The organism is Anaerotignum lactatifermentans DSM 14214, from assembly GCF_900142265.1.
GTDB classification, from domain to species: Bacteria; Bacillota; Clostridia; order Lachnospirales; family Anaerotignaceae; genus Anaerotignum; species Anaerotignum lactatifermentans.
The window spans coordinates 1-47,433 of the sequence record NZ_FRAH01000023.1 but is presented as its reverse complement, the minus strand read 5'-3'; the positions used below and the strand labels follow the sequence as shown (position 1 = coordinate 47,433).

The 47,433-nt window shown below is 44.9% G+C and carries 54 protein-coding genes, 1 tRNA gene and 1 pseudogene; 6 read left to right on the top strand and 50 right to left on the bottom strand.

Going from position 1 to position 47,433, the window contains the following annotated elements; genetic code table 11:
- The 3 genes from BUB35_RS07935 to BUB35_RS07925 form a co-directional block, all read right to left on the bottom strand.
- The coding region (locus BUB35_RS07935; RefSeq protein ID WP_200777581.1) for a transposase at positions 1–149 on the bottom strand (149 nt) is incomplete at its 3' end.
- A 183-nt stretch (positions 150–332) separates the two neighbouring features.
- Positions 333–406 (bottom strand) — tRNA-Pro (locus BUB35_RS07930).
- 124 nt (positions 407–530) lie between these two features.
- On the bottom strand, positions 531–911 hold the full coding sequence (locus BUB35_RS07925; protein WP_022254595.1) for a RidA family protein: 381 nt from the start codon (positions 909–911) through the stop codon (positions 531–533).
- A gap of 228 nt (positions 912–1,139) precedes the next feature.
- On the opposite strand from BUB35_RS07925, the gene BUB35_RS07920 reads away from it, so the two are divergent.
- Positions 1,140–2,729: a peptide chain release factor 3 gene (locus BUB35_RS07920; protein WP_072850718.1), complete on the top strand. Its 1,590-nt coding sequence runs from the start codon at positions 1,140–1,142 to the stop codon at positions 2,727–2,729.
- 44 nt (positions 2,730–2,773) lie between these two features.
- Here the strand turns inward: BUB35_RS07920 and BUB35_RS07915 are convergent, their stop codons facing one another.
- From BUB35_RS07915 to BUB35_RS07855, 14 genes are all read right to left on the bottom strand, one after another.
- On the bottom strand, positions 2,774–3,223 hold the full coding sequence (locus BUB35_RS07915) for a zinc ribbon domain-containing protein (RefSeq protein ID WP_072850716.1): 450 nt from the start codon (positions 3,221–3,223) through the stop codon (positions 2,774–2,776).
- 69 nt (positions 3,224–3,292) lie between these two features.
- On the bottom strand, positions 3,293–4,333 hold the full coding sequence (locus BUB35_RS07910; RefSeq protein ID WP_072850714.1) for a threonine aldolase family protein: 1,041 nt from the start codon (positions 4,331–4,333) through the stop codon (positions 3,293–3,295).
- Between the two features lie 18 nt (positions 4,334–4,351).
- On the bottom strand, positions 4,352–4,789 hold the full coding sequence (locus BUB35_RS07905) for a DUF3788 domain-containing protein (RefSeq protein ID WP_072850713.1): 438 nt from the start codon (positions 4,787–4,789) through the stop codon (positions 4,352–4,354).
- A 149-nt stretch (positions 4,790–4,938) separates the two neighbouring features.
- Positions 4,939–6,906: a bifunctional 4-hydroxy-3-methylbut-2-enyl diphosphate reductase/30S ribosomal protein S1 gene (locus BUB35_RS07900; RefSeq protein WP_072850711.1), complete on the bottom strand. Its 1,968-nt coding sequence runs from the start codon at positions 6,904–6,906 to the stop codon at positions 4,939–4,941.
- Positions 6,903–7,490, bottom strand: a complete 588-nt coding sequence (locus BUB35_RS07895; RefSeq protein WP_072850709.1) for a lysophospholipid acyltransferase family protein — start codon at positions 7,488–7,490, stop codon at positions 6,903–6,905. The genes BUB35_RS07900 and BUB35_RS07895 overlap by 4 nt, the downstream gene beginning before the upstream one ends.
- 11 nt (positions 7,491–7,501) lie before the next feature.
- On the bottom strand, positions 7,502–8,173 hold the full coding sequence (gene cmk / locus BUB35_RS07890; RefSeq protein ID WP_072850707.1) for a (d)CMP kinase: 672 nt from the start codon (positions 8,171–8,173) through the stop codon (positions 7,502–7,504).
- 14 nt (positions 8,174–8,187) lie between these two features.
- Positions 8,188–9,426 (bottom strand): BaiN/RdsA family NAD(P)/FAD-dependent oxidoreductase, encoded by a 1,239-nt coding sequence (locus BUB35_RS07885; RefSeq protein WP_072850705.1) that lies wholly within the window; start codon positions 9,424–9,426, stop codon positions 8,188–8,190.
- A gap of 2 nt (positions 9,427–9,428) precedes the next feature.
- A complete protein-coding gene (locus tag BUB35_RS07880) occupies positions 9,429–10,076 on the bottom strand; it encodes a histidine phosphatase family protein (RefSeq protein ID WP_072850703.1) in 648 nt (215 codons plus the stop codon).
- A 154-nt stretch (positions 10,077–10,230) separates the two neighbouring features.
- Positions 10,231–10,953, bottom strand: a complete 723-nt coding sequence (locus tag BUB35_RS07875) for a pseudouridine synthase (protein ID WP_072850701.1) — start codon at positions 10,951–10,953, stop codon at positions 10,231–10,233.
- A 65-nt stretch (positions 10,954–11,018) separates the two neighbouring features.
- On the bottom strand, positions 11,019–12,185 hold the full coding sequence (locus tag BUB35_RS07870) for a D-alanyl-D-alanine carboxypeptidase family protein (RefSeq protein WP_072850700.1): 1,167 nt from the start codon (positions 12,183–12,185) through the stop codon (positions 11,019–11,021).
- A gap of 271 nt (positions 12,186–12,456) precedes the next feature.
- Positions 12,457–12,612 (bottom strand): hypothetical protein, encoded by a 156-nt coding sequence (locus BUB35_RS19035; RefSeq protein WP_159432875.1) that lies wholly within the window; start codon positions 12,610–12,612, stop codon positions 12,457–12,459.
- 113 nt (positions 12,613–12,725) lie between these two features.
- Positions 12,726–13,283, bottom strand: coding sequence for an SMC-Scp complex subunit ScpB (gene scpB / locus BUB35_RS07865; RefSeq protein ID WP_072850698.1), 558 nt, complete (start codon positions 13,281–13,283; stop codon positions 12,726–12,728).
- On the bottom strand, positions 13,280–14,044 hold the full coding sequence (locus tag BUB35_RS07860) for a segregation and condensation protein A (protein ID WP_072850696.1): 765 nt from the start codon (positions 14,042–14,044) through the stop codon (positions 13,280–13,282). Before BUB35_RS07860 ends, scpB begins: the two co-directional genes overlap by 4 nt.
- Before the next feature lie 12 nt (positions 14,045–14,056).
- Positions 14,057–14,671, bottom strand: a complete 615-nt coding sequence (locus BUB35_RS07855) for a site-2 protease family protein (RefSeq protein WP_072850694.1) — start codon at positions 14,669–14,671, stop codon at positions 14,057–14,059.
- 188 nt (positions 14,672–14,859) lie between these two features.
- Here BUB35_RS07855 and BUB35_RS07850 point away from each other — a divergent pair, with 188 nt between their 5' ends.
- The 3 genes from BUB35_RS07850 to BUB35_RS07840 are packed head-to-tail and all read left to right on the top strand — an operon-like array spanning position 14,860 to position 15,943.
- Positions 14,860–15,066 carry a helix-turn-helix transcriptional regulator gene (locus BUB35_RS07850; RefSeq protein ID WP_072850692.1) on the top strand — a complete coding sequence of 69 codons (207 nt, stop codon included), beginning with the start codon at positions 14,860–14,862 and terminating at the stop codon, positions 15,064–15,066.
- A complete protein-coding gene (locus BUB35_RS07845) occupies positions 15,063–15,497 on the top strand; it encodes a hypothetical protein (protein WP_072850690.1) in 435 nt (144 codons plus the stop codon). The genes BUB35_RS07850 and BUB35_RS07845 overlap by 4 nt, the downstream gene beginning before the upstream one ends.
- A gap of 14 nt (positions 15,498–15,511) precedes the next feature.
- A complete protein-coding gene (locus tag BUB35_RS07840; protein WP_072850688.1) occupies positions 15,512–15,943 on the top strand; it encodes a hypothetical protein in 432 nt (143 codons plus the stop codon).
- A gap of 149 nt (positions 15,944–16,092) precedes the next feature.
- Here the strand turns inward: BUB35_RS07840 and BUB35_RS07830 are convergent, their stop codons facing one another.
- From BUB35_RS07830 to BUB35_RS07805, 4 genes are all read right to left on the bottom strand, one after another.
- Positions 16,093–17,289: a tyrosine-type recombinase/integrase gene (locus BUB35_RS07830; protein WP_072850684.1), complete on the bottom strand. Its 1,197-nt coding sequence runs from the start codon at positions 17,287–17,289 to the stop codon at positions 16,093–16,095.
- 79 nt (positions 17,290–17,368) lie between these two features.
- Entirely contained in the window at positions 17,369–17,572 is a 204-nt protein-coding gene (locus BUB35_RS07825) for an excisionase (RefSeq protein ID WP_021421702.1), read from the bottom strand.
- 375 nt (positions 17,573–17,947) lie between these two features.
- The gene (locus BUB35_RS07810; RefSeq protein WP_021421703.1) at positions 17,948–18,196 is read right to left on the bottom strand and encodes a helix-turn-helix domain-containing protein; all 249 of its coding nucleotides are present in this window, start codon (positions 18,194–18,196) and stop codon (positions 17,948–17,950) included.
- Between the two features lie 3 nt (positions 18,197–18,199).
- Positions 18,200–18,622: an RNA polymerase sigma factor gene (locus BUB35_RS07805; protein WP_021421704.1), complete on the bottom strand. Its 423-nt coding sequence runs from the start codon at positions 18,620–18,622 to the stop codon at positions 18,200–18,202.
- 526 nt (positions 18,623–19,148) lie between these two features.
- Here BUB35_RS07805 and BUB35_RS07800 point away from each other — a divergent pair.
- Positions 19,149–19,511: a helix-turn-helix transcriptional regulator gene (locus BUB35_RS07800; protein ID WP_032509185.1), complete on the top strand. Its 363-nt coding sequence runs from the start codon at positions 19,149–19,151 to the stop codon at positions 19,509–19,511.
- 69 nt (positions 19,512–19,580) lie between these two features.
- On the opposite strand, the gene BUB35_RS07795 is transcribed toward BUB35_RS07800, so the two are convergent.
- The 24 genes from BUB35_RS07795 to rbr form a co-directional block, all read right to left on the bottom strand.
- Positions 19,581–19,805: a hypothetical protein gene (locus tag BUB35_RS07795; protein ID WP_072850682.1), complete on the bottom strand. Its 225-nt coding sequence runs from the start codon at positions 19,803–19,805 to the stop codon at positions 19,581–19,583.
- Positions 19,806–19,813: 8 nt separating this feature from the next.
- Positions 19,814–21,499, bottom strand: coding sequence for an ABC transporter ATP-binding protein (locus BUB35_RS07790; protein WP_070088298.1), 1,686 nt, complete (start codon positions 21,497–21,499; stop codon positions 19,814–19,816).
- A gap of 84 nt (positions 21,500–21,583) precedes the next feature.
- Positions 21,584–22,207: a TetR/AcrR family transcriptional regulator gene (locus tag BUB35_RS07785; protein ID WP_072850680.1), complete on the bottom strand. Its 624-nt coding sequence runs from the start codon at positions 22,205–22,207 to the stop codon at positions 21,584–21,586.
- Between the two features lie 69 nt (positions 22,208–22,276).
- Complete coding sequence (locus BUB35_RS07780; RefSeq protein WP_072850678.1) at positions 22,277–23,170, bottom strand: conjugal transfer protein; 894 nt, start codon at positions 23,168–23,170, stop codon at positions 22,277–22,279.
- A 15-nt stretch (positions 23,171–23,185) separates the two neighbouring features.
- Entirely contained in the window at positions 23,186–24,193 is a 1,008-nt protein-coding gene (locus BUB35_RS07775; RefSeq protein WP_072850676.1) for a bifunctional lytic transglycosylase/C40 family peptidase, read from the bottom strand.
- Positions 24,190–26,322 carry a CD3337/EF1877 family mobilome membrane protein gene (locus BUB35_RS07770; RefSeq protein ID WP_072850674.1) on the bottom strand — a complete coding sequence of 711 codons (2,133 nt, stop codon included), beginning with the start codon at positions 26,320–26,322 and terminating at the stop codon, positions 24,190–24,192. The genes BUB35_RS07775 and BUB35_RS07770 overlap by 4 nt, the downstream gene beginning before the upstream one ends.
- Complete coding sequence (gene tcpF / locus BUB35_RS07765) at positions 26,322–28,769, bottom strand: conjugal transfer ATPase TcpF (RefSeq protein WP_072850672.1); 2,448 nt, start codon at positions 28,767–28,769, stop codon at positions 26,322–26,324. The genes BUB35_RS07770 and tcpF overlap by 1 nt, the downstream gene beginning before the upstream one ends.
- The gene (locus tag BUB35_RS07760) at positions 28,756–29,145 is read right to left on the bottom strand and encodes a conjugal transfer protein (protein ID WP_072850670.1); all 390 of its coding nucleotides are present in this window, start codon (positions 29,143–29,145) and stop codon (positions 28,756–28,758) included. The genes tcpF and BUB35_RS07760 overlap by 14 nt, the downstream gene beginning before the upstream one ends.
- Positions 29,146–29,253: 108 nt before the next feature.
- Positions 29,254–29,757, bottom strand: coding sequence for an antirestriction protein ArdA (locus BUB35_RS07755; protein WP_060815475.1), 504 nt, complete (start codon positions 29,755–29,757; stop codon positions 29,254–29,256).
- 17 nt (positions 29,758–29,774) lie between these two features.
- Complete coding sequence (locus tag BUB35_RS07750; RefSeq protein ID WP_072850668.1) at positions 29,775–30,272, bottom strand: antirestriction protein ArdA; 498 nt, start codon at positions 30,270–30,272, stop codon at positions 29,775–29,777.
- Complete coding sequence (locus BUB35_RS07745) at positions 30,247–30,483, bottom strand: hypothetical protein (protein ID WP_072850666.1); 237 nt, start codon at positions 30,481–30,483, stop codon at positions 30,247–30,249. The genes BUB35_RS07750 and BUB35_RS07745 overlap by 26 nt, the downstream gene beginning before the upstream one ends.
- 98 nt (positions 30,484–30,581) lie before the next feature.
- Positions 30,582–30,971 carry a DUF5301 domain-containing protein gene (locus BUB35_RS07740; RefSeq protein ID WP_021421714.1) on the bottom strand — a complete coding sequence of 130 codons (390 nt, stop codon included), beginning with the start codon at positions 30,969–30,971 and terminating at the stop codon, positions 30,582–30,584.
- A gap of 197 nt (positions 30,972–31,168) precedes the next feature.
- Positions 31,169–31,390: a hypothetical protein gene (locus BUB35_RS07735; RefSeq protein ID WP_010817890.1), complete on the bottom strand. Its 222-nt coding sequence runs from the start codon at positions 31,388–31,390 to the stop codon at positions 31,169–31,171.
- Complete coding sequence (locus BUB35_RS07730; protein WP_010817889.1) at positions 31,387–31,527, bottom strand: DUF3789 domain-containing protein; 141 nt, start codon at positions 31,525–31,527, stop codon at positions 31,387–31,389. Before BUB35_RS07730 ends, BUB35_RS07735 begins: the two co-directional genes overlap by 4 nt.
- A 15-nt stretch (positions 31,528–31,542) precedes the next feature.
- Positions 31,543–32,733: a MobT family relaxase gene (mobT, locus tag BUB35_RS07725; RefSeq protein WP_077719249.1), complete on the bottom strand. Its 1,191-nt coding sequence runs from the start codon at positions 32,731–32,733 to the stop codon at positions 31,543–31,545.
- 240 nt (positions 32,734–32,973) lie between these two features.
- Positions 32,974–33,378: a hypothetical protein gene (locus BUB35_RS07720; protein WP_072850663.1), complete on the bottom strand. Its 405-nt coding sequence runs from the start codon at positions 33,376–33,378 to the stop codon at positions 32,974–32,976.
- A 7-nt stretch (positions 33,379–33,385) separates the two neighbouring features.
- The gene (locus BUB35_RS07715) at positions 33,386–34,765 is read right to left on the bottom strand and encodes an FtsK/SpoIIIE domain-containing protein (protein ID WP_072850724.1); all 1,380 of its coding nucleotides are present in this window, start codon (positions 34,763–34,765) and stop codon (positions 33,386–33,388) included.
- Between the two features lie 94 nt (positions 34,766–34,859).
- Positions 34,860–35,180 (bottom strand): TfoX/Sxy family protein, encoded by a 321-nt coding sequence (locus tag BUB35_RS07710; protein WP_072850661.1) that lies wholly within the window; start codon positions 35,178–35,180, stop codon positions 34,860–34,862.
- Between the two features lie 79 nt (positions 35,181–35,259).
- Complete coding sequence (locus BUB35_RS07705) at positions 35,260–35,646, bottom strand: YdcP family protein (protein WP_072850659.1); 387 nt, start codon at positions 35,644–35,646, stop codon at positions 35,260–35,262.
- 16 nt (positions 35,647–35,662) lie between these two features.
- On the bottom strand, positions 35,663–35,989 hold the full coding sequence (locus BUB35_RS07700; RefSeq protein ID WP_070087528.1) for a YdcP family protein: 327 nt from the start codon (positions 35,987–35,989) through the stop codon (positions 35,663–35,665).
- Between the two features lie 235 nt (positions 35,990–36,224).
- Positions 36,225–39,269 carry an SrtB-anchored collagen-binding adhesin gene (locus BUB35_RS07695; RefSeq protein ID WP_072850657.1) on the bottom strand — a complete coding sequence of 1,015 codons (3,045 nt, stop codon included), beginning with the start codon at positions 39,267–39,269 and terminating at the stop codon, positions 36,225–36,227.
- A gap of 363 nt (positions 39,270–39,632) precedes the next feature.
- Entirely contained in the window at positions 39,633–40,808 is a 1,176-nt protein-coding gene (locus BUB35_RS07690) for a D-alanyl-D-alanine carboxypeptidase family protein (RefSeq protein ID WP_072850654.1), read from the bottom strand.
- Between the two features lie 65 nt (positions 40,809–40,873).
- Entirely contained in the window at positions 40,874–41,563 is a 690-nt protein-coding gene (gene sfsA / locus BUB35_RS07685; protein WP_072850652.1) for a DNA/RNA nuclease SfsA, read from the bottom strand.
- Between the two features lie 37 nt (positions 41,564–41,600).
- Complete coding sequence (rbr, locus tag BUB35_RS07680) at positions 41,601–42,134, bottom strand: rubrerythrin (protein WP_072850722.1); 534 nt, start codon at positions 42,132–42,134, stop codon at positions 41,601–41,603.
- A gap of 162 nt (positions 42,135–42,296) precedes the next feature.
- Here rbr and BUB35_RS07675 point away from each other — a divergent pair, with 162 nt between their 5' ends.
- Complete coding sequence (locus BUB35_RS07675; RefSeq protein WP_072850650.1) at positions 42,297–42,827, top strand: ECF transporter S component; 531 nt, start codon at positions 42,297–42,299, stop codon at positions 42,825–42,827.
- A gap of 40 nt (positions 42,828–42,867) precedes the next feature.
- Here BUB35_RS07675 and hydF read toward each other — a convergent pair whose 3' ends face one another.
- The 5 genes and pseudogenes from hydF to BUB35_RS19565 form a co-directional block, all read right to left on the bottom strand.
- Positions 42,868–44,064, bottom strand: coding sequence for a [FeFe] hydrogenase H-cluster maturation GTPase HydF (hydF, locus tag BUB35_RS07670; RefSeq protein ID WP_072850648.1), 1,197 nt, complete (start codon positions 44,062–44,064; stop codon positions 42,868–42,870).
- Between the two features lie 15 nt (positions 44,065–44,079).
- Positions 44,080–45,498: a [FeFe] hydrogenase H-cluster radical SAM maturase HydG gene (hydG, locus tag BUB35_RS07665; RefSeq protein ID WP_072850645.1), complete on the bottom strand. Its 1,419-nt coding sequence runs from the start codon at positions 45,496–45,498 to the stop codon at positions 44,080–44,082.
- Between the two features lie 42 nt (positions 45,499–45,540).
- Positions 45,541–46,602 (bottom strand): [FeFe] hydrogenase H-cluster radical SAM maturase HydE, encoded by a 1,062-nt coding sequence (gene hydE / locus BUB35_RS07660; protein WP_072850643.1) that lies wholly within the window; start codon positions 46,600–46,602, stop codon positions 45,541–45,543.
- Positions 46,599–46,865: a TM1266 family iron-only hydrogenase system putative regulator gene (locus BUB35_RS07655; RefSeq protein ID WP_072850641.1), complete on the bottom strand. Its 267-nt coding sequence runs from the start codon at positions 46,863–46,865 to the stop codon at positions 46,599–46,601. The genes hydE and BUB35_RS07655 overlap by 4 nt, the downstream gene beginning before the upstream one ends.
- A gap of 427 nt (positions 46,866–47,292) precedes the next feature.
- Positions 47,293–47,433, bottom strand: a pseudogene (locus BUB35_RS19565) (IS200/IS605 family transposase); the annotation flags it as partial.

The window sequence follows — 47,433 nt, the reverse complement described above, 5'->3', positions numbered from 1 at the left end:
ACACCTTTCCTTTCACATAATTCTCTTAATATCCTCCCAATATCTGCTTTTAACTTTTTATAAATCACCTGTCTGCGATATTTAGGTGCAAAAACAATATGATATTTGCATCTCCATTTGGAATGTGATAAACTTCTTATGTCATTCATTGACAAAACCTCCTGCTTCTATAATTTTGGTTGCCAGACCATTTTCATTATAACGCAGGAGGTTTCTTTCTTATACTAAAGTATTTTTACCTACCCCCAGTTGAACTGGGGGTTTTGTCATACCTGTTCGGCGTACAAAAAAGAACCGAAAATATCGTTTCTGACATTTTCGGTTCTGTCTAATCGAGGCGACAAGATTTGAACTTGCGACCTCTACATCCCTAATGTAGCGCTCTACCAAGCTGAGCCACGCCTCGACGACCTTTTCTATCTTACTACATTTTTTACATATGTCAACAATTTTTTGCAATTTTTTTGAAAAAAGTTGGGACAGACTGGAAAGCCTGTCCCACTTTCACTTGCAAAAATCAGATGCAACAATTATTTCTTTGTTACAGCCAGGATTTCTACTTCACACAGAACGTTCTTAGGCAGTGTTTTTACTGCTACGCAAGAACGAGCGGGTTTGCCTGTGAAGTATTTAGCGTATACTTCGTTGAATGTAGCGAAGTCGCCCATGTCAGCCAGGAAGCATGTTGTTTTTACAACGTCTGTGTATGTCAGACCGTTAACTTCCAGAATAGCGCCGATGTTTTTCATAACCTGTTCTGTCTGATCAACGATGCCTTCTGCTACAACATCGCCTACTTCAGGGTTGATGGGAACCTGACCGGAAGCGAACAGGAAACCATTTACTTCGATAGCCTGAGAGTAAGGGCCGATAGCTGCGGGTGCTTTGTCTGTGCTTGTTACTTTGAACATGATAGATAACCTCCATATTTTTGCATAGTATTTTATTTATCTTTATTGTAGTCCAAAGACATTATACAGTCAATGTATTTCGTATCAGATACAGCATTTTTTACTTTTTGTATGAAATTCTGCAATTTTTTATTCCCTTTTTGTCTGGTTTCGGTTAAAATAGAAATGTTATGGATACAAAAAGCAACAACTTTTCAATATAGATTTTGGACAGAAAGGAAAATGAACATGAGTAATCTGGAAGCCATTCAAAAACGGCGTATTTTCGGCATCATCTCCCACCCCGACGCAGGTAAGACCACACTGACAGAAAAACTGCTGCTTCACGGCGGCGCTATTCGAGAAGCCGGCACCGTAAAAGCAAGAAGAAATGCAAAATTCGCGAAAAGTGACTGGATGGAAATCGAAAAACAGAGAGGGATTTCCGTTACTTCTTCTGTTATGCAGTTCGAGTATGACGGTAAAGTGGTATCCATCATGGATACACCCGGTCATAACGACTTCGGCGAAGACACTTACCGTATTCTGACATCTGTAGACAGTGCTGTCATGGTCATCGACGCGGCAAAAGGTGTGGAAGCACAGACTGTAAAGCTGTTCAAAGTTTGCAGTATGCGTGAAATCCCTATCTTTACATTCATCAACAAATTAGACCGTCAGTCCAAAGATCCCTTGGATTGTATGGCTGACCTGGAAGACGCGCTGGGACTACCCTCCACAGCCGTGACATGGCCCATCGGCAACGGTTTGACATTTGAAGGCATCTATGACCGTCTGGAAAACAAAGTATATCTCTACAAACAGAAAGACGGCGTTGTAGAGCTGGGTGCCAACGGCGTATTCGGTGATACACTGGAAGGCGTTATTTCCGATGCCAACCTGGATATTCTCCGTGGTGAAATGGAACTGCTGGACGGCGCAGGCAACCCCTTTGACCTGCAGGCAATCAAAGAAGGGAAACTTTCTCCCGTATTCTTCGGTTCCGCTCTGGCTGACTTCGGTATCACACCATTCCTGAAACATTTCCTGGAATGGTCTCCCGCTCCCGGTCCCAGAAAAACCACAACCGGCGAAGTAAAACCCACAGACGAATTCTTCAGTGGTTTTATTTTCAAAATTCAGGCAAACATGAACCCTGCCCATCGTGACAGACTGGCGTTCCTGCGTATCTGCTCCGGTACCTTCAACCGTGGTATGAACGTTACCCTGTCCCGTACAGGCAAACAGATGAAACTGAGCCAGTCCACTCATCTGATGGCAAACGACCGTGAAACCGTAGAAACAGCCATTGCAGGGGACATCATCGGTATTTACGACAGCGGCAACTATCAGATCGGCGATACCATCACCGACCGTAAAGAAAAACTGTTCTTTGAACCACTGCCTACCTTCCCTCCCGAACTGTTCTGCCGTGTGCATCCTGTGAACTCTCTGAAAGCAAAACAGTTCCAGAAAGGCGTACAGCAGCTGGCACAGGAAGGTGCTATCCAGGTATACCACAACGAATTCAACGACGTTATTCTGGGTGCTGTAGGTCAGCTGCAGTTTGAAGTATTCGAATATCGTCTGAAAAATGAATACAACTCTGAAATCCGTATGGAACCTTTGGATTACAGCGTAGCCCGTTGGGTAGCACCCGGTTCCCCTAAGGATGTCAAAGATTATGTGGTAGCCAGAAGCACACTGGTATATGACCACTTTGAACGTCCTATCCTGCTCTTTGCAAACCAGTACACACTGAACAACTTCATGCAGAAGAACCCCGAAGTGAAACTAGTAGAAGCGCTGGACGTAGACGATACAGTATATCAGGGTTAAACACAAAAAACCAGAAAGAATCGAAAAGATTCTCTCTGGTTTTTTTATTTTTTCCAATGTTTCAGTTGAGGTAATTGTTTTTGCATCATGTCCCTTAGCTGCTGTTCCGTTGTTTCCGGAAACTGTTCCTGCAATATAGGGACACAGCGATCCATGAGTTCCTCCATGGAAGTATAGGTAAACTTTCCGTCCGTATAACACCATTTGCAGTAGTCTTCATTGAAACTGCCGTCCTTTTCCTGACTGAGCAATCCATCATCATCCAAAGGCATACCGCAGCACTGACAAAACAGTCTTTGCGGCATCCCTAAAAGTGTGTTGATGGACACATGAAATTCTTTGGAAATCAGTTTCAATGTTTCCGCATTTGGAATGGTTTCTCCCGTTTCCCATCGACTTACTGCCTGTCTGGTAACCAGCAAATGCTTTGCCATTTCCTCCTGTGTCAGATCGTGTGCTTTGCGTAATTGTAGCAATACTTCTTTCGTTTCCATCCAGCCACATCCTTTCTGTGACTTGATTGTACCCGATTTTGCTGTCTTTGGAAAGCAACTTGCTGTTGCTTACGCGCCAAAAGCACGGATATCTGCCAAAAGCTGTTCTACATTTTCCGCATCTGTTGCCCAGCTGGTGCAGAAACGAACAGAGGTATGATCTTCATCCACTTTCTGCCATGTATAGAAAGCATATTTCTTCCGCAGTTCAACTACCAATTCGTTGGGCAGAATAGGGAATTGCTGATTGGTATAGGACTCATACTGTATTGCAAAACCTTTTTCCTCGCAAGTCTTGCGGATCTTCATAGCCAGATCCACAGCGTGTTTGGAAATTTCGAAATAAAGACCGTCTGTGAAAAGGGTTTCGAACTGAATTCCCAGCAGTCTGCCTTTTGCCAGCATACCGCCGCGCTGTTTGATGATATAACGGAAATCCTGACGATAAGCAGGATTTGCAATCACAACTGCTTCGCCAAAGAGTGCCCCTACTTTTGTGCCGCCAATATAGAAAATATCACTCAGTTCTGCCAAGTCTTTCAGTGTCACATCATTGGTAGGTGCTGCCATGCCATAGCCCAGTCTTGCACCGTCCACATACAAAGGCAGTCCGCATTTCACGCATGTTTCATGCAGGGCTGTCAGCTCTGCCTTGGAATACAGAGTCCCATTCTCTGTAGGCTGGGAAATATATACCATGCCGGGCTGCACAATATGTTCTCTGGATTCATCACGCCAATGGGCATCATAAGCTTCCTGCACCTGTTCCGCAGTGATCTTGCCATCCGCACTGGGCATTGCCAACACTTTGTGTCCTGTGGCTTCAATGGCGCCGGTTTCATGTACATTCACATGACCGGAAACAGCGCAAAGCACGCCCTGATGGGGACGCAGTACGGACGCAATCACAGTCAAGTTTGTCTGAGTGCCGCCCACCAAAAAATGTACATCCAGGTCATCGTTTCCACAAGCCTGACGAATGAGTTCACGGGCATGATCGCTGTAAACGTCTTCGCTGTAGCCTGCTGTCTGTTCCAGATTGGTACGCATCATATTTTCCAAAATCTTCTGATGTGCCCCTTCCGCATAATCACATTCAAAACGTATCACAATACATCTTTCCTTCCTTTATGCTTTCTTTTTCTTTCCTCTGCAACGCAGTTCGATCAATTTCTTCACATCTTCCAACACTTCTTCGTCCTGTACCTTTGCCAACAACAATTTTCCGCCGTTAAACAAATCAGTTTTTTCAAAAAGATGCTGAATATACTCGCTGCAATCTTTCATCAGTTCTTCCGCTTCTGCCAGCTCCTTATGTCCGATGCTGACCATACACATAAAATATCCTTCCATGGGATACATGGAACAAATGGCACGCACGCCTTTGCGATATCTAATGCTCCAACCTTCCTGCATGCTGCATGTGCTGTAATCGTATTGCGGCTGGATATGAAAAGTCTCTTCAATATAGCTGCGCAACGTCTGCCAATGTGGGCTGTTGATGAATGCTGCCATTTCTGCAGGCTGCGGCTGATGCTCTCTGCTAAATGCCGCTCTCCAGTCCATGTGGTTTCCTCCTTTGGGTCTGTACCTTTGTCTTTCCTTTCACAATTCTATACAAAAACAAATGGATAAAACCTTGTAGCAACTACAATGTTCTATCCATTTGAATGATTCTGTATAAATGACCTAGTCTTTAGGTTAGAAAACAGAAATTATTCTTCTGTAGCTGCTTCTTCTGCGGGAGCTTCTTCTACAGGAGCATCTGCCTGTCTCTTGGAAAGGCTGATTTTCTTCTGTTCGGGGTTCACTTCCAGAACTTTCACGTTGATGATTTCGCCAACCTTCAGTTCATCTTCAGGTTTTACAACGTGTTTGTTCGCAATCTGAGAGATGTGTACCAGACCGTCTACGCCGGGTTCCAGTTCAACGAATGCACCGAAAGGTACCATACGTACAACTTTACCTTCAACGATGGAGCCAACTGCATATTTTTCAGCAGCCAGTTTCCAAGGGTTCTTGTCTGCATCTTTCAGGGACAGGCTGATTTTGCCTTTTTCTTTATCTACGTCCAGAACGAATACTTCTACTTCCTGACCTTCTTTCAGAACTTCTTTGGGGTTGGAGATTCTGCCCCAGCTCATTTCGGAAATGTGGATCAGACCGTCTACGCCGCCCAGATCAACAAATGCGCCGAAATCTGTCAGTCTGCTTACTGTACCGTTTACTCTGGAACCAGCCTGGATTGTTTCGAACAGAGCTGCGCGTTTTGCTGCGATTTCCTGTTCTACCAGTGCTTTTCTGCCGCCGATGAAACGACGTTTTACTCTGTCAACTTCGATAATGTTGAATTCCAATTCCTGACCATTGAATACGCTCAGGTCTTCGATAAATCTATTAGAAACCTGAGAAGAAGGAATGAATACGTTTACGCCGTTGACAACTGCGATCAGACCGCCTTTTACAACGTTTGTAACTGTACCTGTTACAACTGCTTTGTCGTTGTAAGCAGCTTCGATTTCTTCGATGCCCTTCTGAGCTTCGATACGTTTTCTGGAAAGCATAACATTGCCGTCGCCATCGTTTACGCGTACTACGAATACTTCGATTTCATCTCCAGGCTGAACTGTTTTGCTGGGAATCACTGTAGGGTCACTGCTGAATTCGCCTCTTGCGATGATACCATCGGATTTGAAGCCCAGATTCACGGATACTTCTTCGTTTACAACCTGAATAACAGTGCCTTTTACAACGTCACCTGTGTGCAGGGTAACGAGGGATTCTTCTAACATCTGTTCGAATGTCGCTTCCTCACTTCCTCCTAAATTTTGTACTGCATTTTCTAATGCTTCGCTCATAGTAACAACTACCTCCTTAATTATTGCAGGCGGTGTAGACGCACCTGCAGTTATACCTATTTTATCATCTTTTCCGAAATTATTCAACACCAAATCACAAATTGTTTCAATATGTACGGTATTTCCACAATTTTTTGCACAAATTTCCACAAGCTTCTGAGTGTTAGAACTATTTTTTCCGCCAATGACAATCATCTTATCTACGGTTTTGGACAGTTCTTCCGCTTCTGTCTGCCGTTTTTCCGTTGCGGAACAGATGGTGTTATGGACTTCCATATTTACACCTCTGTCCTGCAAAATTTCCAGAATCTTGTCGAATTTTGCCTGACGGAATGTGGTCTGCACCACAACGGCGTATTTTTCTTTTTCAGGGATTTCCTTTGTTTTTGCCGCTTCTTCATCTTCCAGAATCACTGCGGCATTTTCGCACCAGCCATTGATGCCGATAACTTCAGGATGAGTGCCGTCACCAACGATGATGATGCCCAGACCTTCTGCCAGTTTATCATGAACGATATTATGGATTTTTTTCACAAAAGGGCAGGTGCCATCCAGAATTTTCAGCCCCTTTGCTTCCGCTTCATCATACAAAGCTTTGCCAACGCCATGGGAACGGATCAAGAGAGTACCTTCTGTCAGTCCATCCAAATTTTCTACGATTTCCAATCCTTTGGATGCCAAGTCGTCTGTTACGGTTTTATTATGAATCAGCTGTCCATAGGAATATAGCTTTGGTTCCACGCCAATGGCTTCATATGCCATTTCAATGGCACGTTTTACGCCAAAACAAAAACCTGCGGATTCTGCCACGCGAATATTGCTCATACTTCCACCCTCATTTCTCTTACTTTTTCCATGACTTTTTCCGTGATTTCTTCCATCATTTCCGTTGTCACTTTCTGCCCCTTGTATTCATCCAGATAAATGGGCTCGCCATAACGGATATGAACGATGGAACGGAATTTATACTTACTGCTGATACAGATGGGCACAATAGGTGCTTCCCCTTTCAGTGCAAACAAAGCAACACCAGCTTTTGCCGCCTTGGCTTCCCCTTCTTTCACGCGGGTGCCTTCTGCAAAAATCCCCAGTGCTTCCCCGTTTTTCAGCAATTTGATCGCTGTTTTCAGAGCTTTCATATCTGTGGTCTGGCGGTCTACGGGAAAAGCGCCCAGAGAGGACAGCAGTTTTGCAGACCATCTTTTTTCAAACAGTTCTTTTTTGGCAATATACCGCACGGGACGTTTCACAAATGCCGCCATGGTAGTGGGGTCCAGATTGCTCATGTGGTTACAGCAAAGAACCACGCCGCCTTCTGTTGGGATATGTTCTTCCCCCTGAATATCCATACGGAACATAAATTTATAATAGATTTTTACCAAACCTCTTGCAAATGTATAAAATGACATATCTTTTCACCTCATTTTGTTTTTTCGGCAATGAGCGCCAGCAGTTTCTCTGTCACCGCAGGAATATCCAGCCCTGTGGTATCCACATTCACCGCGTCTTCTGCACGGCAAAGAGGGCTGTTTTCCCGGTGCATGTCCTGATAATCCCGCTGGGCAATTTCTTCCCGGATGGTTTCCAAGTCAGCAGTTTTGCCCTGCGCTTCCAGTTCCCCCACACGGCGTTTCGCTCTCTCTTCCACACTGGCATCCAGATAAATCTTCACTTCTGCATCTGGCAGAACTTTGGTACCAATGTCACGGCCATCCATGATCACAGACTGTTCTTTTGCCAGTCCCTGCTGGATTTCCACCAGTTTTTCACGGACTTTCTGATAAGCCGCTACACTGGATGCCGCCTTGCCGATTTCTTCTGTACGGATACGGGAAGTAATATCCTCCCCATCCAGCAGAATGCGCTGTCCGCCCGCCTCCGGGAAAATCTTCATATCCAGACTGTCCAGAGAAGCCACAACAGCATCTTCATCGGCAGGATTGATGCCTTTTTTCAGACAAGCCATGCCGACAGTGCGATACATAGCGCCTGTGTCGATATATAAAATGCCTAATGCCTTCGCAATTTCCTTTGCTACAGTGCTTTTGCCGGAGCCTGCGGGTCCATCCACTGCCACTGCAAATTTTTTCATGTTGTTCTGCCTCCTTATACTTCCTCGCAAACGCTGTCCCCAGCCGTATAGCCTGTAGAGAAAGCAATCTGCAAATTGAATCCCCCTGTATATGCGTCCACGTCCAACACTTCCCCTGCAAAATACAGGTTTTTCACCAGTTTGCTTTCCATGGTGGAAGGATCAATCTCATCCACACAAATACCGCCGCTGGTGACAACAGCTTCGTTATACCCTGTCACACCGATAATGGTCAAAGGCAGTGCTTTCAGCAAATGCAGCAGCTGTTTTCGTTCTTCCTTGGTGATGCCGTTCACCTTTTTCTCTGGGTCAATGCCGGAAAGAGAAATAATCACAGGAATCAGTTTCTGAGGCAGCAAATCCCCTAAAGCGTTGCGAAAATCTTTGTTGCTGTATTTTTCAAAATCCCGCAGCAGACGATGATCCAGCTGTTTTTCATCCAGCGCGGGTTTCAAATCAATATAGAGATGGAATCCCTTTTCTGTATCTGTCAAAATATGGCGGCTGGCACTCAAAATCACCGGACCTGACACGCCAAAATGGGTAAAGAGCATTTCCCCGAAATCTTCGTAAACGGTTTTGCCTTTTTCATTACAGATACGAATGGCAATATTTCTGAGGCTCAGACCCATCAGTTCCTGACACCAGCTTTCCGCTGTTTTCAAAGGAACCAGAGAAGGATATAGCTTGGTGACTGTATGCCCTGCGGCTTTTGCCATGCGGTAGCCGTCCCCTGTAGAGCCTGTATTAGGATAAGAAAGTCCCCCCGTTGTCACAATAACAGCGTCAAAAGGCAATTCTTTCTGGTTTTTCAGACGAATCCCTGTGACTTTGCCCTCTTTCATGACCACATGTTCCACCTGACTTTCCAGATGAAGGGCAACTTTATTCTGCCGCATATATTTTTCCAAAGCCTGTACCACATCCAAAGAACGGTCTGTCACAGGAAATACCCGGTTGCCTCGTTCCACTTTTGTTTCCAGCCCCATGTCCAGCAAAAGCTGACGCAGTGCCTGATTATCAAAACGGTAAAAAGCGCTGTACATGAAATAAGGATTGCCGGGGATGTTATCCAGAAAGGCATCCAGATCCCCGTCGTTTGTCACATTACAGCGACCTTTGCCGGTAATGAGTATTTTCTTGCCTAAACGATTATTCTTTTCAAACAAATGGACTTCATGCCCCCGCTGTGCCGCACGACCTGCCGCCAGCATCCCTGCGGCGCCGCCGCCGATGACTGCGATCTTTGCCATAATCATTCCCCTTTTTTGAATAAATCTGCCATTTCCAGATGGGCTTTGTCATTGAGTGTCATGAGGATACGTCTGCCGTCTTCCATGACATCCACTGTGGTGATGGATGTATTTGTCATCCAAGTTTTGCGGTAGAAATTCACATCCATGCCCATGATTGCCACCAGCATAACACGAAGCAGGCCGCCGTGGGACACAATGGCAACATGTTTGCCTCTGTTTTCTTCCAGAACCACTTCAAAGCCTTCCACAGCACGTTTTGTTACATTGGCAAAAGAGCCTTCACCGGGGAACGGATGTGCAAAGGGATTTTCATAGAAATCCATATATGCCTGTCCATAGGCTTCTTTCAGTTCGGGAATGCTCATGCCTTCCCACGCACCAAAGTTGATTTCTTTAAAATGTTCATCCACAATGGGTGTAATGCCTGTTTCTCTGCCGATGGTCTGGGCTGTGACCAATGCGCGCTTCAGGGGAGAAGCGTAAATCTTGTCCAAAGGCAAATAACGGAAACGCTTTGCCACCAGTTCTGCCTGTGCCAGTCCTTCTTCGGACAGTTCAATATCTGTAGAACCCTGATACCGTCCCTGACGGTTCCACAATGTTTCCCCGTGACGGATCAGATAAAATCTTGTTTTCTGTTCGCTCATAATTCAGCCTTCCTTTATGATGTACTCTAAACTTAAATTATATGGGAAAATCGCTGGACTTTCAAGCATAAAGCCAAGAATCCCTATGATTTCAAAATAAAAAACAAATCCTGATAAAAATAGCCCCGGATTTTCCAAAACCGAGGCTGTTTACTTACAGTTTTTTCAAATATTTGATTTCTCTTTCTGTCAGATAGCGATATTTGCCTTTAGGCAGATCACCCAGTGTCAATTCTCCTGTTGCCACACGTTTCAGCTGTGCAACGGGATGTTTGATGGCTTCGCACATTTTTCTGACCTGACGGTTTTTGCCTTCGTGGATGATGATTTCCGCTGTGCAGAACCGCATATCTTTTTCCTTTTCCAGAATCTGAATTTTTGCGGGTCTGGTTTTTCTACCGTCGATGACAACACCTCTGCGGAATTTCTGCAAAGCGCCTTCGTCAGGCACACCATAAAGCTTTGCAATATAGGTTTTATCTACATCGTGTTTGGGATGTGTCAGCTTATAAGTCAGATCGCCGTCGCTTGTCAAAAGCAGCAGACCGGATGTATCATAGTCCAATCGTCCTACAGGGAAAATACGTTCCTTTACGCCCTGCACCAAATCCAGCACCGCCGGACGTCCAAACTGCTCTTTCGCTGTTGTCACATAGCCTTCGGGCTTATGGAGCATGATATATACTTTCTTTGTTTCCTGCGCTTTTACAGGCTTATTATCGAATAATACTTTATCTTTTGCCGGGTCGATTTTGACGCCCAGTTCCCGTACCACCTGTCCGTTTACCTGCACACGACCTGCGGCAATGAGTTCTTCTGATTTTCTGCGGGAAGCAATGCCTGCCTCCGCCAAAAATTTCTGCAATCTTTCTTCCATGGCTTCTCCTCCGTCCTTTTCGTCCCATCAGTATACAGGAGAAAGAGCGGAAAGTCAAAGAAAAATCACATTTCCGGCAAAAATTCTATCCAGTCAAACCAAACAGAAAGCAATCTGCGGTACTGCTGTGAAAGTGTATAGGCTGGTGCCTCTGATTGTGCTGTCAATGGAATTTCCACAATGGTTTCTCCATCCAATTTCAAAGTAGCTGTCCCAATCTGTTCTCCCTGTTCTATGGGTGCTTCCAATGTTTCTGGCAATTCCGCCTGCCACTGCAAACGGGAAACCTCATCTTCTGAAAACACCCCACTGTATCCTTCCGCAAGACCTGCCGTGATTTCCTTCACCGGAGAGCGGGTCACCGCAATCTCTCCCATATTTTCTCCAGCTTGTGCGATTTCCTGTTTCTCATAGGTAGCAAAGCCATAATCCATGAGTTTTTTTGTATCTGTCCACTTGGCTTCCTTGCCTGTATTACCCCATCCACTTGCCAATACCACACTGACAAGAATCATATCCTCCTGCTCTGCCGCCCCCACGAAACAATGTCCAGCTTTATTGGTATATCCCGTTTTCACCCCAAGAACACCGGAATACATCTGCAAAAAGCGGTCTGTATTCACTGCCGTATGTACGTTCTTGCCGGAAACATCCGCAAAGGTATGACTGGGCAACACAGCAATTTCTCGAAAAACAGGATTTTGCAGGGCATAAGCGGTAATGATGCCCATATCCAGCGGTGTGGAATGGTGCTGTTCTCTGGTTAAATGGCTATCCAGACCATTAGGGGAACCAAAGACCGTATCCGTTGCCCCAATAGAAGCCGCTTTTGCCGTCATTTCCATACAAAAGGCTTCCACAGAACCGCTGACATGCTCCGCCAATGCCACTGCCGCATCATTATAAGATTTCAGCATCATAGCGCGCAGCAAGTCCCCCACATACCACTGTTCTCCTTCTTTCAGCCCCATTTGCACATCCGGCTGTTTAGCGGCATTTGCGCTGATGGTCACCACTTCTTTTGGGTCTGCTTTTTCCAATACCAGTATGGCAGTCATAATTTTCGTGGTGCTTGCCATTTCCATAGGACTTTCTGCATTTTTTCCCCATAACAGCCGCCCTGTTTCTCCGTCAATGAGCGCCGCTCCCTGCGCCGCCACATTTGGTTCTGCTGCCAATACTGTTTGCCCACACAACAGCAGCGCCACACAAAAACTCAAAAATTTTTTCATGTGTACCCCTCCCCCATCATTGTATGCTTTTTGGGAAAAGGGTATCCATAGAAAAAGGAACCTTGCAAAAGCAACTTCCCCTTAAGAAAACATTGTTTTTTCTTTTCCCTGATTTCTTAAGGGGAATTGCGACGGCTGTCTTCATAAGAAAACATAACAAAAAATCTTAATAAAAAATAAGAAAACTAAAATCCTTTGTTATGATAAAGATTTTAGTTTTCTTTGTTTTCTTATGAAGATGCCCCTAAAATCAGGCTCCTTTTGTTTTTCGTTACTGTTTTTCATTTTTACACATGCCATAAATCACAATGATTGCCCCAAAAATGCCAATAAAATCTGTATACAGCGCATCCTCCAGCATACAACGAATCAAAAAAGTAACCAACAATAACGTAATTCCAAATAACATCCATTTGATACTTTTCATCTTTTCTTCCCCCTTTTTTGTATAGAAAACTATGCCTCCTACCTTCAGATTAGCAAATACTTCCTGCTTTTACAATCAAAAAACCGACAGATTCCTCTCTGTCGGTTCTCTTTTTAAATTTCCGTTTGTTCTTCTGTTTCTTCCTGCTCTGCCAGCCCGGTGTCATCTTCCAGCGGCGGCAGTTCTGATACAGACTTAAAGCCAAAATACCGCAGGAAGTCCTCTGTGGTGCCAAAGAGGATGGGTTTGCCCGGCGCATCCAATCTCCCCACCTCGCAGACCAGCTTCTTTTCCACCAGTTTGCTGACCGCATGTTCCGCACTAACGCCGCGAATTTCCTCAATCTGCCCTTTGGTAATGGGCTGTTTATAGGCAATGATCGCCAGCGTTTCCAACAAAGACTGTGTCAATCCCTGCCGCTGGGGGCTTTTATACATGCTGCGAATATAAGTGAAACATTCTGCTGCTGTACACATCTGGTAAGAGCCGTTGATCTCTACAATGCGGATACCTCGCTGCTCCGCTTCGTATTTATCCGCCAAAGACTGCACAATGGCTCTGGCAGTGGCTTTATCCATTTCAATTGTCTGGGCAATGGCTGTCAGGGGCACCGCTTCTCCCGAAATAAACAGGAGGGATTCCACCACAGCTTCCAACTGTGCCAATCTCATACTGCATCCCTTTCCTCATAACTGCGGATGTAAATTTCCGAAAATGTTCCCTGCTGGGTAATCTGCACTTCTTTCCGTTTGATCAGCTCCAGCAATGCCAAAAATGTTACGACTTTTTCCATTTTTCTGGATTTTCTGCGGAATATGCCGAAAAACGTAATCTGTGGCTGCAAAATCAGCAAGTCCCGAATATAGTCCATTTTATCCTGAATGGTGAACAAATCCCGTTTCACCGCACGGAAAGAGCTACGGACATGGTCAACCTTAGATTCCTTTCGCTGCATGACTTCCTGAAAAGCCAGATACAAATCCTCCATGGTCACGCCCATGAGAAAGTCTTCCAAGGGCTGATCTTCTTCCCGGCGCAGTTTGGCAATTGCCTTATCCGCAGGCTTATACAGCAGTCTGGCAGCTTCTTCCGCCCTTGCCTTCCATTCTGCCGTTACGCCCTTGATCTTCTTATATTCCAGCAGACGTTCCACCAGTTCCGCACGGGGGTCTGGTCCTTCTTCCTCTGCTTCTTTCTTAGGTTTCGGCAACAACAGCTTGCTTTTGATTTCCAAAAGAGTTGCCGCCATCACCAAAAATTCACTCATGCCATCCATGTTGCGGTCCTCTGCCGCATCCAGATAGGCAAGGTACTGGTCTGTCAAAGAAGCAATGGGAATATCGTAAATATCAATTTCATTTTTCTCAATCAGATGATACAAAAGGTCCATAGGACCTTCAAAGGCATCCAGCCGTATGGTCACTTGCTCCATAGCTTCACTTCCTTACAGAATAAAGAACAGATGCCCCAAAAACTGAATGACACCATAAGTGATGTTTCCGAAAATGTTTCCGAAGAAGCCCAAAAACAGCAGGAACAGAAAAATCATCTGAATCATTTTTTCATACTGCAAATAGCTGAAATATTTATTTGCGGGCAATACCACAGAAAGCACCTTCACGCAGTCCATGGGAGATACGGGCAGAATGTTGTATACCGCAATACCTACATTGTAAAAGCAAAGATAATTCAGGATATTTGCCACGTGATGATTGACATTGCCGCCAAAATTCACATATACGCCCAAAAATACCATACCCAGCAGCAGATTCACCACAGAGGGCAAAATAGCTACCAGCAAAGTATCCCGTTTTCTGTTTTTGTAGTACAGCCCACTGGTTTCCACAGGTTTCCCCCAGCCGAAGCCGCCTGTGTAAAACAGCAGCAAAAACCCGATGGGTTCAAAATGTTTCAAAGGATTCAGTGTCAGTCTTCCCTGACTTTTGGGTAAGTTGTCCCCCATGGCGGAAGATGCCAACGCTCTGACAAATTCATGCATGGTAGTGGCTACCAACAGCCCTGGAATGCTCCAAAGAAATGCCAATAAATAGTTATTCATGTATTCAATTCCTTTCTGTATCGGATTCCTTCCCTATGGTATGATACCAGACTTTCCGCGGCAAGTCAAATCAAGGCTTGCCCGTTCTTTCCAAAAAATATATTCTCTCTTTTGCAAAGTTTGCTTGACATTTTTTGCAAAGTAAACTATACTAAAATTGCAAAGCAAACTTTGCAAAGGAGGTACCTATGAAAACACGCATCCAAGAGCTTAGAAAACAGCGCAAATTATCACAGGAGGAACTGGCAATCCATGTAGGGGTTACCCGCCAGACCATCACTTCTCTGGAAGTGGGCAAATACACCGCCTCTCTCCTCCTTGCCCATAAAATCGCCAAGTTTTTTGGCATGACCATTGAAGAAGTCTTTTTGTTCGAGGAGGAGGATGAATCATGAAATTTGAAAAGAAACTCAAAATACAGCTTACCTGCGGCTTTCTCTGGATTTGTTTAGGCATATTGGCTTGCGTAGCTGCTTTTAGCGGTAAAGTTTCTTCCGGTTATCCCCTCACCTACTGTGCAGGCACCGGCGGCGGACTCATTGCCATTGGCTTTATCCATATTATCAAGTCCATCCGGCTTCTAAAAAATGAATCCCTGCGGAAAAAAGAAGAAATCCGCATCTATGACGAACGAAATATTTTCATTCAAAAGCAGATTTACAGCCTGCATAGTCTGTTTTCATTGGTTCTGCTTTATGTGGCAACCCTTTGGGCTGCTTTGTGGAAACCAGAACTTTTGATTCCTTTCCTGCTGCTGATGCTGGCAGATGTGGCACTGCTGTTTTTGGCTGCCATTTACTGCAACATTCGCAATTCCTGTGAATAAAGGAGGTTATTTCCATGAAAAATAAAAAATTTGAACAAACCGTGAAACAGAATCTTATTGCTTCTGGCGTAATGTTTGTAATCTTTTCTGCTGTTTATATCCTTGCAAAAATGGGTGTCCTCAATGATTCCCCTTTTTCTTCTCTGGGCATTTCCGGCGCCATCTGTTGTATTGTCACATTTATCCGCAATAAAACACTCTTTCACAACAAGGAAAAATGGGCAAAAGCCGAAGTTGCCGTTATGGATGAACGAAATATCTTCATTGAAAAACAAGCATACAGTGCCTATGCTATGCTTTCTCTTGTTTTCCTATTCGCTCTCATTCTGGTCTGTGGCTTTGTGGCACCCCAGTATGCAGAAATCCTCTGCTGGGTATTGGCAGGAAACGCTGTGATTATCGTAGGATGTATCTTTTACTTTTCTAAAAACTCACTAAATTTCTGATTATCTTTTCATAAGCTGGTAAATGTCGGTATAGCCTGTATTTTAGGGCTTTATTGGCATTTCCCGTTTGGAAGATACATTGCAAAAGCTGGCATTTACCAGCATGAAAATGCAACCAAAAGTAGTAAATGAGTAGTACAATCACCGATTTAAGAAGCAAGAGCCAGTCTTTCAAGTTCCGCTTTCGCTGAATTGAAAGTACCGTGTGCGTAGTACCCTAATGTCATGGTGATGTTTGAATGTCCCATGATGTATTGCAGGGTGTTCGGGTTCATTCCTTTGTTTGCCATGTTCGTGCAGTAGGTATGTCTGAATGAGTGCGGTGTGATGTTTGGTAGCTGGTCTTTATGTGTCTTGTTGTATTTCTTCACAAGCCCACGCAACATACTTACATAGTTACCAGCCACTTTAGGGAAGCCCTTTTGGTTTAGGAACAGGAAATTGCTGTAACCATTGATAACGATAGGCTCTGCCTTTCCTCTGTTCTGTAACACTCGCTTAAAGGCTTGATAGGCTCTTTCTGTCATTGGAAGCTGGCGTTCCCCTTTTTTGGTCTTAGGTGTTTCAATGTAGTAGCCGATTTCAGTATCTTTCAATAGCTGGTGGTCTACATTGATGATACGGTTTGCCATATCAATATGGACTGTCAGACCGCAAAATTCAGAGATACGAAGCCCCGTTTCCAGAAGAATAACCACTTCATCATAATACTTGCTGTACGTCTTGTCCTGTTCCATAAAGGCAAGCAATTTTTCTTCCTGCTCTGGCGTGAGAATGACTTTGGGTTCTGAATTATCTTCCAGAACGTCGCTCAATTTGAAGTTAAAAGGATTTTTTCTGATACAGTCGTCCTCAATCGCCATATAGAATGACGCTTTCAGAGAACGCTTGTAGTTGCTAATCGTCTTGTAGGAAAAGCCATTCTCATACATTCGCATAGCCCATTCCTTACCGTCCGATAGCTTCACCGTATCAATGCTCCTTGCACCCAGAGGGTCGTTTTCCAGAATTTTCATAAGGTACTGGCGACCTTTTTCTGTGTTGCGTTTCACATTTTTTCTCTGGCTGTTCTTCTTTGCGTAGAGCTGGCAGACTGTCATTTTCCCACCTATGGTATTGATACCGTCGTCGAGGTCTTTCTTAATCTTTTTCTGCTTTTCCCTCAATGACAAATCTTCACGTTTCCCAGCGGGTGTCTTGTCTGTCGGAACAAGTTTCCAAGCATAGACAAACTGTGGTTGCCCGTACATATCGGTATATTTGTAAACGTATCTTCCGTCTTTTCTCTGGCTCTCTCCAAGTCGTAAATTGCGTCCCTTGCTGTCTTTTCTCTTTACATTAGACATAGTGCGAAGCTCCTTTCCGTCAAGGAATGAGCCGTTGATACGCTATACTTTATTATACCATACCTACGGCTCGCTGACATTAGATTTCGTCTAATGTATCAATGATTTTTTCAAACTGTTTTCGCTTAATCTGCACACGGTTTCCATTCACAATCACCCAGCCAGCGTCGAGGTTTTCCTCTGCCAGCTTACGCAATTTCTTTTCCCCGATACGGAAGTATTTTGACGCTTCCTCAATCGTCAGCGTGTACTTCTCCCAGATAGGCACATCAGTATTGTTCATAAGTATGCACCCCCTTTACTGTGTGTCTTATGGAAGCAGACAGACGGCTTTGGCAAGCTCCACTGGCATTTCAGCCATTCCCATTCCTGTGGGCAGAACCGCACCATGCGGATGTATCATTATTCTGTGAATACAGGTCGTGGCAAAGCGACTTTTCCAACGGTCACTCTCGGATCACTGCATGGGTCGCTCGCTTCCCCTTATGGAAAAGGTCGTGGCGTACAGTCCCCGTGGCTCGCTGTATCACAAACGTATCTGTCTGCTTTATTCACTTGTCAAAGAACAGTGGCGAAAGCCATAGGCTCTCATGTGTAAAAGCAGAGGGCAGGACAGGAAAGAGGGGATTTCAACAAATCATGCCCTGCCATGATTGCTTTATTCTTCTGTTGGAACTGTACCAATATCGAAGTCTAAAATCATTTTGATAATAGCTTCTCTGATACGTCCTTTAAGCTCCATATCTACTACGATATAAACATTACCGTATTCATCATACAGAGGACGCAAACAGCATTTTGATATGTACGGGTCATAAAATGCCAGTATTCTTTCAATAGACTGTTCATTTCCGTCCACAGCAGATGAAATAAGTCGATAGGGTGGAAGTTTGTACCCTTTTTTCATGTTTCATTCACGCTCCTTTGTCAGTGTTTTCTTTAAATTTTGTAAAGCTCTATAACGGTTTTTAAAAACTCCTGCTCTGGAAATTTTCTGTGCTTTTGCAATTTCTGTATCGCTCATTTCCAGAAAGTAGTACATCAGAAGATTTTCACGGTTACGTTCCGATAATTGCTTTAATGCTTCTGAAAGTTCTTCATCAAGCACTCGGATTTCAACACCGCATACCTCAAACACGGTATAGTCACTCATGTACTCGTCCCATACAGCCAGCTTTTCAACAACGATTTCTGGAAGCTCACAGAAAGGAATTTCTTTATCTTTACGACGTTTTAATTCCTTTTTATAATTCCAGATAACGCCCTTAACAGTACGTTTGAGCTTACAGTCAAACTGACACTGGATTGTTTTTTGGAAGTCAGACGGTTTCATCATCTCACCCCCTCTCTGTCCAGACGTAAAAGGTATCTATCCCTCTTTCCGCCCCACATCGGTACAGGAGTGGGTGATTTGCTAACCTGTATAAGAAAGAAATTCAAAAAAATATTGAACTTCTCATAAATAACAAAAACAGTCAATCAGCACATGAATGTACCAACAGACTGTTTTTGTTATGTTTACGATATGAATTTTTAACTCATGTTTAAGGCGTGCTGACTGGATAACCATTGTAAGGCGGTTATTCAGTTGTGAATACTGGCGTATTCGCTGATACGCAATCATGGCACAACCCCCTTATCCAGAGCTGTACCGTGAGTGCAAAAGAAAAGGACAGCTCTGGTTATCCAAAACCGTCCTAATTAGATTGAAAGACATGGAAAAAGATATTACCCTAGAACGGTTTTTTTTATTTACCGTCAAGGTAATATTGATATGAATTATTAACGCATGATATATGTGTTTTTAACACATTCTAATCATGTGTCATGAAGTATAAACTCATGACAGGTGATTTAAAATGAGGAAAAAGAAAGATACGCACAGCTTTGATTTCCGTCCGCTGGGACTGGCAATCAGAGAAGCGAGAGAAAAAGCTGGGCTTTCCCGTAATGATTTAGGCGATAAGGTCTTTTACGGAGAACGTCATATCGCAGATATTGAGAATATAGGGAAACACCCCAGCTTCCAGTTATTTCATGATTTAGTGACCATGTTCCATATCTCTGTTGACGAATACTTCTATCCACAGGAGAAAGCAGAAAAATCTACAATCCGCAGACAGATAGACGTATCGCTTGATGAACTGACAGATGAAGAACTCAAAATCATTCAAGGAACGATTGACGGTATCATGAAATACAAGGGGACGGGAAGCAAATAGGCTTCTCGTTTTCTTTTTCCTCTCATAAACTATCCTGCTGATCTGCTCCGCAGGAAGCAGGATAAGCATTTAAAACTTTGTTTTCTTTGTAATTGTGTAAATGTATTCTTCCGGTGTCGGTATTCTATTACCAAAATACTTTTTAAAACGTTCCTGTACTGCTGGGTCTTGACTATTCACAGCGTTGTCAATATTCTCCTGTATTTCGGCTCTGAACTCCGATAGCGATAATCCTCTGGCTTTTGCTCCAGCTTTTAAAATAGTTTTCATATCTCGCTTTTTAAGTCCTATCATATCGTTGTTTACTCCTTTAATCGGAAATATTCAGAAAAGTGAGAGCCTGTATTGATAAGTTCTTCAAAACTTCCGTTTTCTTTAATACTTCCATTTTCCATATAAATGATTTCATCATATTTATTTAATAATTCTGCTTTTAAATTATGAGTAACTGTTATGAGCGTTAAATTATCCACCTCTAGTAATCTACTTTCAATATCGTAAGCAGTTTGCATATCAACAGCAGATGTACCCTCATCTAATATCAAAATCGGCTTGTTTCTAATTAAAGCTCTTGCAACTGCAATTCTTTGCTTTTGCCCGCCAGATAAATTAGACCCATTTTCGCCCACTTGATACAATAATCCCTCTGGAAGCTCTGATATAAATTCAGCTAGTCCACTTTCAATTACAACGTTATCAATCATTTCCTTTGGATAATCTTCATGTAGGCATATATTGTCATGTATAGTTTCATCAAACATATAAATATTCTGATGAATTATAGAAGATAGTTGAGCCACATCATTTCTATCAAGTAAATCTAACTCCCTATTATCGTATTTGATTGTACCTGCATAATCAGAATAATAGCCCGCTAATAATTTAATAAGGGTGCTTTTCCCACAACCACTTTTTCCCACAACAACATATTTTTTCCCTTTTTCAATAGTACAATTTATTTTATTTAAAACCTCTTTTTGCTTATCATAGGAAAAACCTAAGTCTTTTGTGCAAACACAAAAATCAAATGAACTGATGTGTTCTTTTTGCGAATGTGACAATGAATATTTAGAGATACTCTGCAATTTTTCAACGATAGGCTGTATACTTTTTATCTTTGGAACATTGGTAAATATCATCATAAGAGGATTAGCTAAATTACTACTTACTTGTACCATTCCTAACAATGTACCTACTGTTATACGTCCCGTGATAATGAAATAGGCAGATAAAAATAAAACAACTATCTGAACCATAAGAGCAAGAAAAGAAGATACACCCTCATTTAATGCAAGCAATCTATCGACACTGTATTTAGAGCTGATTGTTTCCTCATTCTCTTTGTTAAATCGCTGAACTACATATCGTTTCATGGAATAGGATTTAATAATTTCAAATCCAGACAAAATATCTTTTAGACTAACTGTAAAATCCGCTAGTTTTGAGGAATATTTCTGTTGCCTTTTTTCCAATGAATTTCCCAGAAAACTAGGAATAAGAAACATTATAGCAATCGCTACTATAACGCAAATAGTAACGATAATGTCAAAATAAATCATTAACAAGAATGACGCAGTAAAAATAACCGCATATTGAACTACTTCAAAAAGAGGAAGCAAAAAGTTATCTTCTATCATTTTTACATCATTTGTAATAATAGAAATATAATCAGCAGTATTCTTCTTGTTGAAATCTTCTATACTGTGATTAACTGTTCCTCGGAATACATCAGAACGAATTTGACGAATGATTTTACATATCACTTTTTTGCTGAGTAAAGATTGAAGATATAGAAATATCCCCAGTACAGCAAAATAAAAAATAGAAAACAATACCATTCTTATAAATTGTTGCATATCTTTTCCCACGGCTATGTCTAATAGTTGTTGTAAGAGTATAGCCATAAACACATAACCTAAAGAAGCAATTACACTTACTAAAATAGTTGCGACAAATAAAACTTTATTTTGCTTAATATAGAATTTCATATCTGGTCTCCTTTATAAATTATACATGTTGTATGTATGTATATTGTTAAAAAATAAAATTGTCTTTCGACAATCTTATTTTCCCTATGCATTTTCTTTGCATAGTTCAACGATTTCATCGTCGATTACTGGAAGTCCTAATTTGTCCATGACTTCTTTAATCATTAAAAATTTTTCCCATGTTTCCTCTGTTGTCATTGGATATATAGTAGGTATCGACCAGAAGTTAGTTAAAAGAACAAATAGCTCTGCCAGTAATTTTGCATGTTCTGTTTTTATAGAGCCGTCCTTTATTCCTTCTTCTATCAATTCTTGATACATAGGAGCCAACTCTTGATTACTTTCAACCAATTTTTTCAAAAAAGCTGGACTTCCCATGAGTTGCATTGAAGCCATACTTAATTGATGATGTTCCGTTTCATCAAATGAGGTTTTTAAGACAAATTTTAATTTTTCCAATCCATTTAATTCTTTATGACTTTTGGCTTTTTCAAAAGGATTAGTTTCATAGAAAAGTTTTTCGCACAAAGCGTCAAAGACTTCTTCCTTTGATTTAAAATGGTGGTAAAAAGCTCCTCTAGTCAGTCCACCCATTTCACTTATAATATCTAATACCGTTGTTTCTTCGTATCCCTTTTCTAAAAAAAGTTTTAAAGAAGCATCTAGTATTTTTTGAATAGTTTCTTCTGGATATTTATTTCGTGGCAAATTTTCACCTCCATACATGCACCTTACATGTATAGAGTATCATGCAGGGTGCATGTATGTCAATATATTTCAGTTTATAATCTTCCAGTTGCTATCTTTATGAAGCGTCAGCTCATACTGTGAAATCTGTGTCGCCTTTGTCTGATTGTCAATGAATTTCACCGCTACGCTCACTTTCACGTTGTCGCCGTCAGCCGTAAATACAGGATTGACAAGCTCGGAAAAGAGATAGTCTCCGTTTATCGGTTCAAGGGCATTTCCCTCTACATAGTAGGCAAGCTCCTTGTCCGTTGCAGTAGGGTACAGCTTAAAGAATGTTTCCAGAAACGCCGTAGCGTCATTTATTGTGTCAGCGTCCACACTGTTGTCTGCTTCCTGTGTCTTTGGTTCATAATCGGATTTTTCCATAGCGGGAGCAAGGGTCGGGTTCTGGATAATCACCATATCCCCGTCAGCGTCCACATGGACGGTCACGGTATAGGTTTCTGATACGTCCCTTGTCTGGTCGCCCTCTTTTATCTGTTGATCTATTTCATAGACGACAGAAAAAGCGTTCTCCCCAGACTGTTCCACGTCCCAGATTAGTACGTCCGTGACTGTGGAGCTGGTCGGTATATCCGTTCTCACCGTATCAACATTCAAATCCTGCAATTCCTGTGTCAGATATGCACTGATAGCCTGTGTCCTTGCTTCGATTGCTTCCTTGCTGTTGCTCCATGTGTAATAGGACTTCGCAAAGTTCTTTACAAAATTTTCTATGCCGTTGGTGTCATTCAAGCGGAGCTGTATGGTTTCTATCTCATGCGTGGTGTGCTGGTCGATAGCAGTAAAATTCTTATACACACCAAAGCTCACGCTTGCGATAAGCACCACCCAAAGGGCAATGACGGACTTCTTATGCGTCCCCACTTTCATAGTACGGACTTTCTTTTCCTTTATCGGTTTTTCTTTCTTCTTGAACATGATTTCCATTCCTTTCTATTGCTTAATTCTGCCAGCCCCTATCAAATGCTGTTGCCAGTAGGAGCTTGTAAGGTCGGCATAGCCTATCGGGTCGCCAGCGTGGTACATCTGGTTATTTCCCACATAGATACCGACGTGAGTTACATATGTTCCCGCATTATAGGTACTGTGGAAGAACACCAAATCCCCAGCCTGTGCCTGTGAAAGCGGGATATGCTGGGTAGCGTCATACTGTGCCTGTGCCGTTCTCGGCAGACTGATACCCGCCTTGCCATAGCACCATTGAACCAGCCCCGAACAATCAAAAGAAGTATTAGGATTGCTCCCGCCGTACACATAGTCCCAGCCTTGATATTTCAGAGCTTCGTTCATTATCTTCTGTGCCAGCTCGCCCGATACTTGATTGACGGTGAGATACTGGCTGACAAGCTCCACATAGAACATATTCCCATACCCGTAACGCCAGCCACCATTGCGGGCGACAGCGATAGGGTTCGTGTAGGTGACTTTTGTTCCACCCGACTTGTTACGGGCGAAGTTCTCTGCCAGTGTGAAGCTATGCTTTTTCCCGTTGGAAGCTACATAGTCAATATATCCACCGCCATAGTTATAGGACTGTACCACGACGTTTATATCCTCTATGCCTTGACTTTCTGCTGAAGAAAGCAGGGACGCAAAATACTTGCACCCCTGCTTGATTGAGCTTTCTGTATCTAAGGAGTTAGGCGGTAAGCCCATGCTCTCGGAACTCTGCATAACGTCCTCAGCTGTCCCGCCACTTTCCACCTGTATGATTGCCAGCAGATAGGGGACGTACTCGGAAATACCGTACTCTTTAGCATATTTCTCTACCATAGGCTGATGTTTCAAGACCTCTGCGGAAAGGTTCATGCCCGTAACCCATGAGGAAGAGCCACCGCCCCCGTCGTCGTCCTCGGCACTGATAAGCACACCAAAGAAAAGCACTATCGCAATGAGAAAGGGAAACAGACTGCCGATAATGGCGATATGTCTCAGCTTCATTTCTTACGTCCTTTCTTTTCCGTGGTGTTTATGGTCGCTTTCTTGATATTTCGTTCTTTTCTGGTGGTCTGTCGGTTCAGTTCCACACCGTTAAGCCTTGTCCCGTGTTTCTGTGGTACAGGTTCATCAGATTTTGAAGCCAGCGGACGTTCCTTGACAGATTGTGGCGTGGTCGGCTCGGTATGTACCTTGTCGGTAGTGGCAGGACGCTTGATTTCCTGCATTTTTCCTGTGTCTGTCTTAGAAGAGGTGACAGGTCTTTCATGGGGACGGGTAGCTCCTGTTGTCGCTGATCCGTCCGTCGTTCTTCCAACCTGTTTTGCTTCCTGTGCCTTTTGAAGCTCCATACGCTTGTCAGCGATATTCTGTCTATGCTGTTGGAGCTTGTCGGCACGTTCGCTCTGTCTGGTTTCCTGCCCCTGCACAATGCCACGCTTGAAGTCGGACACATTTGCTTTTGCCTTTTCCTTTGCGGAGTGTACGGCATAGGCGGTCTGGGTCGGCATATCCTTGATATTCTCCTTGACAGCCGTTGCCTTGTCCTTGACCTTATTTTTTGTATCAAGCACCGCACCCACGGCTGAACCAGCTCGGCTTCCCAAAGAAGCATTTTCTCGGCGTTCTTTTCTGCCCGTACCAGCTCTGACAGATTTTCCAGAACCGTCATTCATGGCTGTTCCGGCTACTGTACCAGCCACCGCACCAGCGACACTTCCAGCACCGACAGCCCTTGCGATACGGTGTTCCATACGCCTAGCCCTGTGTCGCATGAACAGATAAGGACGACGGAATATCCTGCGTCCCATGCTCTGGCTGTCCCCAGCGTTGAGGGAGAACATACTCATAAGGTCGCCCAGCTTCATGTAGATACCCGCAAAGCACACTATCTGTAAGAACGCAATCATAAAGAACGGGTAATCGGTGGATATGTTGTAGAACATACTGGAAATACTGAAAGCCACCGTAACAATGAGCGTTATTCCCGCCCTTGTCATAATCGTATTGAACACTCGCACGATTGCCTGTTTCGCCATGTTCTCATAGCTGGGTATCATGCTCAAAAGAAAGCTGATAGGCAGGAACATGGCAAAGATGATAAATAGTATCTGGGAGAATATCATCATGCCCGTAAGCAGGAAAACGAATATCGTTATCCCCAGATTGAAGATAAGCAGGAAGAACACCATTCCCAGACGGTTAATGACCTGCGGTATCGTCAGATTGTCGTTGTCGTTGTCCTCGATTTCCGTTTTCACCACGTCCTCACGGGTCGCCCCGTCGGCTGCTGACGGACTGACCGATACCAGAGCTTCCACACGGTCAGCCCCGATTTCCTCTATATCGCTGTTGCCAAATTGCAGAAGTAGCCACGGCTGTTGTACCTGTATGGAGAACAGGCTGTCCCTTATCAAGTCCACGCTGTCTTTTCCCGCACTGTCGCTGTCGGGAAGCATTATCTTTGTCCCCAAATTCAGCGAAGCCGTGGAAATGTCCGAAGAAAAGTCATTGATTTTCTTGATATAGTCGGGAGCGTAAGCGATAAAGGAAGCGGACACGATAAACACCACAATAAAGTTGATAACGGCGTGAAGTGCCTTGCTGGTTTCTCGCTTTATCAGTCCCGTGTAGGCAACATAGATACCCACGATAAGGATAATGAGAAGCAGGAAGCCCACATAGAAGCCAGTGCTTCCAAAGCCGTTTTCCGTTACGCCAGCTAGGGTCTGTATGCTCTTGCCGATACTGTCTGCCATGTCGTTGATAAAGTCCAGCTTATACGCCTGCTGGACGACGTACCCTGTGGCGTTGCTTAGATACAGGCTGATAGTCCAGATAAAATTGGTGATACAGTACAATCCGTACTGTACGGACTTCCCGATACCGTCCAGCCAGTTCCACGGAAGCCAGCCCCAGCTATTGTCCACATAGAAGTCAAGCTGGTAGTTTTCCAGCGGGTACTGTGAGTAAAGGTTATCCGCATTGACGGTATCATCTACCAGCCCCGTGGCATGAGCCACCGTCCCGAACAGGGAGAGGAACACAACAGAGGTAAAAATGACTATCAGAGCAATCTTGAAAAAACGAAAGAGCTTCTTTTTTGTCAGAAGCCCCTTTATCCTATCTTTCATCACTCCACCTCGCTTTTCACGGGCGGTCTGGTATCAAAGGCGTGCAGTAATTCTTCAAAGACTGGGTGTATCTGCACCACGCCCACACGCCCGTACAAATCTTGAAGCAGGCATTGTCCGTTCTCCAAGTCACGAAGTCGTTTCTGGTTGTTCTCGTCGTCCTTGTCGATACCGAAAAATTCAAGGGTCTGCTTTATCTCGTTGATGTCCGTAGAACGGAAAGCGAATTTCAGCCCGATATTGTTCTTTAGGCTCTCTTTGGACACGTCGCCAGAGGATTGCGTGACGAAGTACACGCCCGCCTGCATAGCACGTCCAGCTCTTACCAGCTTGTTTGAGAGGGTTTCGCCCTGTGCCACGTTGAGGAACGCCCACGCTTCATCTAAATCCACGATTTTAAAGATACTGCGGTCTGAATGAATGAAGTCTAAGGCAAAGGTACTAATGACAATCAGCATAGCCACGGACAGCAGTTCAATGGTCGTGTATTCCTCAAAAGTCGTGTCCTTGTCGGGGAGTACCAAGTCTGCCACCTGTATGATGTTGAGCTGGTTGTCCAAGCTGATAGCGTTAGACACCGAACCGTCGGAAAACAGCAGATGTGCAAAGTCATAGTCCGTAAAGCTGTCGATATGGTCGGCAATGTTGCGGGCAATCGCCGTATCCTCTCTGCGTAGCTCGTCTATCACATGGAGAAGTCCTCGCTGATCGCTCTGGGTCACGGCTCGCACCGCTTTTCTAAGGACAGGGAACTTCTCGCCGTCCCTAGAGGAAATCCCCGTAAGGAATGTGAGAATGTCTATCGCCAGACTTTCAGCGTCTTTTACATTCTTCATAATCACGAACGGGTCAAGAAGCCCTGCGTTTTCCTTATCGCTGGTAAGGTTGACGATATTGATTTCATGGGCTATCTCTGGGAGCGTTTCTTTCCAGTTGCCACGCTCGCTCTTAGGGTCGAGAATGACCGCCTGCCCGCCAAAGAGGACGGAATAATAGACAATCAGATTGTTGCAGAATGACTTTCCACCGCCAAGACTTCCCACAAAGGCAGAAGCCAGAGCGTTGGTGACTGTCCCCTTGATACCCTGTGAAGCAAGGGACGGCTGTAAATATACATTTCTTCCTGTGTCCACGGAATAGCCGATATAGATACCTGTATTCTCGCCAAGCTGTTGCGTCGCACCGAAGCCAAGCCCCGCCAGAAAATCACTCTTGACGTATTGCACATAATCATTGATATAACGCTTGCTGGCGGGGAGAAATTCAGAGTGAAGCCCCAGCATATCCCCAGCAGGTCGGACTAATTTTACATTGAGGTCGTCGTAGAAGTCCTTGACCTCATCACAGCGTCGTTTCAGCTCGTCAAGGTCGGGAGCTGACACACGGATAACGTAAGAAAGTTTATACATACTTTCCTTGCTCTGGTCTAAATCGGTTTCCAGCTCGTCCACGCTGTCTAATGCGTCCACCACATTTGAGCTGGTTTCGCTCCCAGACTGATAGGCGTGGTTATCTAAATCTTTCAGCTCCTTTTTCTTGTTGCGGACAGTCGATAACGCTTTTCTGTTTCCCACGATTTCTACATTCATGCTCGTATCAACAGGGAAAGTGAACTGCTGTTGCTGGAAGTAAAATATCTCACTGGACGGGAAGTCCAGCTCACCCACAATCGCATTGACGGTAAAGTAGGACACGAAGCTCTCGCTGTCCTCATGTTCCAGCCTTATGTATCGCTGGCTTTCCTCTATCAGACAGCGGGTCGGACGGATAAGGTCGTACTGCTTGATGAGCGTTGCCTTTTTCAGCTTCTTCTTTGGAAGCGAATATTCGTAGTCCTCATACGCCACGCCGTCCCTGCCGTAGATATGCTCGATAAGATAGCCGAAGTCGTTCTTATCCAAGCGTCGGAACTTGAAACGGCGGGAGATTTTATTTTCCAGCAGTTTTTCCATTTTCATGTAGCGGTTGATTTCATCATCTGGCATAGAGATAAAGTCATTCATCAGCGTATGGTTGACCTCGTTCAAGAACTCTTTGAATGTCATAAACGCCGATTTCTTCACACTTTCCAGAGTGACTTTTTCCTCGGTCACAATGAGCTTGAAGCCGATAAAAAAGCGGTAGTCCACTTGATTGTCGCCAATCATGGACACAAGGGCTTCTGTTTGTTCGTCTATCTTCTGTATCGCCACATCACGAAGTCGCCCCGTTACCAGCTTTTTTGACTGTTCCTGTATGCTTCTGACGGAGCTTTCCGTTGCTATCTGCAAGGCGTGTATCTTCCCCTCACGGCTCTGTGCGATAAGCTGACGAAAGCTGTCATGGACGATAAATTTCTGTTCCGCTGACAGAAAAGAATAGTTATACGGTATCAGCTCATAATAGGCGAATACCTCATTGTCCTTGTTCCAGACAAGGTTGTTGTCGATATACTTAATCGGGAACATACATCACACTCCTAACCGCCGTGACGGGTTCGCTGAACACTTCCTTTTCCAGCTTCACGGCTTTTCCTGCATATGTCACTTTTGGTCGCAGGGCAAATGTAATCTGCGATTTCAAGAAGCTGTAAGGCTTCTTGCCGTCAAAGGTCTTTTGGCTCATGAACCATGTGAGGGCAACGGGAATACCGAAGTATTTTAAAAATGCCCCCTCGATAAACGATAACGGCGGTAAGTCCCCCAAGAGAATGACGGCAAACTCCGTAATGACAAACCACGTTATCTGGGTAAAGGTAACGGGAAACGGGAGAGTAAAGTCATTGATTGCGTACAGCACTTTTTCCACGTTCCAGATACCCGTGTAGCTCTTAATCTTCTTCAATTCGTTTCAGCTCCTTTCGTTATAATGGAAAAGGACAGCCGTTTTTCAGACTGTCCTTGATAGAAAAAGCTGACAGTAGCGACCTTGCCTGTCGCTGATCTGCCAGCTCTAATATGGTATCTCGCATATCCCACGGCTTGTTTCAATGAACGTCCCCTCTATGGACAAGTCCCTGCCGTATGCTTCATAGTCGATATAGTTCTGCAACGGTAGCGGTATCTGTCCCAATACCTGCAATTCGTCAATGAAGTAATAGGCAACGTCGGTCATGTCCCCGCAGTCTGGATAATAATAAATCTCGTCCTTATGCTCGTAAACTTCTTCCAGACTTCCATAGTAGGAAACAAACTCGTCCAGAGCGTCCGTGATATAGTCGGGAAGCTCACAAATCATGTCGTACATTTCATTGAGTTCTTCAATGGAGATATACTCCCCGATTTCAATAGGGAAGTTGTCGGTATCATGGACAGCGTATTCCTCATAATAGCTGTTCAGCCCGATACGCTCCGCAACATCTTCCTCGTCGATAGGGAAAGAAAACCAGTCCCCGACAAGTTCGCCCTCGTTGTACTTGCCAAGATTAGCGATATACACCCTCATGTCGTCAACCACAGGCACACACCTCTTTTCTACGGAAGTTCATAGATACCGTGGTCGGTTTCCACAAAGCGTCCGTTGTCGTCAAGATACTGCCCGTAGGCTTCAAAATCGAAATAGCGAGTGACACTCTCACTAAGGGAAGTAAAGTCTGGGTCGTTGTATAGTATATGGCGGGCAACGTCCGTCATGTTCTTACACCATGAATAGTGGATAATGTCGTTTCTGTATCGGTGCAGTTCATCAAGGTTAGTGAAATAGCACATCAGCTCCCCGTAGTCCTCTTTCAAGTCAGAGGGCAGGCTTTCATAGGTATGGTACAGGTCGTCGAGCCTTTCAATGGTGGTATCTTCCTGCACTTCATCAGCAAAGGGAAGCTCCTTGCCCGTGATAGAGTAATAGTCTGTATCTACATCAATCCCCAGCAGTTCTTCCACCTGTTCCGTGTCGATAGGCAGGGTGAACCAAAAGGCTCGTATCTCGCCGTCTGTCGGTTCTCGTGCTTCAATCTGCACACGCATTTCTTCCATGTTTCATCACGTCCTCTCTTGTCAACGCTTCCTGTATGACGGCGTAAGGCACACCGAATACATAGCGTGAAAAATCTACTAACTGTTTCTTAGGGTAGTCAGACAGGCAAAGGCGTTTCATCTCAAACCAGACCGCACGCTTGTAGTAGGGCAGGTCGGAGAGATACGGACAGCCGATTTTTGCCTGCATATCGGTAAAAATATCTTTCAATCAATCACTCCAATCTTAAATTTGAGTATAGAAAAAGCGGTTGATCTCCAATGGAGTAACCGCTTTGTGTCGGGATATGAAATTGCTATAGGTAGGATTTAATTAGTTTCTTGTAACCGTTTGAACAGTTGACTATCAGTTTTATAAATTCCCTGATATGGCTGTTCAATATAGTATTTACTACTGTCCTCATATACATAAAGGATACTTGTCCCTGTTTTGAACTGAAAATCAATTTTGATATAATTTTCAACTTGTGGAGTATCTTGAATGCTTTCCTTACTAGTAGGTTCAGAACTAGAAATATCTGAAATTATTTCACTTATCCAAGCTTTATCTGTATGATTTACTTTGTTTTCCCCGACGGTTATATCAACAGATGTAATATCGTCTATCTGAGGTAGCGTAATAGGGTCTGCTTTTTTTTCACATGCAACTAAAGCTAATATACAAATAAAACACAAAAATAAAGAAATATATTTTTTCATAGGCATATTACCTCCTCAAGCTCTGATTTATCTTTCCTATATTCACAGTATATCATCTAAAAAACAGCCATTCAATGAAATTCATAGCGTGACTATCTTTTATCTGTGTACCATTCCGTCACCCCCTTTCATTCCCCCTATGCCCGAACTCCCATAGGGGGGACAGGTAAGTTTGCGTGACCGCAAACTGCTGATTGTTACGCTCCAATGATACGGTTGAACAGCTCTAACAGCACGTCCTTGACACCGCCTGCATTGAATACCAGCCCGACAGCGATTAAGGCAATCACAAGGAAGCCGATTAACTTAGAAAACTCTCTTTTAAATCCTAAGTAGATACCGATTACCACGATTGCCATAAGCACCAAGCTCTGGGCGTTGCTTAAAAACCAGTTGTATAAATTCTGTCCGAAATTCATTCTTTATCAATCCTTTCTTTTTTGATTTCTTCCATTTCTTCATCAGCCATTTTGCTGACCTGTGCGATACACATAAGGACGACACCGATACCCATTCCCAGCGATACCAGCACCAAGTCCTTGACAAGTTCTGCCATAATCTCAATTCTCCTTTACTCTGTGATAAGCTCCTCTGTGTCCACTGTCTGCTGTCTGATTATCTGCAAGTGCTTTTTTGTCAGCTTTGCGTTGTCCTCAATCTCTTTCAGATAGCTCGTGCTGTTGCCAGCGTCTATCTTTTTCAGCATTTTTAAGGTAGGTGCGACCTGTCGGCTTATCCAGCCCAGCGTCCTTTCCAATGTGTAAGGCTCTGGGGCTGTTGTCAGCTTGACAGGCGGGCGGTCTTTCCCGATAAACCACGCCCAGCGGTCATTGAGCTTCCAGTCTGTCTTTCGCTTCTCTGGTTCTCTGTCCACGAAGCGGATATAGTGATTGATGATAGAAAATGCCGTCTGTTCTGCGTCATAATGGGTCAGCAGTTCACGGACGGCATAATAAGCTCTTTCATCTTTCAATCGTATCTCGAAGCGGTTCTTTATGGGTGCTTCCTCAATCGGTATTCCCAGCTTTGCGTACTGTTCGTAGTTCTTCTCATAACAGCAGAAGTAGACTTCCGATTTCAGAGAGCCGATATACAGCGTGTGTCCCATGCCCGCCTTGTCCTGCTCGTTGTGCTTCACCAGCTCGCCCGAAGCATAGGACTTGAAAGAGCGGAACAGGGAAACACATTCCTCACGGTTGCATTTGGCGGTCAGATCTGGAATATCCAGTATGCCCGCCCTGTCGTTAATCGCAAGGTCAAGGCGTTTCATCACACCGCCCTCAATCAGAGCGTCCATGAGGAAGTCATACCAGCTACGCCCCTGTGCCAGCAGATAGCTTTCAAACTGGCGACAGCCTTTTCCTTTCAGCTCCAGAAGTGTGCCTTTTTCCTCGTCCTGCGAGGTGTAGACGAACACATCACCCAGATAGTAATGCTCTGTGTACTTGTAGTGTCCATAGTCCTCATGGAGCATATAGTCAACATTGAGCTTCAATATATCTCTGATAACGTGCTGTATATCCAGCGTGGGGAAACGGATACGCACATAGTCGAACAGCAGGAACATGGGAGCGTCGGGATTGAATTTCTCGACCGCTTCCATGAGCTTGTCCTGCATATCGTCCGTGAGGTTGACCTTTCCCGCTTCGATACGGTTCAAGTGTTCACGGCTGATACCAGCCATGATTGCAAGCCTCGTCTGAGACACGCCGTAAGATAGGCGTTTCTCTTTCAAGGCAGTTATAAAGGTGCTTTCATTCAGCCTGCATACCCCCAATCGTGAAAGTGTGATATTTTCCGCAGATTGTCACAGTCAGCCATGAGTGAGGGAAAACCCTTATGCCTAGCGGGATTTCCAGACTTTTTGACCGTAGTTTCCAGCGGAATTGTGCCCCTCTGTTAGATACCGAGGGGCTTCTTTCGTGGAGCAGGGCAAGCCCTGCTCCACAGGACGGCTTACACGGTCTGGGTCGCTTCGCTGACCGTTCCCGCCGTCAGTGGTTCAGCCTATTCTTGTCATGCCCGTATAAACTACGATAACGTCGGTATCAGCAGAAAGGCATTTTCTGACAATATCCTTGTCAATCTCATATTCATGGTATATCTGTCTGAAAAAATCCTTATCCACCACAAGAAACGTAAAACGGTAGTTGAAGCCATGAATGGAAAGCCATTCGTCCAGCACCACGGAAAAGAGCAACGGAAGTTTCAATCTCCCAAGTCCCGCTTCTGTCAGAATATCTTCCATGTGTGCATGATAGGCTTTTGTCGGAAATTCCTCACATTTATCGTCAGTCGTGCCAGCGACACTTTCCAAATCCGCAAGGAAGCGGTCAAAGTCTACGCAGACACCCACGACGTGCAAATCTGCGGTAGGGTCGCTGTAACCCATTTCTAAAAGTCCCATATATTTTTCAATTCTCCTTTCGTTCATCTGATACGGATTGCCTTGCCAGTGCAAGAGAGCCGATAGTCTGTAAAAAATCATGCCCCTTTGGTACAAGGGGAGTGTAAAACTCCGATATGACGCTCGTTCCCACATCACAATAGCCACGTCCTTTGATACGCTTCTGGAAGAACTGCTTCTTTACGTCGCTTCCAAAGAGCATACCGTAGCCAAGTTCGCTAATACGTCCCAAGCCCACACGGAAGTTGAAGTTATCTCTGATACCGTCGCTGAAATACTTTGCGTCGGGACGCTGGCAGGCGACAATAAGGAAATAGCCCGCCTGTCTGCCAAGCATGACGATTTTCTTTAGCTGGCTAAGTAGGCTCATGCTTTCCTTTGTCCCCAGCATTTCCAAGAACGCCACATACTCGTCAAAGATAAGGAAGCAGGGCGGTAAGCCCAGATAGGCGTAGTTCTCGCCCGTCTTGTAGGCTGGGTGGCGCTTCATTTCCTCGCTTCGCTGTACCATGCCCTCATAGAACGCATTGACGCACTCAATCATATCTTCTTTGGTGTGGTACACGTTATCCATGACCGTACCCAAGTCCGCAAGGTCGGCGTTCTTAGGGTCTAAGATGTAAAGCTGGGCGTTGGTCTGCAAGAGGGCTTCAATGATTGTCAGCAGGAAATAGGTCTTTCCACCGCCAGTCCCGCCACAGATAAGGGCGTGAGGGAGTGCGTCGTATTCCCATGTAAGGTTCTTCATCAGACGCAAGCCCCCGTTTTCAGCCTTTACTTCGTCAATCGTGATACGGTTCGCTATCATGTCATAGAGCAGGGTGTACTCGATATAGCCGTCATGGAGCGTCTTGTCGGTCAGTTCACAGTAAAGCCCGCTTTCCAGCTTATCTTCCAGACGTAAAAGCTGGTCTTGATACTTTCCCAAAGAGATTTCACAGAGGATATGGAGCAAGCCCGTTTCCATTTGATAATAGATTTTAGGAAACCAGACGATTTTTTCCCTTGATCTGCTCTGCAGGTCAGTGAAAAAACCGCTGTCCTGTATGGTCTGTGCTTCATACCACTTGTTGTCCAGTATCATGCGTGCCAGCTTTTGACGGTGCGATAGCTTCTTGAAGCTGTCATAGCAAAAGCGGTAATAAAGAAAAGCGACCAATGCACAAACACCAGTCGCTATCAAAATCGTTATGAAGTTGTAGGTGGAAAGCGTTATGCCATTATCTAGTAAACTGAAATGCTCCCAATCGGTACGCATGAGCTGTCCCATGTTCAGTAGCAGGAGAACCGCCACGAGCAGGAGCAGGAGCGTACCTGCACAGAAGCGGTACACAAGGTTCTTGTCGCTGGCTCTGATACGCTTTCCCTTATATTTCAAAATGTTCATAAACACCCCTTTCTGGATATGGAAAAAGCGGTCAATCATAAAGACCAACCGCTTTGTGTAATACTGAATATGAGATTGTTAAATTAGGAGTTGTTTATTTCTTCTTTTTTGGTTTTGGGGCTGGCAGTTCATCATACATTGCATGAAACAAGCCTGTCAAAAATTCCTTATTATCAACTTCATCTACCAACAACATCTCTTTTGCTCCCTCATAGGGTAATTCATACGGAGCTGTCGGCATATAACTAATTGCTGATTTTACTGGTTTAACAAGTAATCTATCATCATAGATACCGCCTACAATCTTGCCACGATAATAAATAATAAATTCTCCCATCATAGCTCGGTAAGTAATTTCTTCTAACTCAGATAGCTGCCCTAAAATAAACTCTAAGTATTCCTTGCTTGATGCCATATTTCCACCTCAAATTCTAATTTATAGAATTATTATACCTCTATCCAGTATCACCTACAATGAAAATATGCTTTGCTGATTATTTTTTCTGTTGTCCCTGTGGAGCATGGTTCTGTGGATTGCCTGTGGGCTGACTGCCTTTATTTTTCAACACAATGTCGTCTGCCTTGATGTACCACTCCACATCTGCCCCTCGGTAGTTGGCATTAGCCACCGTATCGGCAACGGGATTGATAAGCTCCACCTCGGCATTGTACGGATAGTCCTTGACAGGGATTTCCGCTGGGATAGATACCTGTATCGTGCGTTCCTGCTGACTGCACTTCAAATCATAGGTTCTACGCTTGATTTCCTCGGTGGTCGTCCCGTCCTCATTCTCTACACGCACCTCATGTCTAAGGGCAGAGAATTTCAAAACACCGAAAGTCTTTTCCTTATCTAATACAATTCCATTCGCTAATCTCATAATCTGTTATCCCCCTTTACTTGCTTTCCTCGACTGGAAGCATATCGTCAGCGTTTAAAATATAGTTGGTGTAGCCACGACCTCGCACGTTCTTTCCCTCGGCGGTAATCTTAGGATTGACGAGCTTTACTTTTTGCTCATACTTGAAACGCTTCTCCCCAGCTTTTGCGGGAAGCACCACGATAATGTCGTCGGCTCTCTGAATGTCGGAATACAGGTTATAGCTTCTTGTCACGGGAACAAAGCGACCATTGACACGCTGTTGCTCCACGTCATTTTCTCCTGCAAACTCCAAATTTCCAAAAGTCTGTGCCATGTCAGGCACGATATATTTTAATTTCATGTGTTCATACCTCATTTCTATAAAATCTGTTGGTTGTTCATGCTTTTATTCTGGCTGGCGGTGTGATACCAGCAAGCCCCCAGACCGTCAAGGGCAGGTAAATGCTTAAAAGCACCCTTGACCGTCCGTGTGCTTACAGGTGGGTGGCGGACAAGCCAGAATAAAGGGAAGCTCCGCCGTTTCCATGTGTCGGCGGGGAGCGTGATTTCTTCATCATCATAAGCAGACCACCCGATTAAGAGCGTCTACGCTTGATGAAGTATGTTCCTGCCACGCCTGCACCAGAAAGAACAAGAAGCCCTAAGAATAAGGCAATGTTTGTGTTGTCGCCTGTCTTTGGAGCGTCCGTTGTCTTGCTCGGTGTATCTGGTGTGGTCGGCTGTTCTGGCTCTGTTGGTTCTTCTGGCGTTTCTGGTACTTCTGTGATTGTCACCGTCTGCCCGTCGTCCTCAATGTCCTTATGCTCTGTAACCTTTGTCGGTTCGTCTGGATTGCTCAAATCGTATAATTCCTCAAAGGTCACAAGCTCTTTCCCGTCCAGCTCGGAAGCGTCGAAAGTAAAGGCAATCTGGACTTCCATGCTTTCACTGTCGGCAGTAAAGGTATAGTCATTCTCGACACGCTCTCCGTTGATGATAAGCTCGGCGTTTTCGTCCTTAATCATCTGCCAGCCTTTGAGCTGATACTTTGTGCCGACTTCCAATCCGTCAAGGGTAACGGTATCAATGATTGTCACGTCTTTTCCTGCTTCAATCTCTTTCTTTCCGTCCTCGCTGGTCGCTGTGGTATGGATAGAGATGATACGCTCCGTGATAAGCACCGTCTGTCCCTCGTCGTCAATGTCCTTGTGTTCAGCCACCTTTACAGGCTCGTCCTCATTGGAAAGGTCGTAAAGTTCCTCAAAGGTCACAAGGTTCTGACCGCCCAGAGAAGAAGCGTTGAACGTGTATTCCATTTCAATCTTCATTTCCTCGCTGTCGGCTGTGAATGTGTAATCACTTTCCACACGCTGTCCGTCGATAAGAAGCTCGGCGTTTTCCTCTTTCAACATCTGCCAGCCTTTCAACTGATATTTTGTGCCTTTTTCCAGCCCGTCAAGCGTAACCGTGTCAATGATTGTTACCTCTTTGCCAGCTACGATAGACTTCTCGCCGTCCTTGCCTGTGGCTGTGGTATGGATAGAGATTTCTTTCTCGTATTCATCAGTCAGTGTCCCTAAGTCAACGGTCACATTGTTTCTGGACACCACGATTTCAAACGGTGGGATAAGCTCAAAGCCTTTGTTGCCCTCACAGCGTAATTCCTCAATGATATAGGTATCATAAATCAAAGCACCCTTGCTGTCGTCTGGCTCGCTTGTTCCAAACCAGATACCGTCCTCGCTGGTCTTTCCTGCATTGGTGTTATGCTTATGGGAAGCCCAATCCGCAGAAGTGGAGAATTGCCCGTTATCGTCGGTTACAATGATGTGGCTTTCTCCTGTCGTCTTGCTGGTGATCCTAAACGGAACTCCCGCAAGACGCTTGTGTGTGCCAGCACCAATCTTCACACCCTCTAAATCGCCACGCTTCACTTGATTGTAGATTGATGTGTCTGTCCCCGTAAGGTCAACGATTTTTCCGTCCTCTGTGATTTCAAATTCAATCGGTTCTGCACCGTCCGTCAAATAGCCCTCTGGTGCTTTGCTTTCCTCGATACGGTATTTTCCATAAGGTAAGAGGTCAGCGGAAGTAGAAGCCACGCCCTCAATGTCGGTAAGGATTGTCTTTACCACGTCGCCTTTATTGTAGAGCTTTCCCTCAACAAGTACGGCATTGTCATTTAAGGAAATGATTTCAAATTCAGCGTCTTTCAAGGTCGCACTTCCTTGACCTTTGGTATCGCTGGTTTCCAAATCTCGTTTCTGGATTTTCACACCGCCACGGATAACCTTGTCTGATACATGGCACTGATTACTTCCAGACAATACGGCAATATCGCCGTCCTCGGTAATCTGTGTAAGGTACATTCCCTTAATCTGTTCCTCGCTTCCGTCAGCCTGCATATATGCACCGTCAAGAAGATAGCCGTCAGGAGCTTTCGTTTCCTCAACGGTCAGCGTTCCTAAAGGAAGCACGTTCTTACCGTCCTGTGTATAGAAGCTATCCCCAGATACTTTGTATTCATCAGAAAGGCGGGAAACGTAATGGATAGTGCCGTCGCTGTCCTTTTCAGCGATTGTCTTTGTCACCCATGTTTTTGTCGGCTCGCTAGGGAGATTGTCAGCGGTATAGTGTCCCACATAGAATTTCCATGTGAACTCCGCACCCTCTAGGGAAGCGTCGCCCTGTGGAGCGTCTTTCTGTGTTTCCATGTCAATCTTGAAAAGCTCGATAAGTGTGTCTGTGACTTTTGGCGTATCGGATACGTTCAAGGTCGCTGTCTTGCCAGCTTCCACATTTAAGGAATACACTGTATTGTCCACCTTGTAGCCAGCAGGAGCGGAAAGCTCTTTGATGTAGACTGTGCCAGCCTTTACTTCCACAGTATCAGTATTTCCGCTGTTATCTGTCGTAAGGGTGGCAAGCTGTTTTGTGCAGTCCTTATCAGAATAGACACCATAAGTCGCACCAGCGATAGAGTAAAGCCCGTTCCCGTCGGTAATGCTGGTGTTACTGGAAGTCTTTTTAAGAGTAGCGTTCCCTACGGCAAGTTTCGCCCAGAACTGTCCAATGTCCTGTCCCTCGCCAGAGTAGATATAACCGCCACATTCATAGCGTCCCTTGTTCTCGCTGGCAAAGGCTTTCGCCCCAGCGTACACCTCGTCCTGTATCGCTTTTGGGATTTCATCATAGGAAGCTCTGACATTATCGCATTGCCAGCCCAGATGAACGCTCAATCTCTGCCATACGACACACTGTTCAAGAAGATAGACCTGTTTATAGTTCAATCCGCTGTGACTTTGTGTGTACTGCTTGACATATTCCAGAGAGAGGGCAACGTCGGAAATCTGGTCGTAGCTCATGCGTGTGCTTGCGTCAGCTCTGGTCTTATAGCCGTTCTTGAAGTTGGTGTTGATGTCTACACAGTAGGCAGTTTCACCCTCAACTTTCATATAGCCCTCATTAAATGTCGAACCGATAGAGCCGTCATTCATCACTTTTTCAATGATACCGACACGCTCGGCACTTTCTGTCCAGTATTGCTTCTCGGAAGCGTGGACTGCCGTTGTCGGCAAAGCGGTAACGATAGTCGCAAAGGCAAGAAAGCCTGTGGCTAATCGCTTCAATATCTTTTTCATAGCTTTTAAAATTCTCCTTTCGTTTGGATATAGAAAAAGCCGTCCATTTCTGAACGGCTGGAAATAGAAAAGGAACGTCAATATCGGCGTTCCATAATCTACTTGCGATATTCAATTTTTAGTTTTTCAATACTGATGTGCTGTACCATATCTTTGCAAATCTGGGATTTCTAACGTATCAAGGCTCATTCAATGGTAGTAAAATCGTAGTAATTTGAAGTATTTTAACCCTTGAAAATGCTGATAGATACAGTGTTTTAGCGGACAATCAGATTTTTAGTTGGTTTTTTTTCTAAAAAATATTGATTTCATCAATCAGAAAAAGGCTTTGAAGTCTAAGTACTTCAAAGCCTTTCGTTTGCCTTAACACCATCCTGCCAACATCCGCCGCAGCATGGTATCCACATTTGCCTTTTCCACATTTTCTCCTGCGGTCAGTTCCACTCGCCCTATTTCTTCTCCATCACGAAGATATACCAGTTCACCAACCTTTGTACCTGCTTCCACAGGTGCGGAAACCGCCGGTAAAAGTTCTGTTTTGGTTTCCCATTGGGCTTCTTTTCCTTTTGGCACCAATACGGAAATTTCTTCCGCTACTACCGCTTCCACCGTATCCGTCATGCCTTTTTCCACAGGTACTTCTCCCATGGCATAGCCTTTTTCTCGCCCTTTTTCAATAGCGTAATTGGCAAAACCATAGTCCAAAAGCTGCATCACTTCCCGGAAACGGACTTTATAATCCGGTGCAGCCATAACAACAGCAATGAGCCCCATACCATCTCGTTCCGCTGTTCCCGATAGACAGTACAGCGCATTGCCTGTGGAGCCAGTTTTCAGTCCCGTTGCACCATCATACCACTGAATCAGTTTGTTGGTATTGGTCAAACCAAAGGTTTCTTCCCCGCGCCTTGTTTTATGTACGATGCTATCCTGCCATGTGGTGGTATATTCCTTGATTTCCGGGAAATTCTCCATCAATTCCCGGCTCATGAGTGCGATGTCGTAGGCGCTGGACACATGCCCTTCTGTATCCAACCCGCAGGCATTGACAAAGTTCGTATCCTCCATGCCCAATTCTTTTGCCCGCTCATTCATTTTCTGGACAAAGGCTTCCTCGCTTCCTGCCAGAAATTCCGCCATGGCAACAGCCGCATCGTTGGCAGAAGCAATGGCAATGGATTTTGTCATGTCTGCCGCTGTCTGGGTTTCCCCTTCTTCCAAAAACACCTGAGAACCACCCATGGACGCCGCGTGTTCACTGACCTGTACCGTATCTGTCCAATCAAATTTTCCATCCCGTTCTCCTTCGTAAATGAGCAGCAGTGTCATAACTTTCGTAACACTGGCAGGGGGCAGAGCTTCATGGCTATTCTGTTCATACAAAATGGTGCCCGTATCTTCTTCCATGAGCAGGGCGCTTTTGGAAGTCAGCCCAAGGTCTGTCAGGTTTTCATACTGCTTTTCTGCCGCCAATGCGGGCAAACAGCAGCCAACACTAAAAAGCAGCGTGAGGACTGCTGTCAAAACTCTATGCCTCATGTATTTTTCCCTCCGTATTCGTCATTACTAAACTTTATGTCCGAATCCTTCGGGATATGTCTGTTTTACAATTCCACAGGAACAGGCACATCCAAGCAAAATCCTGTTTCCCATACCTTACAATCATAAGCCAATACTTTTACCCCTGCCTGAGCCGCCTTTCGCAGTGCTTCCGCAAACTTCGGGTCACGAGCTTCATGGGGACGGAAAACGGAAACGCCTTTCATCTGCACCAGAAACAGCACCGCACTCTCGTAGCCTTTTTCCACCGCTCCTGCCAGTTCCAGCAAATGTTTTGCGCCTCTCTCTGTGGGAGCGTCTGGAAACATGGCAACACCATTTTCCTCCAGCGTTACCCCTTTCACTTCCAGAAAGCCTTTCCGCTCTCCCGCTTCATAATACACGTCGAAACGGGAACCACCGAATTTCACTTCCCGTTTCACAAATGTCACTTCGCCAATTTCCTGTATCTTCCCTTCCGATAAAGCCTCTGCCGCCACGGCATTGGGTGCCTGTGAATCCATATTCACCAGCATATCCCCTTTGTAGACAGCAATAAGGGAATGTTTTGTTTTCCGGTTTGCATTGCCGCTTTCCTCCAGAAATACCCTTGCCCCTTCCTGCAATAATTCCCGGCACCTCCCTGTATTTTTCACATGCACCAGTTCTCTTTTTCCATCCAGTTCCACTTCCGCCAGAAAACGATTGGGGCGTTTGTAAAATACAGCTTCTCTGATTTGATTCTGATATTCCATTTGGTTCCTCTTTTCTATGTAATGAGAGGTTTCCCTCTCAATAATTGGTCGCTTTCCGCTCAAAATATGCTTTGGGATGTTTGCAGACAGGGCAGGCTTCCGGCGGCACTTCCCCAACATGGACGTGTCCGCAGTTGCGGCATACCCATACTGTCTTGGCGTTATCTTTGAATACCTGATCATTTTTGATTCTTTCCAGCAGCATGGCGTATCTTGCCTCATGCTCTTTTTCTACAGACGCCAGATTCTGGAAAAACATAGCGATTTCTGGATAACCTTCATCTTTGGCGATGGTACTCATGTCCTGATAAATGGAAGTCCATTCCTCATGTTCCCCCGCAACGCCTGCGGTCAGATTGGCTTCTGTTGTGCCAATGCCATTGAGAAAGCGGAAAATCTGTTTGGCGTGCTGCCGTTCATTATCTGCTGTTTCCTTAAAAATGGCGCCGATCTGTTCATAGCCTTCTTTTTTCGCCTGACTGCTGTAAAAATCGTATTTATTGGCAGCCATGGATTCCCCCGCGAATGCGGCAAGCAGATTTTGTTCTGTTCTTGTACCACTCAAGTTCATACCGTAAAAACCCCTTTCTGTCAAGTCCTTCTTTCTCAGTTTATCCCCATTTTTCCAAAACATACATTTCCCCACATGGTTTTGAAAAAAAAGCTGTTTTCTTGCAAAACAGTGTGATATGATAAAAATCGAAATTTTAACAGAAACAATCAGGAGGTTTTTATGAAGCAATCCACAAAACAACTGACCGTCAGCGCTCTGCTGTTTGCTCTGGGACTGGTACTGCCCTTTTTGACAGGACAAGTCCCGCAGATCGGCAATATGCTGCTGCCCATGCACTTTCCCGTTTTTCTCTGTGCCTTTCTCTGCGGCTGGCAATATGCGCTGTTTTTAGGCTTTCTGCTGCCCATTTGCCGCAACATGATTTTCGGCATGCCGCATATGTTCCCCGTTGCCATTGCCATGGCATTTGAGCTGGCAGCCTATGGACTCATTGCAGGGCTGATTTATGGACGTTCCAAACAAAAATCCACAGCTTCTCTTTACATCGCCCTGATTTCCGCCATGATTCTTGGACGCGTGGTATGGGGCATTGTGGAAGTTCTGCTGCTGGGTATTGGTGAAAACGCCTTCACTTGGCAGATGTTCCTTTCTGGCGCCTTACTGGAAGCTATCCCCGGTATCATACTGCAATTGATCCTGATTCCAGGCATTTTGGTGGCATTGCGCCGCAGCGGACATTTTCCTCTTTGAACATACAAAAAGACCATAGGAACCTATGGTCTTTTTTATATTAAATCAATGTATACAGCTTCGGAAAAATTTCGATACTCCGTTTCAAAATGCCTGTCATATATGCAATGGCAATGCCATAATTGGTAAAGGGAATCCCTGCGTCAGCGGCACATTTCTGGCGGTACGCCACTTCCCGTTCATTGAGCATGCAGCCACCGCAATGAATCACCAGACGATAAGGTGATAAATCCTCAGGAAAATCCTTACCGGAAGTATGCACCAATTCCAATTCTTTTCCTGTATGCTGCCGCAGCCAACGAGGAATCTTCACAGTGCCGATATCCTCACATTGTCTGTGATGGGTGCAGCCCTCACAAATCAGGACTTTCTCCCTATCCTGCAAGGTTTCGATGGCTGCCACCCCCTGCACAGCGCCTTCCAAAAAGCCTTTATATCGTGCCATGAGAATGGAAAAGGATGTCAAAGGAATATCCAACGGCGTATCCTTGCTGACCTGTGCAAATGCCTGACTGTCCGTAATGACCATGGCCGGCTTTTTTGCCAGACTTTCCAATGTGGTTTTCAGTGTATTTTCTTTCGTTACCACAGGAATGGCATCCGCCTCCAGCAAATCCCGAATGGTCTGCTGTTGAGGCAGAATGAGCCGTCCTTTGGGGGCAGAGCTGTCGATAGGAGTCACCAGTACCACCAAATCTTCTGCCTTTACCAAGTCTTTTACCAGCATTCGTTCCTTCTGGTTTTCTTTGCCCAATGCGGCAATGCGTTCTTTCAGTTCTTCAATGCCTGTTTTCAGAAGGGCACTGACTGCCACATCATTTTTTCCCGATAAAATGGGCAGTTGCAGGTCGCTTTTGTTATAAGCAATGAGGAAAGGAATCTGTTTTTCCTGAAATAAGTTCAAAAGTTCTTCATCGGCTTTCGTTTTCCCTGCCACACTATCTACCACCAGAACAGCACAGTCAATGCGATTGAGAATCTGCTTTGTCCGTTTCACACGCTGCTCTCCCAGTCCACCTTCGTCATCAATACCAGGGGTATCAATGATGAGAACAGGACCAAGGGGCAGCAGTTCCATGGCTTTTGTCACAGGGTCTGTGGTGGTGCCTTTCACAGGTGAAACCACCGCCATTTCCTGATTGGTTACCGCGTTGACTAAGCTGGATTTGCCTGCGTTGCGGCAGCCAAAAAATCCGATTTGCACCCGTTCTGAAGATGGTGTATCCTGTAAACCCATAAAAACCTCCTGCCTTTAGAATCGGAAATCCCGATTGCCTTTTTCGATTTCCTGTAAATGATGCACAGTAATTTCTCTGACTTTTTCTTTGGGAATATTCCCCAGTTCTTTCTGAATCAGCGCTTCCCCGATTTTCTTTGTATCCGGCGAAGCATAGTCTTCCAGATATTCTTTCAGGGTCATGAGGGCGTTGGGATGACAGCAGTTCTGAATCTGCCCACTTTTGCACAAACTCATGAAGCGGTCGCCAGTACGTCCTTCCCGATAACAAGCGGTACAGAAACTGGGAATATAGCCCAAATCCATAAGCCAATGCACCACTTCGTCCAATGTTCGTTTGTCGCTCACATCAAACTGTTCCGAATTTTCATCTTCTGGTTCTTCTTCACAGTAACCGCCTACGCTGGTACGAGAGCCGCCGCTGATCTGAGAAACGCCCAGATGCAGTGCCCGTTCCCGGACTTCCTTGCTTTCTCTTGTGGAAATAATCATGCCTGTATAAGGCACCGCAATGCGGATACATGCAATGATTTTCGCAAAAATTTCATCATCAATGCCATTGTCAAAAGCATCGGGGTCGATGTCGTCAGCACGTTTCACACGAGGCACGCTGATGGTATGAGGACCCACACCATGTACGGCTTCCAAATGTTCCGCATGCATCAAAAGTCCCGCAAATTCATAAGCATACCGTTCCAGACCGAACAATACCCCCAGACCTACATCGTCAATGCCGCCCTCCATGGCTCTGTCCATGGCTTCAGTGTGATAAGCGTAGTTATGTTTCGGACCTGTGGGATGAAGCTGTTCATAACTTTCCTTATGATAAGTTTCCTGGAACAAGATGTATGTACCGATGCCTGCTTCTTTCAGCATCCGATATTCTTCCACAGTAGTTGCCGCAACGTTCACATTCACACGACGGATAGCACCATTTTTATGCTGAATGGAATAGATGGTCTTGATACATTCTAAGATATATTCAATGGGGTTGTTAACTGGGTCTTCCCCTGCTTCCAGGGCCAAACGCTTATGCCCCATATCCTGCAAAGCCATAACTTCTTTGACGATTTCTTCTTGTGTCAGTTTTTTCCGAGCAATGTGTTTATTTTTGGCATGATAAGGGCAGTACACACAGCCATTGATACAGTAATTGGACAAATACAAAGGCGCAAACATGACAATACGATTGCCATAAAAATCTTTTTTCAACTGTTCTGCCAAAGTGTAAATCTGCTGGATTTTATCGGGCATTTCACATGCCAGCAGTACAGAAGCTTCTCTGTGGGTAAGACCTTTGCGCAGTTTTGCCTTTTCCAAAATTGTGTCGATGAGTTTTTCATTGTTCTTGTTTTCCTGGGCATAAGCCAAAGTGTCCAGAATTTCTTCGTGGGAGATAAATTCCTCCGCTTTCATTGATTTGGGATCATACATATTCTTTTCTTCCTTTCTTCTAGGTCAGATTTCTCTTTCCTGTCAGTGATTTTGTTTTTTCATCATGGGGCTGTCACCTCTGGATATGGCAACGGTATAGCCCATATCCGCCAGTTCTTTTTTCAGCCATTCAATCTGCTCTGCCGCTTCCGTCCCCATGATACGCTTGTTGTCATAAAGGGTATACTTTTTCCGAGCTTCCATGGGTGAAAGGTTTGGCATAATGACATTTGCACCACAGACAATGCCCCATTCCTTTCCCGTCGGCAAAAGCGTCCGCAATGCCGTTGTAGAGGGCAGCAGCACCTTCGGCAAAAGCAGACGTATGACAGCAAGCAAAAACAACGTCAGCTCTCCCGAACCGTTTTCATATTGGGCAAAAGGCGTATCCTTCTGAGAAAGAAAAGGACCAATGCCTACCATATGGGGTTGAAATTCCTTCAAAAACCGAAGGTCTTTCACCAGATGCTCCAATGTCTGATGGGGTGAGCCTACCATAAAGCCACAGCCCACCTGATAGCCAATTTCCTTCAAATCCCGCAAACACCGCATACGGTTTGCAAAGTCCATATCAGATGGATGGAGCATGGCATAATGGGATACTGTTGCTGTTTCATGGCGCAGCAGATACCGATTGGCACCAGCGGCAAAGAGCTTTTCATAGCTTTCCCGACTGCGTTCCCCTACAGAAAGGGTGATGGCGCAGTCGGGATGATTTTTTCGGATGGCAGATACCAAATGGCACAGACGTTCATCGTCATACCACATATCCTCGCCGCCTTGGAGCACAAATGTACGAAATCCCAAGGCATAACCAGCACGGCACGCCTCCAGAATTTCTTCTTCCGTCAGACGGTATCTCTCCGCCTTTCGGTTGCTTTTGCGGATACCGCAATAATAGCAATCATTTTTGCAGATGTTGGAAATTTCCATCAATCCACGGATATAGATTTCTTTGCCAAAAACCTCCTGACAAAGTTTTTGGGCTTCTTCCTGCACATAAGGCGCCACTTCCTGCCGATGTTCCAAAAGATAGAGCAGTTCTTCTTCCGAAAGATCGTGTTCCGTGACCAGTTTTTCGGCTAAATTTGCCGCAAAACTCATGCCTTCACGCCAGAATATACAGTCTTGGACTGGATGCCAGGCAGGTTGCCGATTTTGCCGGACAAAGCGGAAATCACATCCTGAGGAGCATCAATGGCAATGCTGATAATGTTCACTTTTTTCTCACGATAAGGAATGCCCATTCTGCCGATGATGTATTCCCGGTATTCGTGGAGTGTTTCGTTGAGCACATCTACAGACGCTTCCTGTTCCACAACGATGCCAATGACCGCAATTCTGCTTTCTTCATTTTTTGTTTCCATATTTCCATACCTCCTATTGGTTTGATAAAAGAAAAACCGTACCACGAAAGGTACGGGAAAAAGGGCATAGCTGCCCTGTATTTCCATACTGTACCTTCCGCCGCAAATTTCTTTTTGGTGTCAGGAACCCATGGGTTCGATATGTTATGAAAAATCATATACTGCACATTGATTCTACCATAACCGCCCCTGTAATACAATGATTTTATCATGCCCACAAAACATACGGAAATCATAACCACGCCTAAAAGACGTGGTTTGCACTAGCCCTATAAGGGCTTAATCAAAACCACCCGTTGAACGGGTGGTTTGATCAGACCCTATAAGGGTCTATCTCTTGTGGTAGCCCCCTAAAGGGGGCATTGAATAGTCTGGCAACCACACTTTTAACTCTGGCTGCCCCCTACTCGGGGGCACTTTTTATGCCTTATTTCACCGGCTCACCCGTGAACGGGTCTGTAAATTCCTTTAAACTTATTTGATCATTCATAATATCATCTTCCAGCTGATTTTTGATGTATTCTTTTATTGCCGTTTCATATCTGCCTACTGTATCTACAAAATATCC

Coding starts and splice junctions, on each gene's coding strand:
- BUB35_RS07860 (WP_072850696.1), bottom strand. CDS start 14,044: ATGGAGCAAGTGACCATACGGCTGGATGCCTTTGAAGGTCCTATGGAC.
- BUB35_RS07900 (WP_072850711.1), bottom strand. CDS start 6,906: ATGAGCAATATTCGCGTGGCAGAATCCGCAGGTTTTTGTTTTGGCGTA.
- BUB35_RS07730 (WP_010817889.1), bottom strand. CDS start 31,527: ATGGCAGAACTTGTCAAGGACTTGGTGCTGGTATCGCTGGGAATGGGT.
- BUB35_RS07855 (WP_072850694.1), bottom strand. CDS start 14,671: ATGAATAACTATTTATTGGCATTTCTTTGGAGCATTCCAGGGCTGTTG.
- hydE (WP_072850643.1), bottom strand. CDS start 46,602: ATGAGTTTTGCGGCAAATTTAGCCGAAAAACTGGTCACGGAACACGAT.
- BUB35_RS07695 (WP_072850657.1), bottom strand. CDS start 39,269: ATGAAAAAGATATTGAAGCGATTAGCCACAGGCTTTCTTGCCTTTGCG.
- BUB35_RS07700 (WP_070087528.1), bottom strand. CDS start 35,989: ATGAAATTAAAATATATCGTGCCTGACATGGCACAGACTTTTGGAAAT.
- BUB35_RS07795 (WP_072850682.1), bottom strand. CDS start 19,805: ATGATAGGACTTAAAAAGCGAGATATGAAAACTATTTTAAAAGCTGGA.
- sfsA (WP_072850652.1), bottom strand. CDS start 41,563: ATGGAATATCAGAATCAAATCAGAGAAGCTGTATTTTACAAACGCCCC.
- BUB35_RS07740 (WP_021421714.1), bottom strand. CDS start 30,971: ATGAAAAAATATATTTCTTTATTTTTGTGTTTTATTTGTATATTAGCT.
- BUB35_RS07805 (WP_021421704.1), bottom strand. CDS start 18,622: ATGAAACCGTCTGACTTCCAAAAAACAATCCAGTGTCAGTTTGACTGT.
- BUB35_RS07675 (WP_072850650.1), top strand. CDS start 42,297: ATGAAGCAATCCACAAAACAACTGACCGTCAGCGCTCTGCTGTTTGCT.
- BUB35_RS07925 (WP_022254595.1), bottom strand. CDS start 911: ATGTTCAAAGTAACAAGCACAGACAAAGCACCCGCAGCTATCGGCCCT.
- BUB35_RS07810 (WP_021421703.1), bottom strand. CDS start 18,196: ATGAAAAAAGGGTACAAACTTCCACCCTATCGACTTATTTCATCTGCT.
- BUB35_RS07845 (WP_072850690.1), top strand. CDS start 15,063: ATGAAATTTGAAAAGAAACTCAAAATACAGCTTACCTGCGGCTTTCTC.
- BUB35_RS07800 (WP_032509185.1), top strand. CDS start 19,149: ATGAGGAAAAAGAAAGATACGCACAGCTTTGATTTCCGTCCGCTGGGA.
- BUB35_RS07870 (WP_072850700.1), bottom strand. CDS start 12,185: ATGAAAAAATTTTTGAGTTTTTGTGTGGCGCTGCTGTTGTGTGGGCAA.
- BUB35_RS07775 (WP_072850676.1), bottom strand. CDS start 24,193: ATGAAGCTGAGACATATCGCCATTATCGGCAGTCTGTTTCCCTTTCTC.
- tcpF (WP_072850672.1), bottom strand. CDS start 28,769: ATGTTCCCGATTAAGTATATCGACAACAACCTTGTCTGGAACAAGGAC.
- BUB35_RS07770 (WP_072850674.1), bottom strand. CDS start 26,322: ATGAAAGATAGGATAAAGGGGCTTCTGACAAAAAAGAAGCTCTTTCGT.
- BUB35_RS07720 (WP_072850663.1), bottom strand. CDS start 33,378: ATGGGACTTTTAGAAATGGGTTACAGCGACCCTACCGCAGATTTGCAC.
- hydF (WP_072850648.1), bottom strand. CDS start 44,064: ATGGGTTTACAGGATACACCATCTTCAGAACGGGTGCAAATCGGATTT.
- cmk (WP_072850707.1), bottom strand. CDS start 8,173: ATGAAAAAATTTGCAGTGGCAGTGGATGGACCCGCAGGCTCCGGCAAA.
- scpB (WP_072850698.1), bottom strand. CDS start 13,283: ATGAGATTGGCACAGTTGGAAGCTGTGGTGGAATCCCTCCTGTTTATT.
- hydG (WP_072850645.1), bottom strand. CDS start 45,498: ATGTATGATCCCAAATCAATGAAAGCGGAGGAATTTATCTCCCACGAA.
- BUB35_RS07790 (WP_070088298.1), bottom strand. CDS start 21,499: ATGAAATTCTATATTAAGCAAAATAAAGTTTTATTTGTCGCAACTATT.
- BUB35_RS07825 (WP_021421702.1), bottom strand. CDS start 17,572: ATGAACAATACTGATGTGCCTATCTGGGAGAAGTACACGCTGACGATT.
- BUB35_RS07715 (WP_072850724.1), bottom strand. CDS start 34,765: ATGAACATTTTGAAATATAAGGGAAAGCGTATCAGAGCCAGCGACAAG.
- BUB35_RS07875 (WP_072850701.1), bottom strand. CDS start 10,953: ATGGAAGAAAGATTGCAGAAATTTTTGGCGGAGGCAGGCATTGCTTCC.
- BUB35_RS07885 (WP_072850705.1), bottom strand. CDS start 9,426: ATGGCAAAGATCGCAGTCATCGGCGGCGGCGCCGCAGGGATGCTGGCG.
- BUB35_RS07780 (WP_072850678.1), bottom strand. CDS start 23,170: ATGTTCAAGAAGAAAGAAAAACCGATAAAGGAAAAGAAAGTCCGTACT.
- BUB35_RS07840 (WP_072850688.1), top strand. CDS start 15,512: ATGAAAAATAAAAAATTTGAACAAACCGTGAAACAGAATCTTATTGCT.
- BUB35_RS07895 (WP_072850709.1), bottom strand. CDS start 7,490: ATGTCATTTTATACATTTGCAAGAGGTTTGGTAAAAATCTATTATAAA.
- rbr (WP_072850722.1), bottom strand. CDS start 42,134: ATGAACTTGAGTGGTACAAGAACAGAACAAAATCTGCTTGCCGCATTC.
- BUB35_RS07735 (WP_010817890.1), bottom strand. CDS start 31,390: ATGAATTTCGGACAGAATTTATACAACTGGTTTTTAAGCAACGCCCAG.
- BUB35_RS07750 (WP_072850668.1), bottom strand. CDS start 30,272: ATGGAAGAAATGCGTGTGCAGATTGAAGCACGAGAACCGACAGACGGC.
- BUB35_RS07920 (WP_072850718.1), top strand. CDS start 1,140: ATGAGTAATCTGGAAGCCATTCAAAAACGGCGTATTTTCGGCATCATC.
- BUB35_RS07915 (WP_072850716.1), bottom strand. CDS start 3,223: ATGGAAACGAAAGAAGTATTGCTACAATTACGCAAAGCACACGATCTG.
- BUB35_RS19035 (WP_159432875.1), bottom strand. CDS start 12,612: ATGAAAAGTATCAAATGGATGTTATTTGGAATTACGTTATTGTTGGTT.
- BUB35_RS07690 (WP_072850654.1), bottom strand. CDS start 40,808: ATGAGGCATAGAGTTTTGACAGCAGTCCTCACGCTGCTTTTTAGTGTT.
- BUB35_RS07880 (WP_072850703.1), bottom strand. CDS start 10,076: ATGAGCGAACAGAAAACAAGATTTTATCTGATCCGTCACGGGGAAACA.
- BUB35_RS07710 (WP_072850661.1), bottom strand. CDS start 35,180: ATGGCATCAAGCAAGGAATACTTAGAGTTTATTTTAGGGCAGCTATCT.
- BUB35_RS07655 (WP_072850641.1), bottom strand. CDS start 46,865: ATGGAAACAAAAAATGAAGAAAGCAGAATTGCGGTCATTGGCATCGTT.
- BUB35_RS07905 (WP_072850713.1), bottom strand. CDS start 4,789: ATGGACTGGAGAGCGGCATTTAGCAGAGAGCATCAGCCGCAGCCTGCA.
- BUB35_RS07850 (WP_072850692.1), top strand. CDS start 14,860: ATGAAAACACGCATCCAAGAGCTTAGAAAACAGCGCAAATTATCACAG.
- BUB35_RS07705 (WP_072850659.1), bottom strand. CDS start 35,646: ATGAGATTAGCGAATGGAATTGTATTAGATAAGGAAAAGACTTTCGGT.
- BUB35_RS07830 (WP_072850684.1), bottom strand. CDS start 17,289: ATGTCTAATGTAAAGAGAAAAGACAGCAAGGGACGCAATTTACGACTT.